The following is a 57,287-nucleotide window of genomic DNA, read 5'->3' as shown; positions in this document are numbered from 1 at the left end:
TCTATTTTGTTATTATAGAAATAATTAAATTAGGATACTTTTATCGGATGGGGGAATATATAATGAGTGTGTTATTAAAAGGGCATGAACAGATTGTCAACGAATTAAACATTTTATATCAAGTAATGGTAGCGGAGCAATTAATTGAAGCGAAACAATTAAAAGAAAAAATAGAGAAACAGATTAATAAAATTGAAGCTGATCAAAATCTATCGCTTTACTACTCCCTACTAAACTTTAAATATAAGGTCCTAACCGATTGGACAAACATTAAGTATGATACTTTTAGTCAAATTGTTCGTTTAGACAATCCAATAACTGAAGACTTTATTACTTATTATTATCACTTTTTTAAAGCTGAACATGCTACCATTATTGGAAATTATGATGAAGCAAAAAAAGAATACGAAAAAGCTGAATCCCTTTTAAAACATGTACCAGGCGAACTAGAAGAAGCTGAATATAAATATAAATTTGCTATATTTAATCACCATACAAACAAACCACTTACAGCAATCAATTATGCAAATCAAGCTAAAGAGATTTTCTCAAAATATCCACGTTATGAAATTAAAATAGCTCTATGCGAAAACATTTTAGGCTCATGTTCTGTTTATTTAAAACAATTCGAACAAGCCGAAGAGAACTATAATTCAGCAATCAATATTTTACAAAAGCTGAAAGACGATACACTAATCTTAAAAGTTCGAAATAACTTAGGTTGGCTCTACTCTTCTCAAAATCTATCAACCCTTGCTATTAGACATCTTACAATAGTTACAAACAAATTACCTAAACACCTAAAAGCCAATTTTCTACAAGCCAAAGAACATTTTATTTTAAATGAAAAAGAACTTGCAAACCATTGGGTTCAAAAAGGCTTAGAAATTTGTAATGAATTAAATAATCAAGAATATAAACACCATTTCACTATCTTAAAAACACAACACACTGGTATTCTAGACGACTTAGAAAACGCAATCATTGCAGGCACTACATATTTTAACAGTAAAGAATTATACGATTATGCACAAGAATATTACGAATTATTAGCAGTAGAATTTCATAAAGTGAATAAAATAGAGAAATCTCAAAAATATTTTTTCAAAACTTACGAAGCAAAACAAAAATTATTAACTAAGGAGGCACTAAGATAATGAAAAAGATTAGTTTAGCTATTTTAACCTTTACATGCATACTTGCTTTTGGATTTAATAATTTTACTGAAAGTCAACAAGCAAAACAACTTCCAAAATGGGATACAGATAAACAAGAAACACATGCAGACCTATAGAAACCTAAAAACCCCTAATAAAGGGGTTTTTAGATTTCTACAATATAATGATTTAGCATATGATGAAGAAATATGCTTATAAAAGATAGCCATACACAGATACTCTCTGTACATGGCTATTTTTTATTTTTTCGACACTAACAAAATCCCTAAACTAATAATACAAAAGCTCATTATTTGCTGTGCTGATAGACCAAACAGAACCGAATTTTGTTCACTAACAAGCGAAATAATGATTTGAGCAAACCCCTCAATAATTAGAAAAACACTTATATTCTTTCCATTTCCAAGCCTTTCATTTTTCATCCATAAAAAGCCCATTATACAAAGAGCAAGGATGATCTCATATACGAAAATAGGGTGATATAAAAGTTTAGATTCATATATTTTTATTCCCCATGGTAGTGTCGTTTGTGCGCCTACTTCATGATGTAATAGAAAATAAAAGATAATACTCACACACAGACTAAAAGGCAATACATCAAGTAAAATACGAAGCGAAAATTGCTCCTTTTTACTTTTCCAAACAATGTATACACTCGCAATTACGCATCCTACTACAATATGTTGCATACTCCCAACAGCTAATATTGCTTGCACTGGCGCCCCAAAAGCCCATACAGGATTTAAAATTAATGGCGCAAACTTCCATACAAATACGATGATAAGAAAAGCATTTGTTACGGCATCCATCATTTTTTCATATGATACATTTTGATGCCTCATCTTTCGTTTCATCAACATAAATCCAAATAGACTTCCAATTATAAGAGATATGGGTTGTAACCTCACGATCCACTCCATCGTCACGAAATCTCCTTTTAATTCTCAATCAATTTCTTAAATTTCTTTTCTAATTGATCTGGTGGTAATACACCTCGTACATGATCTACTATGATTCCATCTTTATTAACAAAAAATGTCGTCGGTAAAGAGAATACTTTATAATCTAGTCCAGCTACTCCGTCCATATCTAGTAGAACAGGAAACTCAAACCCATAGCGATTAGCAAATGCGCTTGCTTCTTGTACTGGGTCACTAACAGTTGCATTCACCGCAAAAATTTCAACATCCTTTTTATATTTATCATACATATGAACTAAGTCAGGTGCCTCCATTTCACACGGCCCACACCATGATGCCCAAAAATTAATAATATACGGTTTTCCCTTGGCATCATTTAACGACTGCAACTTTCCGTCTAATCCTTTTAATATGATGCCAGGTGCTTTAAAACCTACTTGTGGTAATACTTCTTTCTCTTGTAACTCTGCTTGCTTTGCTTTTCTTTCCTTTTCTTCTTTCTTTGAATTATAAAAGTTAACCCCCGCCCAAACGAGAGCACCTACTAGTATAATAGCAATTAGTTTCTTCACTTTTCTTCCTCCTCATTTTTAAAAGCCTGTAAATCCACCGAATAGACGAATAAAGAATGCTGTAATTTTCGTCATTTGATTTGTATACAATAAAATACCTGTTACAATCATCATTCCACCGCCAATTTTCATCATGACATTCGCATATGTAACAATCCATTTTACCTTCCCAATAAAGAATGCCATCACGAAAAATGGAACCGCAAACCCAAGAGTATACGCTGTAATATAAAGAAGTGCCCCTTCAGGATTCGTCGCGCCAAGCATGAGTACAGCTGAAAATATCGGTCCAACACATGGCGTCCAACCCGCTGCATATGTCATACCGACTAAAATCGAGCGAATATATCCAGTCGATTTACTTCTATACTGCACCTTTTTCTCTGCCATAAGCCACTTAGGCTGAAACAAGCCCGTCATAAATAGCCCCATTAAAACAATAAAAATCCCACCAATTTGTTGAATCAATTTTTGGTTAGATGAAAATGTTATTCCAATCCAGCTTACCGATAAACCTAACGCGTAAAATATAACCGAAAATCCGATCATAAAAAATATGGTATGTATAATCGCTGATTTTTGCATAATCCCACGATTTTCTTTTAAATCTTGGATAGACACACCTGTAATATAAGATAAATAAGATGGATATAACGGTAAAGAGCACGGTGATATAAATGACAATACTCCCGCCCCAGCCACAAGCCAAATTGTTAAATCTGCTGCATTCATTTTATTCCCCCTAAAACACTACAATAAGTAGTGTTTATTCTTAAAAAAAAGAGGCTATATGCACTCTCCGACAATAAGTACAACCGACATACAGAATAAACCTACTGTTACATATACCGAATTCGTATGTAACGGAATAGTAAGCTTAACAACCTTTTCATTTAACACTTGCTCGATTCGTAAATTTATTGCTGTTTTTGCAAATGAAGCGGTAACACATCGATTTTCCATTGTCTTTATTTTAATTAATTTTAATAACGCGCTACCTAACTCAAATGAAGATTCCATTTTTTGCATCGCATATTTATCAGCAGCTAGCTCCTGATACGTATGATATCGCTGTAACAACCCTTTTAATATCGGGATGTACATCATTCCTTCTGCTAATAACGTAAAACAAAATAATTTTAGCGGATCCCAATTCTTTTGATGATATTCTTCATGGAAAATAATTGCATCAATTTCTTCATCTGAAAACGTCTGAAGCAAACCTTCCGACATGACAACTTTCGGACGGAATAATCCAATTGTAAATGCCGCAACTTCCGTAGTCGGCAATATATATATTTGTTTTCCTTTTCGGATGAAAGGGATAAGTACTTTTTGTAATTTTTTACTATAGAAAAATTGTCGCCAAATTCTTTTGCACACGATTAATATAGTAAGTAATAATAATCCAGCGATTATAATACGAATCAGCGATAATTCTTTCATATGTTTTTCTAACTGGAACAAGCAAAAATTTGAAAGAAAGAACATCTTATTTTGAAACAGAAATGGATATGTAACGTAATACACTAACATACTGAAAAAGAGGGTACTAACAATTACTGCTAACAATACGATTTTACGCATTTGCCATTTCATTTCATTAATCCTCTTTTTTTAACTGACTCAATTTGTCTTCTAACTTTTTTATTAAAGTCGGATCAGCCTGCTCTAACTCATCTAACATATGATTTACAACTAAATCTCCAAATTCCCCCATCAATTCCTGTGTCATTTTCTTCGTTTGCTTGGATAAGAATTCTTCTTTTGTTTGTACAGCACGATATATGCCACTTCTTTTTACAATCTGTTTTTCTAAGTGTAACTTCTCTACTAACCTGTTCATAACTGTCATAACAGTGTTAAAATTCACAGGCGATTCTTCACTTAATTTCTGCTGCACTTCTTTAATCGTAATACCTTTGTTAGACCAAACAATCTCCATAATTTTCGCTTCAAGCGGTCCAAAGAAATGATTTAACCCGTGCTCATTTAATTTATAGTTTTGAGTAAACATAGTATGACTCCTTTCACACTACGAATTGTAGTACAAATTAAATAAAAGGTCAAACACGAATGAGATACACTAAAATTCACTACTTATAAATACGTACGCCATTCCATTAATTATAAGCCTAACTTATCTCCAAATGTATCAAAAAGATACTGCTCTAATATTTGTACACTAAACTTCTCATTACGCCCAAGTGCAAATAATTCCCGATCTTTCGCTACGATAGTATCTAACGGAATAGCTACATTATCCACTATTTTTGTAATTTCAATTATATTACTTTTTACATTTACTTCTGTTTTAAATTCAACATTTTCTAACACTATATGTGAACGTCTTCCTGATGCAAAAAAAGTAAAATTAGGATTTTTAACAACGCCAATTTCAGTCTCTAACGCATATAAATAGTGAAAAATTACATCTCTGTGCCCATCTTTTATTATTTTTTCATCCTTCTCATCGTCTAAGTATTCTTTCAGCTTCGTTGTAAATTCAAATCGAAAATCCACTTTTTTCACGCTCCTTCTTTGTATTTCATATTAAATAAATATATTGAAATAATTTTACCATATTGTAATACAACTTCCTATTAAAAGTAAAAACTGTTTTGGAAAATCGCTATTATTTCCGATTTCCTTTTAAAATATAAATATAAATTCAATATGAATTAATACTTCATTATATCTATTTAAACATATTTTTTCCATTTTTTGAAACATTAGTATGAAATATTATATATCAATGAATGGTTTCTAATTCACTGATATATATAATCAGTGTTTTCTTTACTATTCCGATATACTTAAGCTACATTTTCTAATTATTGATTACATTACAGAAGGAATGTAACTCTCTTCTATCGAATTTTTATATAACAAAAATGATTAGGTGGTGCTTTACTATGAAATTAGCTGTCATTGGTGGCGGTGATTTACAAGATTCAAATCACTTGCCTATTAATGAACGCCTTATAGAATTAACAAATAAACAGTATCCAAAAGTATTGTTTATTCCAACGGCAAGTCATGATGATGAAAGCTATATAAAATTATTTTTAGACGCGTTTGAAAAACAATTACATTGTGAAGTACAAATTTTACGTACTACAACAGATTCACCTTCTAAGTATGAAATAGACGAGATGATTCATTCAGCCGATTTAATTTATCTAGGTGGCGGGAATTATATTCACATGTTTACGCAATGGAAAGAACATAGACTCGATGAAAAATTATTATTGGCTCTGCAACAAGGAACACTTATTGCTGGTTATAGCGCTGGTGCTATGTGTTGGTTCACGTCTAGTATCCGATCAGATTATGAAGGTTCTGGTTATATAGAGAGTAACGGATGGGGGATTGTTAATAAAAGATTTTGTCCACATTATAATCAATTAAATAGAATGAACGCCTTCCATTCCTTTTTACAAAATCATCAAGGGAATATAGAAGGAATTGCACTGGAGGATAATTGCGCTTTATATATTACAGAGGAATCCTTTGAGATTATCGGTGAACCAGAAAAAGCGTGGGAGTTTTATATGAGTGATAAAACACTCATTAGACAACATTTTGATATAACTTTAAAAAGCTATTTGTAAACCTGCACCTACAAAAAAATGTCCCTAAGTCAAATAACTTAGAGACATTTTTTCTATTTAACTAACTAATCGTGTAATTCGTTTCTTTTGCCATGAAAGCTTATAATATGCATACTGTAGTATTAAGCTGACAATAAATGCTGCTGGATACCCGATCCAGATCCCTTCTATTCCAAGACTTGTATGGTAAGAAAGATAATATGCTACGGGTACTTCCACAAGCCAAATTGAAACAACTCCAATAACAGTTGGCCAAAGTACTGTACCACTCGCTCGCATTGTCGCACTAATAATTTGTGCATGACCGAAAATTAAATAACTCCATAACGTAATCATAACTAAGCTATGAGCAATTTCAATTGTAGTTTGACTCGTTAAAAATAGTGATAAAATGTCTCTTGAGAATAAGTAAATAAGAGCTATTAACACACCACCGATGACGTAGTTCATAATAATTCCGACCTTCACAACTTTCTGCAATCGATCAAATTGATTCGCCCCAATTGATTGTGCTGCAAAAATAGAAACTGTAATACCAAGGCTAACTGCTGGCATTTGTACATAACTTGCAACTTGATTCACAACTCCGTAAGCAGCTGTTGCATCCGAACCGTAACGATTTACAAACGCGATTACAGCAATTTCAGATAATGAAACTAATATCATATTAATACTCGCTGGAATACCGAGCCTTAGCAATAGCTTTAATAACTCCCCATCCATTCGAAGGTATTTTCTAACCGTGCTATCTAGTTGTAATGGGTGATTTTTCTTCTTTAAATACAAAAGCATGACAATAAACGTAATAACTGTAGATATAACAGAGGCATAGGCTGCTCCATACACATCTAATTTCGGAGCTCCTAACCATCCAAAAATAAGAATTGGTAATAAGATCATATTTAGCGCTGTACTTACAATTAAAAAGTAAAATGGCGTTTTAGAATCTCCTGTACCTCTCATAAATGTTGTGTATGCGAAATATAAAAATAATACTGGCATCGATATAAATAAAATTCGTGCATAATGTACACTTATTTCAATAATATTTTCTGGCGTTCCCATTAGACGCATAATATCCATCGCAAAAATACTGCCTATTATCGCCAACACAACTCCAATAATAAAGGTAAATGTCAGCGTCGTACCAACGATAGCTTTTAAACGATCTTCGTTTTTAGCACCAAACGCCTGACCAATTAAAATAGAGCTTCCTGAACCGATACCAATTACAAATGAAACGAGCAAGAAAAATAATGGGAAGAATGCTGATATAGCCGCTAAATCATTAACTCCAAGCCATCTTCCTACTACTACCATACCAAATAATTGTCCAACTGATTGTAGTACATTACTTAATAATAATGGTACTAAAAACATCGACATCGATTTCCAAATCGGTTTACTCTCACTTTCCAACTTATGTGACTCCGCACCTTCTTTATTGTTATCTGCAGGTGGTTTCAAATTTCATTTCTCCTTTTATTAAAAATCAATTTTCAATATCTATCTCTTTGTATAGTTGTTATAATACTGTGCTTCTATTCACTTTCTTTTCGTATGATTATAACTTCACCCAATATTGACTTCCATCGGCTGTTCGATCTAAAAATCCATACTCGATTAAATATCTTCTTAAAGTTACGAAATCAGGGTATACATTTTCTATCACTGTATTTACTTCTTTTTCAGTATACTTTTTATTACTATCAAACTTCTTTACTAAATGACGTAATATAATTAATTTACGCTTTTGTTTTTTCGGAAATTTAGAAAGAGGTCCATCTAATCCTTCTGTAAAATGAGCTTTTAATACTTCATCATTTTCTTCTTCCGTAATATTGTATCGATCATCCACCATCGTTGCTGTTCTATGAATTGGTACAAATTTCGTTTGTACTTTTGATTTTTCTTCTGATAATTCCATTAGAGCTAAAAATACTTTTGCTTGCTTCATTTTCTCTCGCAGTGTAAATCGATGATTACGAATTGTTGATGTACTTCCGCCATCCAACTCTTTTACAATTTCTTTATCATTCAGTCCCATATGGAAAAACTGAACCATTTTCTTTTGTAAATCCGTTAAACCAGTAAATTTCTTATCCATATTTAACAAATAATCAAACATAGACGTATGCTCATTTTGAATATGCAATCGGACGAACTTCTCTGCTTCATACAAAACTTGATTATCTTGATAAATAACACCTTTAATAAATGTTTCACCACAAGCTAAGCAAATGTACTCCTCTTTTTCTCCATCAAACACATACCCTTTCTTTAATTCCTCTATTGACGCATCCCAAAACTTCTCTGAAATACCACTCATACTAAACACTCCTTCAAAATGTTTATTCAAAAACCAAACAAATCACTATAACGTTTATTACCACTTCACCATCTTATCATAACACAAACAAACATTTCAACATTTCGTTTACCCATTTTATAAACTTTTATAAAAACATCTACCGAAAGGGTTTAATACAACGAAAAGCGAATGTGTTTATAGAAATTCATTTTATATGATGTGGATTAGAACATGGATATTCTTCAAGACTCTTGGTTTACCGTTAAGCAAATTGCACAGAATACATATGCGATTAGTGAATATGGAACCGGTATTCATCCATTACAAAACTTCAGTATTCAATTTCAACTACAAAAAAGATGTTTCCGTATAAGAAAACACCTTTTACTTTTTATCCCACATTTAAGGGCAGTAAGACTCCCACATCAAAATTCAGCGGAAGCAAAGAAGTTAAATGAGGGCGGGCTGCCCTTAAAAGCCCGATTGGTGAGGGCTAATAATCAGTTGATTAAAGTTTCAATTTATATATTCTATTTACAGTCTCTACTAAAACCTTACTTGCTTGTACAAATGTATGCTTTCGATTTCTATCTTCAACAAATTTATTAGCACAACTACTCATAATCATCATACAACTAATTATGACTAACACTATCTTTCTATTCTTGTAAGTCACTTCATGTCACTCCACTATTACAAAACTTCTTTTGAATTTATCCTATCAAGAAATTTTACATGAATAATAAAACGTGTGAATATGCAATTCTGCATATTCACACGTTTTATCACAATGTTATGATTTAATTTAGTTAAAGAACAAGTATACCGAGGTGACTAACTTGAAATTTAAAGCGAAAAAAAATCCATTCCACGTCATTTTCATTACTTTATTTCTAATTATTTTTTTCGTTTCGTTATTCTTCCAAAATGAAAATTCTATTTTTTTCACTCTCATGATGCTATTAAATATCGTGAATCTTTCTTCATTCTATTTCTCTCACTACAACGTAACGGAATCATCTCTTGTTGTAAAACACGGTTTCATACTTCGTACTGAAATCCCATTTAAAGACATTCGCCATATTAAGTACTCTGGCAAAAAACTTCGTTCAAAAAAATGGACTAGGCAACAATTAGAAATTAATTATAATTTATTTGACTCAGTGACCACTTTCGTACCACAAGAAGAAGAAAAATTCATTTCACTCTTAAAAGAGAACTGCCCACAGATGAAAGTAATGAATACGCCTGCTAACAAATAATATATTTTGAAGCTTGCAGTATTGCAAGTAGATGAAACATAAAAATGAACATCAAAAAAGCCAAGATTCTATACTAAGAACCTTGGCTTTTTCTATTACTCTTTTGGAGCAATCATTTTCTTTGGATCTACAATTTCATCAAATTGCCCTTCTGTTAGTAGCCCAGATTGCAATGCTGCTTCTTTTAAAGTTAATCCCTCTTTATGAGCATACTTCGCAATTTTCGCTGCATTTTCATATCCGATATGTGGGTTTAGCGCTGTTACAAGCATTAGTGAACGATTCACATTTTCATTAATTACTTCTTCATCTGCTTCAATACCAACTGCACAATTGTCATTAAACGAAACAATTGCATCCGCTAATAAGTGAGCTGATTGTAAGAAGTTATAAGCAATAACAGGTTTAAATACGTTTAACTCAAAGTTACCTTGGCTCGCAGCAAATCCGATTGTTGCATCATTCCCCATCACTTGCGCTACAACCATCGTTAATGCTTCACTTTGCGTTGGATTTACTTTACCTGGCATAATAGAGCTTCCTGGTTCATTGGCTGGAATAATAATTTCTCCAAGACCACTACGTGGACCACTTGCAAGCCAACGTACATCGTTAGCGATCTTCATTAGATCTGCAGCTAATGCTTTTAATGCACCGTGAGTATATACAACTTCATCATGGCTCGTTAATGCATGGAACTTATTTGGTGCAGAAACAAATTGTTTACCTGTAAATTGACTAATTTCCTCTGATACCATCTCACCAAATTTAGGATGAGCATTAATACCTGTTCCAACCGCAGTTCCACCAATTGCTAACTCTTTCATATATGTATTGCTCTCTGCAATCATACGCTCTGTTTTTTCAAGCATACGGTGCCATCCGCTAATTTCTTGCCCTAAAGTTAACGGTGTTGCATCTTGTAAATGTGTACGACCAATTTTTATAATATGTTCAAATGCAGTTACTTTTTCTGCTAAAGTTCCTTTTAATTTCCTGATTGCTGGTAATACGTGATTTTCTACTGCGATTACACAAGCTACATGGAGCGCCGTTGGAAATGTATCATTTGAACTTTGTGACATGTTCACATCATCATTTGGATGAATATGTACGTCAGATCCATTCTCTTTCAAAATTTGATTCCCACGATTTGCAATTACTTCATTCACATTCATGTTTGACTGTGTACCACTACCTGTTTGCCATACGACAAGCGGAAAATGTTCATTCCATTTCCCTGCAATCACTTCATCAGCAGCTTCTACAATTGCTTCTGCTTTTTCTTCTGATAACTTTCCTAATTTTTGATTGCTAAGCGCTGCACTCTTCTTTAAAATTGCAAATGCTTTTACAATTTCAAGCGGCATTTGCTCTGTTCCAATTGGAAAGTTTTCTTTACTACGTTGTGTTTGTGCTGCCCATAATTTATCAGCTGGAACTTTTATTTCTCCTAATGTATCTCTTTCAATTCTGTACTCCATGTTTTCATCCCCTTGAAAATATAATACCTACATCTCTTATAATAACAGACTTTTTCTTAAATGATAAGAATTCTCACTCTTATATATAGATATTTTATATTTATTTTAAAAAATTCCTCTTGACCTAAACTTAAGTTTAGGCTGTATCCTTTCCATTGTAACCTACTATAACACTACTGGAGGAATTCAATATGAAAAAATATGCTTTTATAACAGGTGCGAATAAAGGAATTGGATATGAACTTGTTCGTCAATTAGCAGAAAAAAATTATCACGTATTTTTAGGTGCTCGTAATGAACAACTTGGACAACAAGCCGTAGACTCTTTAAATGTTTCAAACGTTTCCTATATTCAAGTAGATATTTCAAATTCACAATCCATTCAAGAAGCAACAAAGAAAATTCACGAAACGACTGACCATTTACATTTATTAATTAATAACGCAGGCATTGCATTAGACTTCAATACGCTACCTAGTGAATTAAATATTGAAACTTTACGCCAAGGATTTGAAGTTAACTTTTTTGGAACTTTCCAAATGATACAAGCCTTTTTACCATTATTAAAGAATTCAAGCAACAGTAAAATACTAAATGTAACAACTGACATGGCCTCACTAACAATGTTTGCTAATGGTGAAACACATCCAATCAATACACTAGGATATAATTCTTCCAAAACTGCTATTAATGCTTTAACATTAGCTTTTAGTAAAGAATTTGCTACTAACGGTCCAGAAGTATTTGGGATAACTCCTGGTTTTACAACTACTGATCTTAATGGAAATTCCCCTGGTGGCCATACAACTATTGAAAGTGCTAAAATTATTATTAAATATGCATTAAGTGAAACAAACTATAATGGTAAAATACTAAATAAAAATGGCATTATACCTTGGTAACAAAAGGATGAATGATATGTATTATACAATTGGGCAAGTCGCCAAAATGCAACACTTAACTATTTCTCAAATACGTTATTATGATAAACAAGGACTGTTCCCTTTTCTGCAAAGAAATGAAAAAGGAGATCGAGCTTTTGATGAAGAAGCACTCAAATACTTAGAAATGATTTTGTGTTTAAAAAACACTGGTATGCCTATTCAAAAAATAAAACAATTTATCGACTGGTCTATGGAAGGAGAATCTACCATCTTTCAACGGTTGGAATTAATGAAACAACAAGAGACCAATGTCTTACAGCTCATCCAAGACACTGAAAAAAACTTAAAAAAGATACAACAAAAAATTGCTAAATATGAGAATGAAGTAACTTCAGCAGATGCTATTACAAAATAAAAAATCACCTTCTACATATTGTAGAAGGTGATTTTTATTTTATGATGCTTGCTTTCCTTTATCTGCATCATCTACATACCAGATGAATTTGCCTGTATATCCGTAAATAACTGCTAAAATTAACGATACGAAGCTTAACCACATAAACGGAACGTATGAGAACGTTGCTACACCTAAAATACCCGCCATAAAAATACCATTATCAGACCATGGAACCATACCTGAAGTTAACGTTCCACCTACTTCTGAGTTACGCGCTAATACACGACGGTCTATTTTTAATTTATCATAGCTATCTTCCATAATTTTTGGTGTTAAAATTAGTGATACATACATCGCACAACCAAATATATTAGCTAAGAATGCCACGATTAATGTAGACAATGTTACATTACCTGCAGAATTTAATTTCTTCTCAAATTTTGATACGATTACTTTTAAAACACCTAGTTTTTCAAGTAATCCACCAAATCCTAAACCGAAAATAATAACAGCTACTGAGCCAAGCATGCCGTTAATTCCACCACGGTTTAATAACTTGTCAACAAACTCAACACCAGATTGAATTGAGAATCCGTTATAAGCTGTTCCAATCGCCTCTCCAAAGTTCATCCCTTGGAAAAGAGTTGCCCAAATTGCACCAATTAAAGCTCCCATTGCAATTGTTGGCATAGACGGTTTCTTCATCGCTAATAGAACGATAACAATGACCGCTGGAATAAGCATCCATATTTTAATATCAAATTGCTTTAATAAAGCTTCTTTTAAAAATTCTACTCGATTCAAATCTACATTATCGCCGCCATACATCCAACCAGCTACAGTAAACATAATACTAGTAATAATATAAGCTGGAACATCTAATACGAGCATAGCTCGAACGTGAGCAATAACATCTACTTTCGCCATAGAAGCTGCAAGAACTGTGCTATCAGAAAGTGGTGATAATTTGTCGCCGAAATAAGCTCCTGAAAGAACTGCACCAGCAACAAGCGGAAGTGGTAAACCAAGTCCTTCACCAATCGCCATCATAGCAATACCTGCTGTTCCCACTGTTCCCCAAGACGTTCCTGTTGCGATAGAAGTTATAGAACAAATAATTAATGTTGCTAATAGGAATATGCTAGGGTGAATAAATTCTAATCCATAATAGATTAATGTTGGTACTACCCCACCAGCAATCCACGTTCCAATTAAAGCACCTACTGCAACTAAAATCAGTATTGCTTCTAATCCGTTAGAAATCCCTTTCGTAATTGCATCTTGCAATTCTTGATAACGAAATCCTAATCTTAATCCAAGCGCAATTACTAAAAACCATGAAATAAATAGCGCTAATTGAATTGGGAGATCAAAAATCGTTTGGAAGGAAAAGACAACAGCAAGAAATAGTAATAAAAGAACTATGATTTCTAGCATCGATGGTAATCTTACACTTTTCATTTTTTTCTCTCCTTACAAGTCGATAACATGACGTATGTCGTCTTACATGTATGTAATATACAATTAGCGAAGACAAAACAAAATTTTCATATTATTTCGATTTATTTTTCCAGTATAATATATTCACAACCCTTTCTATTGTAAAAGTAGATTACGTTTTTCGCAATGAAAAATATAAAAAATGTTGTATTTTTATTTATCCCGATATTTTCGGCCAATAAGACCTCCGCCTTAAAATTCAGTAAGCGCAAAGCACTTAGATAAGAAATTAACTACTGTAAAATTCCAAATTGATATGAACGTATTAAAGCTTCACTTTATTTACAAAGAACAATCCCATACTAACTTTTTTAATATTTGCTGCAACAAAACTTTTTACAACTATCTTCACTTTTTAATTAACACCATTATTTTCTACACAAAAAATAGGGCACACATCATTAAAATGATGCATGCCCTATCTTTATTTATACATATTTTGTATTCCTTCTTTATTTTTAAGTATTTCCTCAAACTTATCACTACAACCCTTCGGAAATAACACTCCCAGTCCATATGAATGTGCAAATTGAAAATGAGGGTACTTCGCTTTTACCTCATCCCAAAACTTATATACGCCGAAATCACCACTTCTAACTTCAATATCATGAAATAATACAATACCGTTTTTCGCGACTTTCGGTAGCCAAGTGTTATAATCGTGAGAAACAGCTTCATACGTATGATAGCCATCAATATGCAAAAGATTTATCGTTTCATCTTGAAACCGGTCTACAGCATCATCAAAAGTAGATCGAATTAAATTTCCTATATTAAGGTAGTTATCACTCACTACTTTTTCTACTATTTGAAAAACCCCTTCTCCATATGGACCTGTATGCCCATCTCCAGCCCAAGTATCTACTGCAAAGCATTTAGTCGATAACCCTCCATCTTTTACTCCCTGACAAAAACTGAAGAAAGAAGCACCTAGATGTGTACCTAACTCAACTAAAGTTTCTGGTTTTTCAAATCGTACTAAGTCATATGCAAAATCTAAATGTCCACTCCACGCAGATTGTGACCGAATAATAGGACTAAATGTTTCAAATTCAAATGATGGTTTATGAGTAACCCAGTTCATCGCATAACTCCTTCTGCACATATTTTTAACAAACCAAATTACTCTTATCTTTATTTTTTTATCGCCTTGATTATGATTCTATTTCATGAAAATATGAAGAATTTATTCTTTTCTATTGCGGTAAAGCATCATATACATATGGGTCAGTTGGCTTATTAATTTTCTCGATTTTGTTTACTTTTACAAGTGGAAAGACTGTTCCTTTATATGTCGTTTCATCTAATAATCCTGTTATTTTCACCCATGTTTCTTCTGATATTTTTTCAACATTTTTCCCGGTAACAATCATCCCCCAGACTGATGCATCCGCAATACAACAAGTTATGCCATATCGAGCCACTACTGCTTTATTACCCGTCACATCCTTATCATTATATATAAACCCTGAGAATATAATTTCTTTCCCTTTAAACCCTTTTACATCTTGACCAATTATACTCATTGTTTGAACATAATCCTTATCCTCTACTTGTAGTTTATGCTGTCCTAACATACTTTTTACTACTTGCTCTTCCGTTTCATAAGTCGTTGATAAATTTGATGTTTCATCTGGATCATCGAATACCTCTCGCCCATCAAAATCATCCTGTTTCCCCTCTTTTTCGTTCCCTTCCATACTTCTCGCCTGTACACTTTGATTCATACCCCTTTTTCCTGCTAAACTTCCATCAATTGTTACATTTCCAAATAGAAAAGCACTAATAATCGGAACAACAAATAAAACATATACAAAGAAACTTTTCATCCCTGATTTTAATGCTGTATGATGCTTACAACAATTACAATCATCCTCTTTTTCTCTCCCATCTCTCCAAACTTGTAAAGAACCAAGAAGTAAAATCACTACAAAAGCTATATACGTAAATTTAATCATTTTTGGAGCGATAAAATTATAAATATTCCCTGTTACAAGTAGTTTAAATAAGAGCATTGCTAAACCAATTAAAATAATACCACGAATATAGCGATGATATGCCTTCTGCTCCTCTTTCTCCATTCTTTCTCACCTCCTATAACATTATAATTTGCAGGATGGTATACACAGATACAATGACAATTCCCATTAAAAAGAATACAAATTTCTTTTGAAAATATGCAAATAGCATTAACGTATTTTTCATATCAAGCATCGGCCCAAACACAAGAAATGCGAGAAGTGCCTTTACTGAGAAAACATGTCCAAAAGATGCCGCTATAAAAGCATCGGCTGCAGAGCAAATTGATAAAACATAACCAAATCCCATCATAATAAAGGGGGCAATTACTTCGTTATGTGCTACTGCATCCAGTACATTCCGATCAAAAAACGTTTGAAATACACTTGCTAAAAAAGCACCAATCAATAAATACTTACCAGTATCAAAAAACTCATCTACAGTGTGATTCATAACATCTTTCCAACTCTTTTTTTTGCTTGTTTGAACTGAAACCTCTACGTCTTTTAAAACATTTCTTTCGCGATAGCAATAATACACAATTAGACCTATGAATAGAGCAACTAAAATTGTTATCCCAAAGCGTGCATATACAACATAATCATTTTTTTGAAACGCATATACAGTAGATAAAAAAACGACTGGATTCATAATGGGTGCACTCAGTAAAATAACAATGCCTACATGAAGTGGTAACCCCTTTTGAATGAGCCTTCTTACAATTGGTATAATGACACATTCACACATTGGAAAAAGAACTCCCACAAATACTGCTGGAATCATTGCAACAATCGGAGATTTCGGCATTACTTTTTGAATCATATCTTCCGTCACAAACACTTGAATAAATGAAGAAACAATTACCCCTAATAAAATAAAGGGTATTGCTTCAAAAATGATACTTAAAAATACTGTATTCACATTCAACCATTCCTGTGGTATATTTTTGTGCAAATTTGCTAGACTTGTAAAATCTACAAAAAATAATAAAAAGAGAAACATAGCGATAAGAGCTATGCCTACTAATTCTTTTGAAACTCTATTAAAGACCAAGCTTCTCGCCTCCATTTTATTTATATGTAAACATGTGCTTGTCCAAATGCTTCATACTACAGCACAAATTTTATAGTCTATTTCTATTCTCAAATCGTAATCATTATGATTTATTATTGATTTTTCTTTTTCCATCGTTTAATATAAAACGTAACCATTACGATTTAAGGGGAGATCATTTCATGAAAAAAGTACCTATCACTGTATTAAGTGGGTTTTTAGGATCTGGAAAAACTACCTTACTACATCACATTTTGACTAATAAGAACAACTTAAAAGTAGCTGTTATCGTTAATGATATGAGCGAAGTAAACATTGATGCATCTCTTATAAAAAAGGGTGGTTTTTCACGTACGGAAGAGAAATTAGTAGAAATTCAAAATGGTTGCATCTGCTGTACACTACGAGAAGATTTAATGATAGAAGTGGATCGTCTTGTTGAAAATGGTGATATTGACTATATTATTATTGAATCTTCTGGTATAAGTGAGCCTATTCCAGTTGCTCAAACGTTTACTTATACAGACGAAGTTCTTAACATTGATTTAACGAGAAATTGTCGCCTCGATACGATGGTTACAGTTGTAGATGCAAATAGGTTTTGGGATGATTTTGCAGATGGAGAAAGTTTATTAGACCGAAAACAAGCAATCGATGAGAATGATACCCGGGAAGTTATTGATTTATTAATAGATCAAATTGAGTTTGCAAACGTAATTATTCTTAATAAAATAGATTTGCTAGAAAAAGAAGATGTGATAGAGCTTCATCATTTACTAAAAAAATTAAATCCTAATGCAAAAGTTCTTAAATCTTCGTTTAGCAAAGTACCATTACAAGAAATTTTAAACACAAATCTATTTAATTATGAAGAAGCCAGTCAATCGGCCGGCTGGATACAAGAATTAAATAGTGAACATCATACACCGGAAACGGAAGAATACGGTATCAATTCCTTTGTTTACCGTCGCAAATATCCTTTCCATCCCGAGCGCCTTATGAATTGGCTAGAAAAATGGCCTTTAGATGTTGTAAGAGCGAAAGGATTCTTCTGGCTCGCATCTCGTAATAATATGATAGGGCTTCTATCTCAAGCAGGTTCCTCTATTACAATTCAAGGAGCCGGTGAATGGATAGCCGCATTACCTGAAACTGAAAGAAATCAAATGATTGCAGAAGAACCAGAAGTATTAAAAAACTGGGACGAGCGATATGGAGATCGAATAACTGAGCTCGTATTTATCGGTATTGATATGAATCGTTCTGTGATTGAACAATCATTAGATGATTGTCTATTAACAGAAAAGGAAATGGAACAAAAGTGGAATACATTTATTGATCCTATTCCGGCTTTTACTTATACTTCATAATAATTAATAAAAGGCTTCAGTAGAATGAAGCCTTTTTATTTTATAGCACTCTTATTTAATAGGTTTGCTTTAATTATAAATACAACTGTACCTAAAACAATTAATATAGTATATATGTTACCAACTACATCACCTATTTTTTCTAAGCCAAGCGGTAATATTATAGTAGCAACTCCGACTATATAAGAAAATGCTCCTGAAAGCTTCACTAATTTATTTTTATCTCCAACAAACGTTTCTTCTTGATATCCTGCTAACAAAAACAACCTCTAAAGAACAGCACCCTATTATTCAAGCGCTACAAAAACAAGATGAAAAACAAATGGAACAAATGATGTCTCAAAACTGGCTCCGTCCCATGAAAGAAATATAAAAAATGATTTCTATGAAATAATAAAGCTGGCTACACAAAAGTGTAACCAGCTCCTTATTTACTAATCTATGTGCTATGCCTGAATATTTGCGTAATCCTCAATATCTTCATACTCTTTTTCTAATTCCTCTAAAGACAGCTCGTATAATTGTCGGTCACGAATTTTAAACACACCTGCTCCAATTAACTCATCAATTAAATGCCTCTTACGATTTTCAACAGCAAAACGGAGTTGACTACTCATCTTTAAAAAAACTCCTTTCCACGATCATTGAAAATGATAATCTTTATCAATTACCACTTTTGATTATAAAAGATGACTCTTTATAAGTAAAGTAATTTCATGAAATATTTACCTGACAAAGTATTTGTGGCCACATTATATATATGTATGCCGTGCGAAAAATGTTATGACACATTTTCTTATCCTTTTTCTTTCATACTTTGCAGGTTGTCTCACTATGATTAAATTCACCATCTATTTCTACTTGAATGGTGACATGTTCTACATGAAACTTCTCCTTTAATACATCCGTAGCCTCTTTTAATACATTTTGCGTTTCATCACCTTTAATAATCAAATGGCAAGTTAATACTTGAAAATCAGATGTGACAGACCATATGTGCAAATCATGAACTTCTTTTACAACCGTAATATTTAATAATGTACTTTTTACCTCTTCAACATTTATGTGCTGGGGTGCACCTTCCATTAATATATGGACGGTATCACGTGTTACACGCCATCCACTAATAATGACTAAAATAGACACAAGAATACTAGCAATCGCATCAGCAACCGTCCATCCGAAAAATTTAATACATAGCGCTGCAATAATCGCTCCGACTGATCCTAATAGATCGCCTAATACGTGGAGGAAAGCACTTCTTAAATTCAAGTTCCCCTTCACATCTCCGCCTCTCATTAATATCCAAGCTGATAAAATATTAATAAGCAGACCAAGTACAGCAATAATGAGCATCCCATTACTAGCAATCTCAACTGGTTCTTTAAAACGGCGGATTGCTTCAATAAAAATGTATACCGAAATGACAATAAGAACGACACCGTTACATAATGCTGCTAACATTTCGACTCGCTTATATCCATATGTTTTCGCAGTTGTTGCTGTTTTTTCTCCGAGCTTAAACGCAAGTAAACTTAAGGCTAAAGATACCGCATCACTTAACATATGCCCCGCGTCAGATAATAGTGCTAAGCTATTTGTTACAAATCCACCAACAACTTCTGCAATCATAAAACTTGTTGTTAGTAGGAAGGCAATTAGTAACGCCTTTTTATTTTTTGAATGACCATGATCATGCGAATGTCCCATACGAATACTCCTTTAAGTACAATATCTGTATGTTAGTATGAAACAAACTCCCCATCTTTATCCCGAATTGACTGATTGTAAACGCCCGCTTCCTCTGTATACACACTTCGCTTCTTTTTAAACAATCCCTTTTTCTCAAATAAAACAAGACTACTTCTTTTTTATTTTCATATTGTTTACTAATGAAAGAATTTTTAAGGAGGTTACTAAAATGAAACGTTTATTTCTCTGTATGGAACGTGAACTTGTTGTAGTGAAAGAACAATATGATGACTATGAAACGACTTACCACTTACAAAATATGCAACCTACCTGTATCGCTGTTGATCCATTTCAAAAAAATCGTGTATATTGCGGAACATTTGGACGAGGTCTATGGTTAAGTGACGATAGCGGGGATTCATGGAGACCAATTGGAGATTCTTATCGTTACTTTGATTTTCCTAAAGAAGATGGTATTTTGCACTCCTCTATCACTTCCATAACAATAAGCTCAAATGAACAAGTTAACGGATATGGTGTCGTTTATGTTGGCACAGAACCGAGCGCTTTATTCCGCTCTGAAAATGGTGGTGAAACGTGGACTGAACTTAAAAATATGAAATCATTATTATCTTCTTATACGTGGGCATTTCCGCCTAGACCTTTTACCCATCACGTACGCTGGATTACAGTTGATCCAAACAACCCTAATACAATACACGTTTCAATCGAAGCTGGTGCTGTTATTCAAAGTAATGATAAAGGGCATACATGGATCGATAAAAAATTCGGTGCCCCTATCGATGCTCATCAATTACTTATGCACCCTGAAGCACCAAATCGCCTTTATGCATCATGTGGTGACGGATTTATGGGCGGACCTGATCGTGCATATCTTGAAAGTTATAACAATGGAAACAGCTGGATCTCATGCAGTGAAGGACTTGAACATCATTATTTATACAGCATGGCTATCGATCCCGCTGATTGCAATACGATTCTCGTTTCAGCTGCACCGAGTGCTGATCTCGCTCATCACCATATTCCTTATGAATCTTATATTTATCGAAAAACGAAAGATACTCCTTTCCAGCAAGTACAACAAGGACTACCATCCGCAATCGGTACAGTCATTTCGATGTTTGCGACAAACAAGGCAGAACCACATACGTTTTACACGTTAAATAACAACGGCGTGTTTCAATCCAATGATAGCGGCGAATCGTGGGAACAACTAAACATTCCGTGGAAAGATGAGTATAAAACGCAGCATCCACATGCGTTACTCGTAACTAGTTTTTAGCGAAAAGAGAGACTGCCTAATGTTTTTAGGCAGTCTCTCTTCTATTTCTTTAAATCAATTACGATATCATCTAGAACAATATCTTTACTCTTCGCTTCTTTTTTCGGCACTTCAATTTTCTTCTCTTTTCCATTCACATACTCCACTCCACCATGATTTTCAGGTGTATGCACTCGCAAATTCACATGAGGCGTAACGATAAGCTTTGTAGCATTTTTATTCAATTTTTGGAATGTAGTACTCCAACTACTTTTATGTGGTTCTGCTACTGTACCCGTTCCGCCATTTCCTTCACCAGCGTATTGATTTCCTAAATCATCTTTTATTTCTAGCTCAACATCTGCACTATCCCATATGCGCCTTAATGCCTTAGATTCTTCCTGATTATAAAAAACGATAAATGACATAGGTGTTACTTCCATTTTGTCTATATTTACTTTTATACCTTCTTTTTCGGAAATCCCATTAACTTTTATATCCTTACTATCCATCGCCTTTAAAGTAAGAGCAAAATTCCAATTCCCTTTTATTGATTTTTTTTCTTCGTACATATTAATTGATTCCATATTCCATCTAACATTTGCAACGTCCATTCTTTTACTACCAAGATCACTTGTTGTAGTCATACCTACATATTTTTTATCTCCTACTTTCGTAGTTTTAGAACTTCCAGCCGCACCATTAGACATGCTTACTTGCGGGGAACCAAATATGCTCGGATGCTCTCCTAAATCTTTTTCACTTTCGATAGAATACGTTATCGTTACAGTTCTCCCATCAAACACAGCATCATTAATTGTAACCTTAACCCCATTACTCTCTCTCGTCATATTCAATTCAGTCGAAAACTCTTTATAATTTTCATGTAGCCCTGTTCTACCATTATCTAAAAATCGGAATATATCTCCTACTATAGGAAGACCTCCAGCATAGGTTGGAAAACCAATACCAAGTGTTGCAACTGATAGTCCTACTAAAATAGATGCAGCAGCGACACCTTTTTTCCAACTTTTCATCTTTTTCTTCGTACGTATCGATTGTTTTACATTACGCTTCACTTTTTCTTTTTCAATTTCAGAAGCCTCAATTTCCTCTAGTTCTTTTTCATCTATATCAATATCATTTAATAGTTCATAAATGTCTTTCATATTGCACTACCTCCAAAACTAATTTTCGTAGCATTTTGTTGTAGTTTCTTTTTCCCCCGGTACACTCGATTATCAATTGCTGCCCGAGTTAATCCTAACTTGTCACCTATTTCCTCTGTCTTCATACCAAGTAAATATTTCATAATGAATACCTTTTGATCTAACGGTTCTAATTGATTAATGAGCTTCAATAATTCTTCCCTATCTTCCATAACGATTAATTCGTCTTCTGCTGATTTTTCTGTACTGATATGAAACTCATCTGAAATAATTTCTACTTTTTTAGTCGCTTTTCGGTAATAATCAATTGCTTTAAACTTTGCAATCGCTGCAATCCACTTTTTAAAATCACTCGGCTCTCCATGGAATTTATTTGCGTTATTCCAAATGGAAAGAAATATATCGTTTATACATTCCTCTATGAGTCCATCATTTTGAATTGGAAGTAGAACTTTATGCGTGATCCCCTTTATGAGTGGTAAGTATGTATCGACAACAAATTCTAACGCGCCTTCTTTTTGCCGCTGTAATCTTTTTATAAAATTTTTCTCATTTGATTTCATGTAGCGATTCCCCTTATTGTTTTGTAAAAGCTTTTACACCCTATATAACGTCTGAAGAAATTTTTTCTCTCATCTTTTTTATTTTTTGTATGTAATGGAATACTTCCCCTTAGCCATTGTCTCACATGACTATGCGTTCAAAGAAAATTTTCTCAAGTCCACAATTTAATTCATGTAGTACACTATTTATATAGTCATTCTTTAATTTGGTGTACATTTTATTTCATTAATATATTTTTAAAATTAGGAGATGAGATGTGTATGTGTGGAATTACAGGTTGGGTAAATTGGAATAAGGATCTCTCCAATGAACATGTTATTTTAGAAAAGATGGCAAATAGTATCCAGCATCGTGGTCCTGATGCTGAAGGATTTTGGTTTTCACCTCGCGCGGCCTTTGCACACCGACGTTTAATTGTTATTGATCCAGAAGGCGGGACGCAGCCGAAGACATTTCGTGCTGGTGATTATACGTATGCTCTTACTTATAATGGAGAAATTTATAATTTCCGTGAACTGAGAGAGCAACTTCAAAAATGTGGTCATACATTTGAAACCCATTCAGATACAGAAGTATTACTACATGCTTATTTAGAATGGAAAGAAGACTGCGTACGACATTTAAACGGAATTTTCGCTTTTGCATTATGGGATGAACAGAAGCAACAATTGTTTTTAGCACGAGATCATTTAGGTGTAAAACCGCTCTTTTTTACAGAAAGAAATGGCAGTATTATTTTCGGCTCTGAAATTAAAGCATTATTAGCGCATCCATCTGTCCCTGCTGAAATTGATGCGGATGGAATAAATGAAATATTTGGATTAGGCTTATTTCGCACTCCAGGATGTGGTGTGTTTAAGCATATTCAAGAAGTACGTGCTGGACATTCTATAACATTTACACGTCATAAAAAAGTAGTTACGAAGTATTGGAATTTAGAAAGTAAGATCCATACAGACTCTATAGAAGATACATCTTCGCATATTTTATCTATTTTACAAGATACAGTAAAAAGACAATTAATTGCCGATGTTCCTCTCGTTTGTATGTTATCAGGCGGATTAGACTCTAGCGGTATTACTGCACTTGCAGGTAAAGAATTTGCAGAGGAGCACGAAACACTTCACACGTATTCAATCGACTTTTTAAATAGCGCCAAAGATTTCGAGCTGACATTTGCTCGCACTGGCTTAGACGCTCCTTGGGTAAAACGTGTTTCCGAACATGTCGGGACATCGCATCATGACATTATTGTGAATGCTGAAGAATTAGCAAATCACTTATTCGTTCCCCTCCATGCGAAAGATTTGCCAAGTGCAGGCGAAATGGAAACTTCACTATATTTACTATTTTGCGAAATGAAAAAAGATGCAACCGTAGCTTTATCTGGTGAATCGGCTGATGAAGTATTCGGGGGATATCCTTGGTTTCATCAAGAAGAACTACTGTATGTAGATAAGTTTCCATGGTTAACAAACTGGAAAAACACATCTTCTCTATTATTAAACGAAGTAACAAAGCAATGTAATCCTGAACACTATATCAATAAAAGATTCCATGAAGCTGTTCATGAAGTACCTACTCTTGAAGGGGAAAGTAAAAAATCCGCGAAACAACGCCAAATGTTTTATTTATTTTTAACGAGATTCCTTCCTTTCTTACTTGACCGTAAAGATCGTATGAGTATGGCTGTTGGTTTTGAAGTTCGTGTACCGTTTTGCGATTATAGATTAGTTGAATATTTATGGAATGTTCCTTTCAACATAAAAAGTATTGATAATATTGAAAAAGGCATTTTACGTAGAGCACTACAACCAGCTTTACCTGACGATGTACGCAATAGAAGAAAAAGTGCTTATCCAACTTCACAAGATCCACACTACTTACAAACAATCCGTAATTTAACACTTGATATGTGTAGCAATAAAAACAATCCTATTTTCTCACTTATTAACCATTCCATCTTACTTTCAATTGCTAATCAAAGTAATAAAGAGATTAACAATTTTGAGGCAAGAAGTGCCATGGAGTATATGCTACAAGTAAATGAATGGTTGAAAACATATCATATTCATATTGCTTAACAAAAAAGAGTTCAAGGATAAAAACCTTGAACTCCTTTTATATTAATTAGCACATTGTTTATTATCAGTATCAATAGACCATCCAATAATCGTGGCACAATCTCTACCTTTCCACTGCAATACATTTGTTAATACGGGCTCAATCTGCAAGCAACTTCCGTCGTGTAATATTTCTACTAAAGATTGATCATCATCAAACCTTCGTTTGTCACACTCTAAAATACCATCTGTTGCCATTACAATGTGATTCATTCCTTTTTCTAATCCTCTTACACCTGACGTAAAGCAAGGTGTATTTGCTGCAAAAATATTTTTCCTACCAATATATTCGTAATTTTTCCGTTTATTTAATCGTCCTTTTCCATTTTTCGTTTTCTCAGAATGGAATAAATACGCGAAACAATCACCAACTGATAACCAATATAAAAATTCGCCTTTTCGTAAACAAATTAAGCAAGCGAGTTCCTCATCATCTTGATCACATTTTTTAATAAATAACTCATCTGTAAATAACGCTAATAAGTACATATGTGTATGATGAAAAGCTAAATGTATTGGATATGAGAATAACTCTTTTAGTTTTTCTTTTCTTGCCGAAATCGCTTCTATTATATAATCTATATTTTTTGTTTTGTGATGTGTATCAAAAATCATAACAAATTCAAATTGTAATTCAGGATCCCACCAAGCAAGCACCGCATCTCCTCGTTCATATGCATCACTCTCTTGATTCCCCCCATATACGCCGACTGAAAGAGGACCACATTTTTCAACATGTATTTCATCTACATACATCTGTTCATGACTAATCCATTTGAATGTATTCACAGCTATCATCCTCTCTCTTGCTAAATGTATACCTTTACACATAGATTACCTTATATTTCAATAAAAATAAACTTTTTCAATATTTTTTATCCAAATAAAAGGATTTTATTTCTAAAATAACGAATATATCTTACTATACGATATAAAAAGGGGATTTATTATTATGAACAACATTAATCTACATTGGGAGAGCATTTATTATCACTTACGATACGAATACGAGGACAACCTTTCCCACCAAGCAATTCGTATTTTACAAATCGTTTCTCGTGAGAAAGATATAACAATTGGAAAAGTCGCTACTGAGCTTAGTCTTTCTCATAACACAGCGTCTGAACACATAAAGCGCCTTATTCAAAAGGGCTTCATCGTTAAAGAGAGAAATAAACAAGATGAAAGAGTGGTAAACCTTACATTAACAATTGAAGGGATTGAAGTATTAGAAAAACATACTTTACTGGATAAAGAAAAGATAAAAATATTAGAATCACAGTTATCAAAAGAAGAACAACAATTAATTGAAAAAGCATTTTCGTTATTAGCGAAGGAGGCAAAATATGCATTTCCTCGTTAAAGTAATCGTTTCGGCACTTATTATCGGCGTTATCACTGAAGTTGCTAAACATTTCAGTACGATAGGTGGCTTTATTGCTGCCCTTCCACTCGTTAGTTTACTTAGTCTATTTTGGATTTCATTCGAAGGCGGGAATAAACAAGAATTAAGTCAATTTGCTTTAGGGGTATTATATGGATTCCCCGCATCAGCACTACTATTATTTATCGTCTATATTGGTTTAAAAAATTCATTTACACTTAGTACATCTGTCCTACTCGGTATAGGTGTTTGGTGTATCGTTTTTGCTTGTCAAAAATTATTTCAAGCTTAGGAGGAATTAACATTCATAAATTTGTAGAAATAATGGGGCAAAATATAGAAGTACATATAAAAGGAAGTGGTAAACAAACTGTAGTCATTCAAACCGGAATGAGTTGCTCATTTTATGATTGGTTTCCTATTATAGAAAAGCTTTCAGAGTACTTTACAGTCGTTTCATACCATCGCCCAGGTTACGGAAAAAGTGATGTAGGCCATCAGCCGCGTACAATAAGGCAAGTTACAAAAGAGCTACATATGTTACTAAACAAACTAGCTATTCAAGAGCCATTTATTCTAATCGGTCATTCCTACGGAGGATTATGTGCACAACATTTTGCGATGTTACATGAAGATAAGCTGCAAGCACTTATTTTAGTTGATTCTACTTCGATGAACTTACACCGTTTAGATGAACTTCATTTACCAATTTCTGATCAAACTGATTCTGATGATGTTTGGTTTCAAAAATATAATATGTATTCCAAAATGGATGTAGACACACTTTATAATGAACTAAAATCTATGCTCGCCAATCAATCAAAACAGCAAATTGAATTCTCTACCTCCGCCTCATTATATAAAGCGACAGCTTCTGAACTATCTGAGTGGAAAAACTGTGCTCTCTCACTAAAAGAGCTATGTAAAACATTAGAAATACCATTAATCGTTATCGGTAGAGATCCTCAATATTCTATTACTCAATTGACTAATGGTGGCATGCCAAAAGAGGAAGCAACACAACTTGAAGCAATGTGGCAAGAACTAATTCATGAACAATTACACCTCTCAACTAACAGCCACTATATTCTTGCCCAACATGCTAGTCACGGTATAGAAAATGATCGACCAGATATTATTATTGAAGCAATTCATTTCTTACAAATCAAAAAAGGAAGCAACTAAAGCTGCTTCCTTACTTATCTTCTATTCATAATCTTCTTCATCATCGATTTCTTCGTAATATGAACTACCATTACTTACATATATAGGGCCATTCGCAACATCAATACGTAGTACCCACGCCCATGGCACAGCTAAACGTTTATGTATCGCTCGCCAAAAGCTCATTGATTTTCTTTCGTACTCCTGGAACTCCTGAAGTAACTCTTTGTAGGAGGAACCGTCTAACTGAATATTTGCTTCTAACAAACGAGAATGAGCATAGTACTGTAACTCTAGTTCAGCAGCAATTTCCATTTCTTCTTCCGTTGCCATACCAATAATTGTTCCATCTTCTGGTGCAATTTCATATACGTTTTGAACTTCAATAAGCCCTTCTTTCTCTTTCTCAAACATGTAAACAGCCTCCTTTAACATATATTTTTTATGTTACAAAGTCATACTTCTACAATAACTTCTCTGTTTCCTCTTTTTTTGATAAACTTTTACAAAATATTTAACCGATGACCTGTTTTCTCTATTCTTTCAGCAGAAATGAAGCGATTTTTATCAAAATTTAATTTATACACATCAGGCATATGAAGTGTTTTCCAAAACTCAAAATCATATTTCGAATTAAAATAATTCATTAGTAATACCATAATATTCCCATGCGTACCTATTACAATGTTCTTACCTTCATATTGTTTTAATATATTTTGCATACATATTACAGCGCGCCTTTGTGCGACATCACTCGATTCTCCGCCTTCGTATGCAAAACTCCAATCTTTCCACACATTCTGCATAGCAACATTAAAATCTGCTACTGGCTCTGTACTCAATAATCTTTCACGCAAATCTTCTTCTGTTTGTATTAATAATTTATATGTATTCGCAATTCCTTGTACAGTTTGGATCGCTCTTTTGTACGGACTAGAAATAACAACATCAATATGTTTATCTTTTAATAAATGCGTTACATTCTCTGCATCACAGTGCCCTTTTTCAGATAAAGGTCGTTCCCTTTCTTCTTTTGTATATGTAGAGTGGGCATGGCGAACGAAATAGATTGTCGTCATTTATTCATCTCCCTTTTCCGTTTTTATCCAAATTCAATACATTACCATCAAATCCCTTTACCTTTATTATAAGTACTGTCAAATTTAAATGTTGATTTTCATATTAATAAAAGGGAAACACCTCATATGGTATTTCCCTCAATTAAAATAGACTACATCCAATTAAATACTTTATCAATTTTATTTCTATCGTATTCTAATATCCAATCATTATATGTATTATAAATATCCCTAATTGTATCAGGAGAGATAGCTAATACATCACAACCTCTATCATCATAAACGTGAAATATAGTATTCTTGTTAACATTTATAAAATACACCCTATGAAAAATACTCGGTTTTATTCCCATATCTTGATTACAAATTGCTTTTAACATAGGAATGTATGTAAAGTCAGAGATTTCACATTTCAAAGTATATCTATGTGTTTTATATGCTCCATCTTCATCTTCATCTGGAAAAACATAAGGGATTGTATTTTTCTGTAACTTAAACAAATCGGACTTCTCTTTGACATACTTAGAAAAGATATTCAATTTCTGTTTGAAAGTTTCACCGTTTGCATGGTCATTTACATCCACTACAATATAAATATCATCTTTTGTTGAATGTAAAGACTGAAATAAAGTAATCGTCCTTTTATAAACGCCTTCTAAATATAGACAATTTTCATAAATGTTATTACAATCATAGTCCACACCTAATCTAAAACGAATACCAATATCCCAATTATAAAATAGAGGTGGTCTAAGTTCTAAATTCGGAAACGTTTCAAGCATATACTCATTCAACCTCATCTCAATACCTACCTTTAATACCATGTTGTTTATATAATAAAATTATTTCATTATAATTTATTTCTAAACTCTTCATCTGTTATAGCATCTTGAATAAAATAATTTATATTATTTCTCAGCTTTTGATATACAACTTGATTTTCTATATCGTTAAACATAATGACAGCTTCTATCTTATTACCTTTCTTATCTGTACTATACAAACTTTTGGTCAATACGAATGCGGTAGATCCACCTTTTTGCCCCGCAAATTCTAACTTACTATTATTAACTGTTCCTTTGAAAATATTCTCGATTTCTTCCTGCATTGATTTTGGAAAATACTTTCTACTATTTATTTTTCCCATTATACTCATATAATCTTTAGCGTTTGCACCCACTAATCGATCTGACCAAATTCGCTGAAATTCCCTATCTACTTTTAATGGAATATCCCGCTTTTTCCATTCTTCCTCATCTTTCATCCATTCCTGTATTTGTAACACATGTTTATTATATTCATCTTTTGACATGTTACGTAACGTTTTTAATGACTGATTTTCTGGCACATGAAGTTCTTTTTCTACGTATCCTCTCATATATAGTGCAGCCGTATAAGAAGTGAACTTATCATGACTAGTAAGCTCTAACTCTTTTATACTTTCATTTACTCTTTCTATTCCAAGCTTTTCTAACAAATATGTTGTATTTGCATTAGAACTATAATGAATCATTCCTTTAGCGACTTCTTCTAAAGCGATTTGTCCATTTTTCACTAATTCTCTCGCTTTGGCATCTTCTAACCAGTTAGGATGTGCTCCACCATCAGTATCTTTAACGTAATATTTTTCTAGCTCGTGCAATGAAATTTGTTCATCACGACTTATTTTTCCTTCTGAAACTTGCTTAGCAAATTCAACTGCTATTAAGATTTTTGCCATACTTGCTAATGGCAATTTTTTATTTTCATTTATAGAAGTTAATACTTCTCCATTTCTTTTAATAAGTAATGAACATGTTTCATCTTCTTTATGTTCTTTTATGTACTTTAATACGTAATCAGGATCTTCTTTTGACAAATAGTAATTCATAATAACAAAGAAAGCTATAACAGCTACTATAATGACTCCTGCAATTATTCCTATAATCTTTAATATGTTCACAATATACCCCCTCTAACAAATTTCCTTCTATATCATAATTATACCGAAACAAATTACAAAATTATACAAAAACGAATAAATATTCCTACAAGCAAAGAATCATTTTTTTATTTCACACTGTATTGTATGGAAAATCTCATGAATATGTCTAACTTTCACACAACAAAAAAACATGCCTTCATTAGGAAAGCATGTTTTGTGATATCCTTCACATTGTTTAGTTAAAAAATAAATGTTTACTTACCATGATGTAACATTAAATCACTAAGTTCTTCTTCAATGTGATTTAATTTCGCAACGCTTTCTTTCCATTTATGAATATAACGTGAAACCCCAACAAAAAACAAAACAATAATTGTGGAAAGAATAATACCATATACGATTGCTACAGTACTCATAGTTACACTTCCTTATAATTAGTAATGTGGTTATTAGTTATATTTTTATTATAAACCTTTTTCTTTTAAAATACTTCAATTTCAACTTTTTGTAACAAAATTGATTTTTCTAATATTTCATTCGTAAAAATGGCATATTTTTCACAAATTATACAAAACTTCACCATATGTACTATTACCATATGAGTTATATTATTAAATAGAATAAAGGGGATGATTACTATGACGACTTGGTTTATTGTAATGTTAGTTGTATTTGGGGCATTTAAAATTATCGTTTCTAGCCTTCCTAACACTGTTATTGAATCCATTATTAGCAAGTACGAAACACATCCAAAACTTGAAGAAGAGAATGTGACTATTACAATTCACGGAAATAACGTAGAAGGCGAACAGAAATCAAAAATTATTCATGATTTTAACGAAGGTTTATTTTTAGATCGCTATTATGCACCACCCCATAATGAAGGCACTCCTTTAATTATCAATGCAAAACGTGGTAAAAAAGATTTCACATTTTATATTTACAGTCATGAAGAGCATGTTGATGTTGTAAAACAATATAAAAAGAAGGTAGTTGCTTATAGTTTACGCTCTAAAAATCTTCAAAATAGTGATATGTTCGTGTCCGCTGATTTAGCTTAATACTCATATATAAAAAGGAATCCATGGCATATGGATTCCTTTTTACTATTTACTGAAAAATAAGCTCTGTCTTCAAACTATCTTTCGGTAACAACCAGCCTTTTTTCTCTAAACTCGCCATTAATAATTCCCTTTGTTTTGTCGCAATACTTTCTTCATTTGTTTTAAATGACACTTCTATTACGAAGTCATCTTCTAATTTTCCGGTATTACTTAATGGCCAAATTTCAATATTTGCTTTTATGTTTTCAAACTCTCCTGTATATCGCTTCATTAATACAGGACCGTAAATACGGGAATTCTTTAACATCTCTTCTCCCCAATTTGTATACAACCATTTGTTCATTTTCCCTGGTAATTTTTCTATTAACATGTTTTGAGCAGCTTGTTCATTTGGTAAATCAAGTATCCCATATCCTTTAGCACTGTAACTTTTCTTATTTGAAATGCTTAATGTTTTCTTCTCAAATCCCCAATCTATTTCCGCCTCATAACTATCCGTATTACTATCGAATCCTTCTTTTTTAGCTACTTCTAGTGCATCTTGAATTACACCATTTTGAATAGGATATCTTTTTTTATATGTTAGTTCAAAATCTTTACTAAATTCTTTCTTTCGAATTCTAGCAAACCAACCTTCATCACTTAAACTTTTATTTGCAGTATCTAAAAATTGTACTTGTATTCTTTCATATTTTGTACCAGCCTGGAAATGTTCTAGCACCTCTTGCTTCATCTCTTTGTTATAACCTAATACTTGTTCTGGCTTCAATAATAACTTTACTTCAAAACTAGGTTTCATTGGACTAGCAGCAAACCCTTCCTTAACGTTATAAAGAAAACAACAAAAGAAAATACTTACGAATACAAATACTTTTTTCATATACCTATCCCCTTTACATTTTAAATGACTTCTATACGTTCCATTGCAAGTGAATATACATTTTCATATCCTGCTGTACTTAGCTTTTGTTGTAATCGATCCGTATCCTCTTTCAAAGCATGCACTAGCACCGTATGTTCTGGTAATAATGTATTTAACATCTCTTTAACGTCTTTTATACTTTGGTGAACTTTATAGGGAACTCGCTTCACCCTACATGTACTCCTTACATGTTCTTTCATAACTCTTTCTGCAAAACTCCCTTTCGCAATATGCCCAGTAAAAATAACGGAATTACGTTTTTCATTCCGAAGCTGTTCATAGCATAACTGTGCTCGTTTCGTTTGCATATTCGCATCACTCATTACAACTATTCCATAACTATTTTGCATACTAATGTCATTATCCATCACTATTATGTTTCTTTTTAAACTCTCCATAATCCATTTAAGTTCTTCATTATTTTTTATCCAATCTTTATATATGAACATCTCTTCAAATCCAGCCAAAATTTCTTTATCTACTATAAGCGGAAATTCTTTATATCGTTCATATAAATACAATACTATATCTTGCGCCCTACCAAGTTGTGGCAGCGGTAGCAATGCTATTCCTTTATTCTGCATAACTCGCTCAATTTCTGCACATAGATCATCTAATCTTTCATTTTGCGAAACATCATCTGTGTGGTAAGCGGCATCTACAATTGCAACTTTTATATTGTGGCCCAATTTCTCAGGTAAATTAGCTCGTAGTATATTAGACTCTGCTGAATAATCGCCGGAATAGAACACGTATGTATTACACAAATCAACTAAAAACCAAACAGCTCCTAATACATGCCCACTATATCCCCACTGAAACCGCAATGTAGGAGTAATTTGTATCCATTCATTTGGATTACTAATCTCATCAATACATACATAATTTAAATCTTTTATGTGTTGGTCGCTATAAGGTAAATTCCACCCTTGCATCACATTATAGTTTCTCCATTTTTCATAATATAACGGCAGTTGCTCCTTCGTATAACGAGTCGTCCAAATTTTTTTCTTATATCCATACTTCGCTAATAAAGGTAAACCCATCGTATGATCTTCATGAATATGTGATAAAAATACCGCATCTAAAAATGGAACAGCTTCTCTCTCTATTTTTGGATAACTATCCTCATAAGATCGATTAATACCACAATCAAATACTATTTTCGTCTCTTTATTTTTTACAAAATAGCAGGAGCGACCGTATTCTCCTGCCCCACCCCATACTTCTATCCTCATCATGCTACCCCTTTTCGCTTTTGCTCCATATGTTGTAGCAGTAATAAGCACATTGTTGTAAGTCCAACAGAAACAACGGCCATCGCCATGCCTATAGATACTTCACCCTGTTCAAATTGAGCAAAAATAAACGTTGCTGACGTTTCTACTGATGGAGGTAATACGAGAAGCGATGCTACTAACTCTCTTATCGAAATTGTAAATGTCATCGCCCATCCAGCAAGAATGCCTGGGATAATAAGAGGCAATATTATTTTTCTAAAAATATAAATATAATTTCCCGAAAAAACACTTCCTGCCTGCATGAGAGAATCATCAATTTGTCCGAGTGATGATTTTACATATTGCACCGTGTAAGGTAAAAACAGCACAACATACGTTACGATAACCATGACTGGTGTATTGTAAATTGACAGGGGCATATATGGTGAATTCCAAAATAGAATAAGACCTACAACCATAACGATTCCTGGTACCATATTGGGTAACATACCGCACATATCGAGCCATTTTTCAGAGTTTTTTTTCCCCTTTCGAATCATAAGTGCCAAAAAGACTCCAATCATTACCGCAATAATCGCTGTTACGAGTGAAAAAAGAAAACTATTCCATAAAGCCTCTAATCCCGGAGATCCCATTGTAAACAATGCCTCATAATGGCTTGTTGTAAAGTTATTTACATGTAAACCGCCGCCTCTTAATTTTGACAAAGAAGCAATCAGTATAGAAAAGTATGGAATTCCAATTGATACGATTAATAAACCAATTACATACATCCATGCTACAACGCGCGTAAATATAGACAAAGTATATCTTTTAGATTTCACACCTTTTCCACTAACCATTGCATATGAATACTTTCGATTCAATACATTTTGCATATACCAAATGAGCATACAAGCACTAAGTAATAAAGAAGATAATGCTGTTGCACTACTAAAATCAATTGGCCAACTCGAAATAAATTTATGGATTTCTGATGTTAACACGTGGAATCCTATTCTACGTCCGAATGTAGCCGGTGTTCCAAATTCAGCAATCGTCTTTACGAAAATGAGTAAAGCACCCATTACATAACTTGATACTAATAACGGCAATATTATTTTTCTTAAACGATAGAGAAAACTTCCGCCATGAACTGCTGCAGCTTCTTCTTTACTACTCCCAATCTGAAGTAACGTGTTTTTCAGCATGAAATAAAGGAATGGGAATAAATGCAGACTCATAATTAAGACCATACCTCCTAAACTAAAAAACGATGATGAAACTGTCTTTAGCATCGGAAAAAATTGTTCAAAATAGCCGTTAGGTTGCATGAACAAAATCCAGCCCATTGATCCAATATACGGCGGTGTCATAAATGGAATCATAAAAACAATATCTAACTTACTATACTTTCCTACATCTGTTTTGCTCATAATAAACGCCAATGGAAATGCAAATATTGTAGCTCCTATTACAACGAGTACACCTAGAAGCATCGAGTTTAGAAAAATCCCAGCTAATCCACCACTCTGCATCACTTCAAAAGGCTTTAAAAAGTTCCAGCTGCTATTTTCATATATACTAGAAAATAAAATGAGAAAAAGCGGAATGACGATTAACATCGCCACAAGTAATAACGCTACCGTCATTCCAACTTGTCTTACTGATATGAATCGATTTACCATGGAATCACCATCTTATTGAAATACTTTCTTAAATTGTTTTCCTATTTCATCTTGCTCTTTCTCAACTGTTTTCCAATCAATATTTAATACTGGAATCTCTTCTACATTCGGTCTATTTTCAGCTTTTATATCTGTTCTACCTGGCAATAAATACGCTTTAGCAACTTGTTTTTGCACATCATCTGATAATAAATAATCAATAAACTCTTTTGCACCCTCTACATTTTTACTATCCTTCATAATCCCCGCTGCACGTGGGCTAATAACTGTTCCGCTTTTTGGATATACGATATCAACCGGTTCACCCTTTACTTTTGCGCTGTACGTCATATAATCAACACCTGCAATTACCATATCTTTCGCACCTGTTACTACTGGATCTAAAGCTTCTTGATTTGCTCCTGCTACTGTAACTTCATTTTTCTTAAGCTGTTCAAATAAATTCCATCCATCTTTTCCATTCTTTTTCACATATCCTGTTACAAAGTCTAAAGCTGAACCTGAAAGTGCTGGATCTGGAAGATTCACTTTTCCTTTCCATTCCCCTTTCGTTATATCGCTCCAATCTTCAGGCGCTGTCTTCACATTTTTTGTATTGTACACAATCCCTAATGCTGAAGCACTATACCCGAAATAATGTCCTTTATCATCTGACCATTCAGAACGCAGCTTATCAGCTTGTTTCGCTTCTTTATAAGCTAACGTTTGACCCTCTTTCTTTAATCCTTCCATCGCTGGTAATGATGCAAGTACGACTACATCAACGACTGGATTTTTCTTTTCAGCTTCCATTCTCGCTAAAATCTTACCTGTTGTTCCTTGAAACATTTCTACTTTTATACCTGTTTTCTTTTCAAAGTCTTTTTGAATTTTTTCTGCTAACCCTTTTGGCCCTGCACTATATACAACAATTTTCTTTTCATTCGTATTTTTACTTTTTGCATCTGCATTGCCTGTCTTTGAACTACACCCTGTTACTACAGCCGAAAATAATAAAGTACATACAAATAAAGACTTAAGCGAACTGAATTTCTTCATACGATTCTCCCCCTATATGATGAATACATTTTTTTGGCACATATAACGATACTGGTTTACCGATGCTTAATTTACTATTGTGATAAGCTGTCCATATTCCGAGTGCCCCCATGTTTACTTTTATTTCATACCGTTCTCCTACATATGTAACGTGCTTAATTTCACCTGTATACATTTCGCACACTTCATTTTTCGTCCAGCTCACATGCTCTGGACGAACCATTTTTTTACCCTCTACAAGCCAATTCGCCTTACCAACAAATTTGGCAACAAATTCATGAGACGGTTTCACATAAATATCTTCCGGTGTTCCTTTTTGTAATACTTCTCCTTGTTTCATGACAATAATTTGGTCTGACATTGACATTGCTTCTGTTTGATCGTGAGTGACATACAGTGCAGTTAAACCAATGGAATGAACGATATCCATAAGCTCTATTCTCATTTCTTCTCGCAAAATTGCATCGAGTGCACTTAGCGGTTCATCAAATAAAATAAAATGAGGTTTTGTTACAATTGCTCTAGCGAATGCGACACGTTGTTGCTGTCCACCAGAAAGTTCGTGTGGATACCTTTTCTCCATACCTTGCAGGCGAACTCGCTTTATCGCATCTTCTACTTTTTCTCGTAAATGATTTGTTTGCTTTGTAGCCCTTAAACCAAATGCAACATTGTCAAAAACAGTCATGTGCGGCCATAAAGCAAAATCTTGAAATACCATACCGATATTCCGTTCATGAGGAGATGTCTTTATCTTTTTTGCAGCAGAATACATGCACTGGTCTCCAAAATATATTTCTCCCTTATCCGGTTCTTCAAGCCCTGCTATCATTCTAAGTAAAGTCGTTTTCCCACACCCCGAAGGTCCTAAAAGTGTAGTGAATTCCCCTTGTTTCATTACAATCTGCAACGGCTTTAACGCCTGTGTTTTTCCAAATGTCTTTTCTAATCCACTAATTGTAATATCCATTGCTTCACCTCTCTCCCCTCATTCTTAACCTGCTTTCATTCTATATGGAAGATTTATACTGAATGTTAATGTACTGTAAAGATTAAATTAAAAAACTTCTAATAAACTATTTATTTCTATAGATTTTTTCTATAGTTAAAATAAAAAAGGCGGCAATTCATAATGAATCTCTTAAAATTAGAAATTGTAGTACTTATTAAGAAATACAAAAAGCTTACAATTGTTGCAGAAAAACTTGGCGTTAAACAACCAACTATTACATTTCATATAAAAAGCTTAGAAGAAGAACTCGGTGTGTCTTTATTCGAATTACGTTCTGGAAGGTATTTCTTAACAGAGGCTGGTGAGGCTTTGCACCATTATGCTTCTAAAATAGATGCACTTATGAAAGAAGCTAGACGTGTCACGCAAGAGTTTAAAGATTTTAATAAAGGTGCTATAACAATCGGCGCTAGTTATGTACCAGCGACTTATCTTTTGCCAGAAGTCGTTCATGAATTTCAATGTGAATTTCCCAATATAAAAATAACGCTACTAGTTAAAACAGCCCCTGAAATTCGAATGATGCTACAAAATCACGAAATCGATCTTGGGATAATTTCCGCTGCTCCATTTGATGAACCACTTTTAAAACAAACGAATATAATACCTGATACACTTGTTCTTGCCTTTTCCAAAGAACATCATTTTTCAAAGAAAGAAAATGTATCGTTACAAAATATCGAAAAGGAACGCATACTATTGCATCGTAATCCATCTACAACGAGAGATTTACTTACAAAATGGATGTCAGTTCATAACATTACATTCCAATCAGAAATTGAATTAGACTCATTAGAAACGATGAAACAAATTTTAAAATATGGTAATGGAATTGCCTTTATTTCTAAACTTGCTATTGAGCAAGAAATACAACGAAATGAGCTATGCTATATACCAATCCCAGAATTTGAATTTCAGCGTAATATTTATACGATTCATCATGAGGACAGATGGAATTCTAAAATCATTTCTTTTTTACTACAGAGCATCCATTCATTTGCAACAAAAAATTAAAAGGCTGTCGTTATGCACGACAGCCTTTTACACTATAAATCTATTTATTTTTCTTTGCCTCAATTTTTGCTTGCGCCTCTTCAGCCTTATCTAATGCTTCTGATACTTTCTTCTCTTTTTCTTTCACTTCATCTATACTATCGACAGCTTTAATAATTTTATCGATTCCTTCTTCTTCTACCTTTCTACGCTTTGCTACTCTTTCATTCACTTTCTCTTCTACATCTTTTGCTTTTTGAAGCATATTCTCTGCATTTGATGTTACAGCTTTTTCAAGTGCATCATCTTTTTTCTTTTGTAACACTTCATTTGCAATGTCTTTCGCTTCTAAATACTTACCGTCTTTTAATACTGTTGCCCCGTGATCCATTTTCTCAGCAACTTCTTTATATGATTTCGCTTCATTTCCTGATTTCTCTTTTTCTGCTTTTTCGAACCACATTGTTGCATCACTATACTTTTCATCTTTCAATGATTGCATACCTGTTTCAATATATGTGTCATAATTGCTACATCCAGCCATTACGATTAATAGAAAAAGCATAACAAAATTTAATTTTTTCATGCTGTTGTCTCCTTTTCTTTGCAAGCTCACTTTACTTTAACATACATGAAAAAGAGTTTCAAAAACTAAAATACTAATTCGGTCATTTTTATTTCGTTAAGTCAAATTTCCTTTTAGGCAGACACATCCACTTGCTTTTTCATTACATGCTTCTTTACTCCTACTAATACAACTAACAATAAGCCTCCGCCTAATGTCATCATAACAATGCTAGTTGGCAACATATCTAATAATAATCCATACACAATCATACCGAGTGGTGCGATTGCAGTAGAAATTGTTTCAAGTAAGCCGAAAACGCGTCCTAAATAATTGGGATTTGTCGTCTTTTGCAAATGTACTTGCATCGGAATATTTACAACCATCATTGATATACCAGTTAACATCATAAAAGCGATATAGTAAATAAAACTTGCTACTTTCGGAATGGTGACTACTAATGGAAACACTGTACATAAACTCAAGCTCGCAAATAAAAACAACCCAATATAAACAGAGCGAAACGGATTATTCACTTCTTTACGTACTGATAACGCAATTGCACCAATTAACATCCCAACTGCTAACATTCCCTCTACAACACCGAGTTGCTTCGAAGATAGATGCAAATTTTGAACAATAATATATGGAAGTGAAACGAAAAGTGCACTCGCAAAAAAGTTTACCCCTACTGCAATTTTCATTAAACCATATATTTCATGCTGTCTTTTTACATATGAAAACCCTTCTTTTATACTTGTCAAGAAATGCTCTTTACTTTCAGCCATGTCTTTTTTATATAAATCGAATACGATAAATAATTGTACAATTACCGCTAAAAAGAATGTAATGCTATTTAGCAGGAAAAACGATTTAATTGAAAAGAAACCAAATACAACTCCACCAATAATCGGTGCTAAAATATTTGATAAAGATGCTGCCGTCTGGTTCAAAGCACTCGCTTTTTGAATACGTCCCTCATCTACTAAACTTGGAATAGATGAAGTTAATGCAACAGAATAAAAACTCGCACAAATTGATAATAATGCTGCTGAAACATAAATAAACAGAAGTGATGGCCCAAAAGTAGTTGCAAGGATAAACATAATAAGCATTGTTAAACTACTTAACAAATCAGTACCGATGACAAGCCATTTTCGATTAACACGGTCAGCTACAGCACCAGCAATCGGTCCACAGATCAGCCTTGGAATCGATCCGCAAATAAGCGTAGTTGCAAACCCCATTCCTGAACCCGTTGTCTTTAATACGTATAATCCCATTGCAAACGTATAAATACCCGCTCCTAACAAGGACGTCATTTTTCCAATCATCATTAAAATAATATTTCTCGTTGCAATCTTCATTTTCCAATCATTTTGACCTATATTTATATCCCCCATTATGACACTCTCCCCTTAAAAGTTAAATTGTGTTAAACTTATTATATAATCAACTTTCCAATTTTTACAATAAAAAGTTTAATTGTATTTAACTTTTAAATTATAAAGGAGCATATAATGGCTACTCTCGGTGCAAAAATTAAAACGTTACGAAAAGAAAAAAAGCTTACTCAAACTGATTTAGCAGGTTCAGAGCTGACAAAAAGTATGCTAAGCCAAATTGAAAACGGAAAAGCTACACCTTCCATGAAAACATTACAATATATTGCTGAAAAACTTGGATGCGAAACGAGTTTTTTACTAGAAGATGATGATGTGGAAAAGATAGAACTCATTCAACAAATGGAACAACTAATAAAAGCAAATAAGTACGATGAAGTATATGAGATCTTACTACCTATCGTTCAAAAAGAGCTACCTCCTACTTTGAATACCGCTCGTTTATATAAACAATTTGTAACAGCTGCGGCTAAAATGAAAGATTACAATATTGAACATTACGTGGAAAAGGCTACTTCTATTTTTGAAAAATATACGTTATACCGGGAAAGTACGGAAACAAAATTAAAATTATCCTTTACGATATTCACACGTAAAAAGTATGCTGAATGTTTACAACTCATTGCTAGCATCCGAAATGACTATGAAGAGAAACATTTAGAAATGGATCTCATTATACATATCGAGTTATATTTATATGAGGCGATTATTTTTCTTGCATATGGTAATTACGAACAATGTGAAAGTGTCATTTTAGATGCGCTTGCATTTTCAAAAAAACATCAAGTGTATTATAAAACAGATGAATTTTACCGTATTTTATCTTACCAAAAAGTCCTAACGGCTGATAAAGAACAATATTTACATTACATAAAAAAATCAGAGCAATTTGCCATTTTTACAGAAGATACTTTATCTGCAGCGGTTATTAATCTTTTAAAAGCTTACTACTACAACACAATTACTCATGAATATACTATTGCATTAGAACATGTAGAACAATTTCGAGAACAACTAAAAGATGAGCGAATTTTTCAAGATGATGGATCGTATTATCTTGAAAAAGGAAAAGCTTTGTATGGTTTAAAACAATACGAAGAAGCTTTAAAAACATTACAACGTGCTATCATACCAGATTATATAAACCATCCACTTGATCACGCACGGCTTACAACAGCTGGGGCATATCGTGCTCTTTGTTATGTCAAACTTAATGATAAAAAAAGAGCTCTTGAAGAAGTAACAGAAGCATATGAAATCGTACAGTCCTATCCTGATTCCATCTTTTCTTCATTTATTAAAGAAACATTACAAATAATACAAAAACTTTAAGAATGTCTCAAAATGGTATATTATTCCTCTTTTTTAGCAAAGATAATAATGATGGGAGGAATATAAATGAATATACAACGTGCAATAGAGCTTTCTGTGTCAGCGGAACAAGCCAATGTCAGTTTTCAAGGCATGCCTGTTATGATTCAACACGTCGATGAAAGCAATGAAACCGCCCGCATATATGAAGTAAAAAACCCAGGACGCGAATTAACTGTTCCAGTTAATAGCTTAGAGGAAATATAAGAAATGCCACTTCTCTTTTGAAGTGGCATTTTTCTTATGAATCAAAAATACAACTATTATTTCTTCTAATTTTTTAAGCTTATAATAAGAAAATGTAAATTTTATACTCTAACCCTATATTTTGTGATATTTTATACTCTGGAAATAATTAAATCTTTATAGATGAATAATATAAATTTTTTTCTATTTCCCACTCTATACATAAAGGAGGAATTGTATGAGCCTCTCTATATACGAAGGTTTAGGTATTATTTTTTTCGTAATCATTATTACTTACGCCCTTGCACACAAATATTTATGGTCAAAAAAATTACTTATTATTCTATTTCTCATTTGTAATGCTATTTATCTTATTTGGCGAACTTTTTATTCGTTACCAACTATTAATCTCATAAGTATTATCGCTGGTATTATATTGTTAATTACAGAATGGGCTGGTTACTTACAATCTATCGTTTTTAGCATTGTTTCATGGAAACCATATAAACGGAAAGAAGTACCATTATCCACTTTTGAAAAACTACCTACTGTCGACATATTTATTGCCACTTACAATGAACCGATCGATTTGTTAAAACGTACTGTAGCTGGTTGTACGTTGATTACTTATCCGAAAGAGTTACTAAACATTTATATTTGTGACGACGGGCGCCGTGAAAGTGTAAAGCAACTTGCGGCAGATTTTTCTGTTCATCACATAACTCGCACCGAAAACAAGCATGCAAAAGCTGGAAATTTAAATCATGCGATGCTTCATTCAAAAGGTGATATTATCGTAACAATGGATGCCGATATGATACCACGAGCTAACTTTTTAGAGCGAACGATTGGATATTTTTCTAAAAATAATGTTGTATTCATTCAAGCACCACAAGTTTTTTATAATGCTGATCCTTTCCAATATAATTTGTTTTTTGAAGATAACATCGCCAATGAACAAGATTTCTTTATGCGCCAGTTAGAAGAAGGGAAAGATCGCTTTAATGCTACGATGTATGTTGGTAGTAACGCCCTATTTCGCCGCACCGCGCTTGAAGAAATTGGAGGATTTGCGACTGGAGTTATTACTGAAGATATGGCAACTGGTATGCTACTACAAGCTAACAAATGGGAGACTATATTTGTCAATGAAACACTAGCTGTTGGATTATCCCCAGAAACATTTAGTGATTTATTAAAACAACGGGACCGCTGGTGTAGAGGGAACATTCAAGTCGTAAAAAAATGGAATCCTTTCACTATAAAAGGATTATCTTTTATGCAGCGTCTTTTATATGCAGATGGAATTCATTATTGGTTTTTCGGTGTTTATAAAATGATATTTTTATTAGCACCGCTATTATTTTTAGTATTTGATATTTATAGTTTAGAAATTAATTTCATGCACTTATTTATGTTCTGGGCACCTGCCTTTTTAACATCACAGCTTATTTTCAAAGCTGTTTCTAATAAAAAACGAACAACTACGTGGAGTCATGTGTACGAAGTTGCTATGGCTCCTTATATGGGATTTGCTATTTTATCAGAAATTTTCTTACGTAAAAAGTTTCAATTTCATGTGACAAGAAAGGGAGTTCAAAATAATACAAGGCATTTTTTATGGATTGCAAGCATCCCTCATCTCATATTACTCATTTTAACAATTATTGCACTTATTCGAGCAACACTTATGCTCTTATACCCTGAGCAATATTATATTGAAAGAGAGAGCTTATATATTAACATTTTCTGGTTACTATACAACGGGATAGCTATTGTCACTTCACTATTTGTAGCATTTGAAAGACCGCGTTTTCGAAATTCAGAACGTTTCGTAGTAAATTTACCAGGTACTTTATATGCCGAAGATAGGATCATTTCTTGCAATATCCTTGATATTAGTGAAACGGGGGCACGTTTTGAATTAGATTCCTCCATTCCATTTGAAACTTTATCAAGTCTATCTTCCTATATGCTATCTTTTGGCGAGGTAGAAAAGATTTATAGTACAAAAAAATGGATTCGGAGACAAGAAAGTTCTGTACAAGTTGGTGTATCATTTGATGATGTATCCCATGAGCAATATTGTAAACTCATTCTTCATCTATTTAGTAAACCGGTTAATGACCGGGTGGAAAAGGTGTACGATAAAGCATTTCTTACACTAGCAATTGCATCTTTCATAAAAAACACAAAAAAAGCACCAAGACAATTTCGCAGGCAACATATACGTGAGCAACTGATGTCTCCTGGAACATTGCATATGAATGGGATGCCGATTGAAGCGACCATTATCGACTATAGTACAGGTGGGTGCCAAGTACAAACGAACATCCCTCTTGTGATTGACCAAATTATACAAGTAACAATGGAAGAACGTAATATTCAAAAGAAAAATGCACAAGTGTGTTGGATTCAAAAAAAGGGTCGTAAAATATATGCTGGATTAAAATTCACAGCGTAAAAAAGAAAAGAAGCGTCGTGCTTCTTTTCTTTTTTACATGCTAAAATACTTATTAAAGGGGGGAATGTATATGAAAAATACTTCACAAAAAATGAGTCATTATTATGCCGTGATATTCACTTCTAATTTATCAAATGATACAACAGACTATAATACCGTTGCCGAAACAATGGAGGAACTTGCAAAGCAACAACCTGGATTTTTAGGTGTAGAAAGTGCACGAGGTAATTCTGGGCTCGGAATAACAATTTCTTATTGGGAATCACTTGATGCAATTGAAAATTGGAAGAAGAACGCCTTACATAAAGAAGCGAAAAAAAGAGGTCGTGAGCAATGGTATGAAAACTTCCATCTGCGTATTTGCCTTGTTGAGAAAGAATTTAAGTTTCAAAGAGGCACAATATAACTATGAAGGAAAAATTAGCTCTCGTTATTGTTCATGAAATATATGGTGTGAACGACCATATGCATCACGTTACCGAGCAATTTACTTCATCTCATATTGACGTATTCTGTCCTAATCTTCTGCACTTACAACACGCATTTCATTATCGTGATGAAGAAAAAGCATATGAACATTTTGTAAATCATATTGGATTTAATGATGGAAAAGACCAAATTGAAGCATTCATCAATACCCTTTCAAGCAATTATACACATATTGGACTTATCGGCTTTAGTGTTGGAGCTACCATCTCATGGCTATGTAGTAACAATCCGAAAATAGATTTTATCATCGGATGTTACGGTTCTCGTATACGCGACTATGTTCACATAAAGCCTACATGCGCTACACTACTTATATTTCCTGAAAAAGAAGCTAGTTTTTCAGTATCCTCTTTAATTCAAACATTGCAGCAACAAAAAAATCCTTTACTAGAAATACAACAACTACACGGTGAACATGGATTTCTAAATCCGTACACTGAAAAATATAACGGGCACTCTACAAAACAAGCATACAATGTAATAGATTCATTTCTTGTAAAGTGAAACTTTATTAGTTCTTTATTTGGGTTATTGTTGTTAGTTATTTCGGGGATGTAATAGAAGAAGGAAGAAAAGCCAACATTCAACTTTTCTTCCTTCTATCTTTACCTTTAGCTTTCACTGTCACTGATTCACAAGGTGTATAATATATTTGAGGTGTCGCCTTATCAACAAACATCATAAATGTAATAAAACCGAGAATAAAGAAAATAAACAACGTTAACAAAATTGCTCCTATCGTTAAAAGTATCATAACACCACCCCTATATTTTTCATGTTATTACACTTTTCGCTATTATATGAGCGTAATCCTTTTTAGAAAAAGAAACGTAACAAAATAATCACAACCACTCCCGTTAATACTGTACCTAATAAACTACGAGTATATATCGCTACAAGAAATGTGGGAATTGCTGCGATAAGGTAATCCCACTGCATCGTCTCATGCATAAATAAAACTTGTGCTAAAAGCGCTGCTAATATCGCAATTGGTATGTAATTTAACCATTTTAAACCCCAGTCAGGAATTTGTAGTTTGCTAAATACGAGTAGAGGTAAAATACGTGGCACGAGTGTAACAGCTCCTGCTGCTAGTAAAAGTAATAATACATCTAATCTCATTTCCATTTTTCAATCACCACTCCAATCGTCGCAGCTAGTAAGGTTGCGATAATAACCGCTATACTATCTGGCATAAATAGGTGTGAAACGTATGCGATGATAATCGCTACAATTGCAACACTTAAATGAATTGCTAGTTTTGGTTTACTACTTATGAGCTGAAGAACAAATAATCCAATAAACATCGCTGGTAATGCATAATCCATCCCGTATGTATGTGGATCTGGTATCCACTCACCAAACAGTCCACCAATAATAGTAGCAAGAATCCAATTTAAATACGCTGTTACGTTAAGCCCGATCATCCATCTTTCACCTAAATATCCTTTTTGCGCCGCGTGTTGCACTGCAACGCCGAAAGTTTCATCTGTAATTTGCGAACCGATGATTAAGTTTTTAAATAGAGGAATTTTCGTAAAGTACGGCGCGAGTGCAGCACTCATAAGAAGGTGGCGCAAGTTAACAAAAAATACAGTAAAAATAATTGCGGAAGCAGGAGCACCGGCTGCATACATACCAGCTAATATAAATTGGGCAGAACCTGCATAAATTAAAGTGGACATAAATGCAATTTCAATGATAGAAAAACCTGCTGTTTTTGCAATTACACCAGCTGCTATACCGATGCTCAAGTAACCAAATACAGTTGGTAAACAATCTTTTACTCCTTGCTGAAATGTATCATCGCTCTGCAAAGCTACATGTGCCTGAGCTTTACTCATCTCTATCATCCTCCATTCCTTCTAAAGTTCGTTTTCCTGTTACGACATGAACTAAATCTATATTTTCACGCCATAACGTATCTAACTTATCAGCTCCAAATTCCTTCGTGATTTCTTCAACCATAATATCGTGCCGCACATACTCTGTAGCAACGAGAACTAGCGCTGGGTCATACGTTGTAACGGCCCATGAAGTGCTATCATTTGAGAAGTTCGCAATTAATACTTCCTCTCCATCACGCGCAATAACAGTTAAATGACCACCCATTCTCTTTTCAACAACGTGAGGCGTCATATAATTATGGTGAAACGTCGCTCCTATTTTTGTTTCTGGAGCTCCAAATAAGATTGAAAATATATGTACGCCTTCCTCTTCCTTTTGATAAACGTATGGCTCAATTTCATGCACTTGATCTTCCCATACAGAAATCCATAATTCTTCCTTTGCCCTATTAATTATATTGCATATTTCTTTTAAAACACGATCATTTGAGCGAATATGCGAAATTACATCTATTTGTCGCTCTTGTTCTAAACAATTTAATTTCTCATCTAAAAATTCAAAGGACTTTTCAAAGTCTTTTCGCATTCGATTCATTAATTCGGTAGCTGGTACTGGTACATATTTAACTGGTTCAGAAGGTACAATATGCACTGCTCCTTTATCCATTAACTTACCGAGTACCTCGTAAATCATAGAACGAGGTACTCCTGTTTGTTTACTCACTTCATAGCCAGTTACTGGGGAATGTTTTAACAATCCAATATACGCTTTACATTCATATTGGGAAAATCCTAACTTTTGTAATTCCTTTATAATTTCATCCATCGGTAACCCCTCACAATCTAAATCGCTCTTACTTCAAAACGGCGATTTTGCTTCCCTTTACTTTTTACTTTATCAATAACAAGTGTTCCTATTTCACTCGTATTTTTCACATGTGTGCCTCCACAAGCTTGTTCGTCTAAGTTTTCAATTGTAACAATGCGGATTTCTTGGATAGTAGTTGGCAGGAGATTGATTGCTGTTTTAATCATTCCTACAGCATTTTCTGCTTCTTCGCGGCTCATATAACGAGTGGAAATTTCTTTATTTTGCTTAATAAGTTTATTCACTTCCTCAACAATTTCTTCTACTTCCACGCTCGATAACTCTTGTAACTCATTAAAATCGATACGTGCTTTATCAGGATAAATTTGATTTCCGGTGCATAGAGCTCCATACTTTTCATAAACTACAGCTCCGATAAGATGCAGTAAAGAGTGATGACGCATTAAATTATGACGTCTTTCCCAATTCATCTCTAATTTAACTGGACCTAATTTTACTTGAGCTTCATCTTTTATATAGTGAACTATTTCTCCCTGCTCCTTCTTTACTTTTTCAACTTCAAATACAGACCCATCTTGTACAATGACACCCGTATCACATTCCTGTCCTCCACCAGTTGGATAAAAAACTGTTTCTTTTACAAATACTTTATTCCCTTCCACTCTTATCACTTCTGTCTCGCAACTCGTTTTGTATGCATCTTCTAAATATAATGCCGTTTTCATACTCTCACCTCTTTAGTAGTTATAGTTATACCTACTAATATAAAAAATAATATTCATACAGTCAACTTATATTTCAGAATTTTTAATTTTAAATAAAAAAAGCCTTTTATAATAAGGCTTTTTTCTACATGCTATTATTTATTTTAACTGTAAAGTATTTAACATGTTTCCCGCCAAATGCTCCCGTAAAGTAGAACCTGTATACTCTTCTCTAAATACTCCCGCCTTCACAAATAAAGGAATGACTTCACTAAAGAATAGATTTAGTGACTTGGGAGGTCCTCCTGGAATAGCAATAAATCCATCTAACGCTCCGGCCTCAAACCTATCCATAATTTGCTTCGCAACGTCTTTTGGTGTACCAACCGCAACCCAATGAGCCGATCCAACAACTTCTGGTCGCTCTAGTATTTGTTCAACTGTTGGTTCATTTTTAATAATGAAATGCCGTAATAATTCTGCATGTGTTTTACTACGTACAGTTTGATCCCGACTTGGCAGCATCTCTTCGGTAATTTTACTTTCTAGCGGAATCCCTCTCGCATCTAATCCGAGAACCATTTCAAGTAACGCATATCTCTTCTCTTTTGTGAGATGTTGATGAGCTTGTCTATGCATTTCTAGCGCCTCTTCATATGTATCACCTATAAAGAAATATAATCCAGGTAATACGCGTATAGCATCTTGCTTCCGGCCATGCTGTTCTGCTCTTCTTCTTAAATCTTGACGAAGTTCAATACCTGACTCTACATCTGGCGTTGCAGCAAAAATTGCATCTGCAACAGAAGCAGCAAAATTCCGACCAGACTCTGAAGCACCGGCTTGAAATAATGGCATTTCTCCTGATATATGCTGTGGGATATTCAGCGGACCTTTTACCTCAAAATATTCACCACTATGTTCAATTGGCTTGGCCATCTCTCTAATAACTTCAGTGTTATCTATTTTCAACACTTCATAAGGATGACTCCTCCAAAGTTTTCTTACTAACTCTGTACATTCTGCTGCTTTCGCATATCTCTCCTCAGATGATGGCATCCCTTCCTCACCAAAGTTTTCAGCACCGTCAATTGATGTAACAATATTCCACCCTACTCGGCCGTTACTAATCCAGTGTAACGATTGTAATTGCCTTGCTAATATATATGGTGGATAAAATGAAGTTGAAGCGGTTGTAACGACTCCAATTTTTTCAGTTGCGTACGCAATAGCAGTAAACAATAATGTTGGGTCTAAAATTACATTCCCTTTATTTCTAGCAATTAAATCTGGGTGGGCCACTAAATAATCGGCTTTAAAAACAAAATCTAACTTAGCCTTTTCTGCCTGTAGTGCCAACTCTACTTGCTCATCAATTCCGGAATTAAACTCATTCTCTTGTTCTTTCTTTCTAGAAATTAAACATAATCCAATGCAAAGTTGATTCTTTTTAGACATCTTCACACCATCCCCTTATTTTTAATTCACTTAGTTAAACAAATGTTGCTGTCATTATGAAATTCTATTCTTATGAAAATAGATAAAATGATATTGATAATCATTATCATTTTATGATGTAACTGTAATAAAAGCAATAACAAAAAAGACTCCCACTTTTGGAAGTCTTTTATCTCAATATTTCATTCGCTTCTTTTTCATAAATTTTATCAAATGACGTCATAACACGCTGTGATGCTTGAATCATTTTTTGATCCGTCATAAGATCTGCCATCTCTTTCGTCATATCAACATTTGAATTTTCTAGCATATGATTTTTTACTATTCCTGTTCCGTTCGGTAAATTAGCAATGTTTCCTTCTGCTAGTGTAAAGCTTTTGTTCTCACGTTGCACGAGACGAGCATTCGTTTCGGCATCTACTGTTTTTGTTTGTAAACGAGCAATATTATTTTGTGTTACTTCATCATATAATGTACCGTCTGCTTGTACAGCAACCTTTGCTCCTTCTGGAATACGAATACGCTCATTATTCTCTCCCATTACGAAAGCACCTGAAGATGTTTGTAAATAACGATCACTATTTAATGTGAAACTACCATCTCTCGTTAAAAACGTTTCATCATTTTTAGAAGTAACGAAAAATGATGTTGTGCCGGCCGCGCCGTCATCTAAAAAGAAATCTGTAGCGCTATTTGTCATTTGTATATTTCCTTGTACTAAATTCACATGTGTTGCAGCTGGTACTACAGCGTAATCGACCGAACCGATATTTGTTACCGCCCCATCTCCTCGGCGATATGTGTCTTGTACATCAAATACTTTAGACGTCATATTTTCTGCTTTAAATCCTGTCGTTTGAGCATTTGCAACGTTATTCGAATGAACATTAATACGCTGCATGTAATTCATCATACCCATAGAACCTATATAAAGACCGTTCATATTCGTTTGAATAAGGCAAGCGCCTTATTCTTCACCTCTTTTCTACGATGTTTGTAACATTTGTTTCGCTAAATGTTCAGCTGTAGCGATATGTATATTTTTCCTTATGTCTTGGCCATCTGTCATTAATACAATAGGAGCTGATGATACTGCTGGAATTTTCAACAATTCGCCACTACTTGCTGTTTCATCAAATTTTGTAAACACAATACCATCTATATGAATATCTTTAAAGTTTGTAATGATTTCAATCATATCTTTACTTTTCATCGAAGCTGATAACGTTAAACAAATATAATCTGGTTCTACTTGTCCCATCGTTTCAATCATTTCTTCCACTGTTTCTGACGTACGATAATTTTTTCCGGCTGTATCAATTAAAATATAATCGACGCGTGCTTCTTCTTTAAAATACGTAAGCGCTCTTGTCATTGCAGCTTCATCACGCACAGCAATTACTTCCGATCCAATTGTCTTTACGTTATCTTGCAATTGCTGCACTGTCCCTATGCGAGAATGATCTGTCGTTATAAAACCAACTGTTTTGTTCTTACCGTGAAATTGCCATGCCATTTTGGCGAGTGTCGTCGTTTTACCAACGCCAGTTGGACCGATTAATGCGATTGTTTGTACTTCTTTTTCAAAGACGTTTTCCGTATTAAAATGAGATTTCATATCTTCCAATATGTACCTGATAACTTCTTCTTCTGTAATCATCGTTGCATTTTCAAACTTTATTTTTAACTTTTCAGCATATGCATAAATGAAATATTGTTCTACATCGTTTTGTTCTAGCATCCGAATTACTTTTTGAATAATAAACGGTACAGATTCTTGATTTTCTTTCTTTGGAGCTACTTCTTCTTTCTTTACCTGAACGACTTGTTTCACAACTTTTTTCTTTTTCGTTACTTCCGCTTCTTTCGTCGGTTTCACAACGACAATTCCTTTTTCGAACAGCTTTAATAGTTTCTCTTTTTTTCTTGCCCATTCTTCACTATTTCCTGTTTGCATCGCCGCGTATGACATAGAAGTCGTTACGTTTTCTAAATTGTGCAGTACTGATTGAATTCCATTCGCCTTCACAATTTGTTCTGAAGGATCATTCACAACATCCATTAACTGTTCATGAAATTGAGCTGTACCTTCATTCACTTCTTCCTGTTTTTCTTCTGGAAAAGCAACTAACATTTCATAATCCTTTTTCCAGAAAAACGGTATATTTCGTTTTACACTTTCATCGACAACGTAATAATAATCTGTACCATATTGGTCAAATAACTTTCGATACAATTCATTTTTCGAAGCTGCTTTTATTCGCATTAACGCTTCTTTCTTTTCTGTACTTTCCATTACTTCACCCCCTACTATTCAATATAGGCAATTTGATCCACAACAATTTCTGGTGCTAATTCGCTAATACAAAGTACTTGTGCTTCCACTTGATAACGTTCTAGCAGTCTTACGATCGCAAATCTAAAATCTTTTCTACGTGTTAATAACACTGGTTCTCTTCCCATTAAACGTGCTTGCTTAAAGACGCGCTGCACTTGCTCAACGACACGTGTTTCTAAATCTAAATCCCAGTTTAATAAGTAACCTTGATATGAATTATTCACAACATCCGCATCTAACTCAATTGAATCAGAGAAGAGCGCTGCATATATTTTTCCGTCCGGATTTTTCGCATTTTCACAAATAACTTTTGAAATACATTCACGAACAAATGATGTCACACCGTCAACGTGGTTTTGATAAATTTCTTTGCCGTCAATAATACCTTCAATAATTGTTGGTAAATCACGAATAGAAATACCTTCTTTTAGAAGTTGTTTAATAACATTTTGAACGAGTGATAAATCAATTTCTTTCTTCTTAATCTCTTCTAATAGAACGCCATTATCATTTTCAAGCGAGTTAATTAAGTCTTTTACATGTTGACGCTGAATTAATTCATGAAGATTACGTCTAACAACAACATCTAAATGTGTAATTAATATGCTAAGTGGCTCTAACACTTGATAGCCTTTCATTTGTGCATCTTGCACCATATGCTCTAAAATCCAATATCCATCTTCACCGAAAATTGGATCTTTAGCTGGCTCTGCATCTAAATCAGCCATTACGTTCGGTGTTTTCAGTGCTAATAAATAACCTGATTTTAAAACACCTTCAGCCGCCTTAGCACCTTTAATTCGAATAATGTAACGTCCGCGTGGTCTAAAGCTCGTATTATCTTTAAAGTTAATTCCAGGAACGTTAATACCAAGGTCAGTAATAATCGACTTCCGCATAAGAACAACTTTATCACGAGCTGTTTCCCCGTTAATTTTCTGCTTTACAAGTGCTGCTAAATCTAAACCGAGTTCTACAATAATCGGATATTTATCCGTAAATACTCCGAATGAATCTTCCACTTGTTGCAGTTGCTCATCTTCGCCTTGAATCATTTCTAATTCTTTTTGAAGCTCGTCTTCTTTTTCTTTCTTTATTCGATTTTTATTACGAATGCCCAAGAAGATAATCGTTCCACCAACGAGTGCGAATGGTAGAAACGGTAGCGGAGTAAAAATACCCATTGCGATAAATAAACCACCTAGTGCATATACAACGACTTCATGCGCTAATAACTCTTTAAAGATACCTTCTGTTACTGTATCCGGTGAGCCGTCAAATACACGCGTTACGATAATACCTGTTGAAATTGCAAGCATTAATGAACCGATTTGGTTTACGATTCCGTCACCGACAGTTAACTGTGTATAATGAAGAGCTGCATCTGCAAAGCTCATTCCTTGCTGCATCATGCCGACAATTAAACCGAAAATAATGTTTACGAATAAAATGACAATCCCGAAAATAACGTCCCCTTTAATGAACTTTCCGGCACCATCCATCGCCCCGTAAAACTCTGTTTCCATATTTAATTTTTTTCGTTTTGCCTGTGCATCTTTTTCTGAAATAATACGCTGGTTTAAATCAGCATCGATAGACATTTGTTTCCCCGGTAAAGAATCAAGTGTAAAACGAGCTGCTACTTCAGCTGTACGAGATGCACCGTTTGCAACGATAAACTGGAATATGATTAATACTGTAAAAATAACGATACCAATTAATAAGTTCCCGCCAATTACGAACTGGCCGAACTCTTCAATAACATGACCTGCATTTCCATCTGTCAAAATCGCTCGCGTCGTCGAAACGTTAATCGATACGCGGAAAATCCCGATTAATAACAACATCGTTGGAAATGACTTTAATTCATCCCACTCGTTAATACTTGTCGCTCGCATATAAATAAGCACTGACATACTTAGTAGAAAAACGATAATGATATCAAGTATAAATGGTGGAAGTGGAATTAAGAGCGCCACTACGAATGACGCTGCTAAAAAGATAGAAAAATAGGTTCTTGCAGACTCTATCTTAAACAAAGAGATCTCCTCCAAACGCGCTATTACACTTCAAGTTCGTTCGTCTGAATTAAATAGCGCATAACTTCAATTACAGCTACGTATAAATCTTCTGGAATCGTCTCATCTTCCTCGACCTGATAATATAAAGAACGAGCAAGCGGACGGTTTTCCACCATTGGTATTTCTTGTTCACGGGCAAGCGTTCGTATATATAATGCGAGCTCATCTTCCCCTTTTGCAACGACAATTGGTGCTGCATCAACGTGTTTATTGTAACGAAGTACAACCGAAATATGCGTCGGGTTGTTCACAATAAACGTTGCACCATCCATCTTCTTCGCGATTGTCCCTTGCAAGATGGCATGCATAAAGTTTTTTCGTTTCCCCTTTACTTGCGGGTCCCCTTCATTATCTTTATGCTCCCTTTTTACTTCTTCTTTTTTCATCTTAATATCTTGTTCGTACTCCCATCTTTGATAAATGAAATCGATAATAGAAAGAATGATTAAAATAATTAAAATGGCTAAAAAGATAAATTTAATTTGGCTAATAATTTCAGTGAGTGACGCTGTCCAGTTAAATCCAATCATACTAACAATCTTCTCTAAATTCTTTTTAAAGAGAACGTACGAAACGTAACCGATTAATCCCATATAAAACAGTGATTTCAAAATATCTACTAAACTTTTACGACTAAACAATCTCGTAAAATAGTTTTTCGGATTAATACGTGACGCTTTCGGTTTAATGACTTTAGAAGAAAATAGGAAGCCGACTTGAATCATATAATTGAATAAATGAAAAGCATATACGAGTATTAATATCGGAGCCGATACTTTCAGTAATAAAATCCCCATTAAATAAAAATACTCGGTTGAATCTGTATTTTTTCCAATTTGATCAAACAGCACCGCTACGGAATTCGCAATCTCAAACCCTAGCCAATCTCCGAAGAAATAAACGACAACTGCTAATACAAGTATGGAAAATAAATTATTTAAATCTTTACTCCGGGCAATATTCCCTTCTTCACGCGATTTTTTACGCTTCTGCGGGGTGGCCTTTTCTGTTTTATTATCCTTTGCCATGCGCGTCCCCCTACTTCGTTAAGAAAAAGTTAAATAGTTTCGTATACTCTTCAAGTAATACATCCGTCATATTTTTAAACACATAACCGAGCATCGGTACACTCATCGCAATAAACAAAATCCCACATGTAATTTTAATTACGTATGCATTCATAAAAACGTTTAATTGCGGAGCATTTTTTGCAATTAAAATAAGAACAAAGTTAATGATGAATAAACTTCCCATAAGCGGCAGAGCAATTTCAACCGCTGATGTGATCGCAAATAATAACGTTGCGAGTAGACTATCTAAAAAACTAGTCGTCAACAATTTTGAAATCGCCTCTGTATATTGAAACGACTTTAAAATAGTGGCAACGAAATAGTTAATGCCGCCCAGTGAAATAAAAATAATAAGAAAAAATATATCAAAAATTGTTGATAGCAAAGTGGACTGTGACCCTGCATTTACATCAAACAAACTTGCTTGTGATAAACCAATATCAAAGTCTAAAATATGCCCTGCCATTTTCGGAATGTTCCACAGCATTTCTACAATTTTTGAAAGTGATAATCCAATTACAATTTGCGTTCCTGCATAAGCTGCAACGTCCCAAACTGTCTTGATGTGAGAGACATCCACTTGATCCGCCACTGTAATTGAAAGAGCGAGTCCAACTGTAACCTTCGCCATTGCTGGAATGGATCGGCCTGAGAAAAACGGTAAAAAATATAAAAATGAAGTAATGCGACAAAACGCAAAAAACGTTGCCGCCCATAATTCCATATTCATTTCAGTTCACCTATCTTAGTACGAACGCAATAGCGATGGGATTTTATCAAATAAATCTAAAATAAGCATCGTTAACTCTTGGAACATCCACGGACCTAAAATGATAATTACGAGCACAATACTCGCCATTTTCGGTAAAAACGTCAGCGTTTGCTCTTGAATTTGCATCATTGCCATAATAACCGCGATAATAATAACGACAATCAGACTTACAACGGCAATCGGCATTAAAATCATAACCCCTTTATAAAAAAAGGTTTGGAAAATATCTATAATTGGTGACGTATTCATTTATATGACTCCTATCACATAGCATCAAACGCTTCAGGCGACCGTCTTAAACATAATATCGACGATTTTTGTATATCCACCTAAATATACGAAAACGAGTATTTTAAACGGTAAACTTAAAATCATCGGCGGTACCATCATCATCCCGAGGTACATTAAAAGTGTACTAATAATCAAATCTATAAATACAAACGCTAAATAAATAAACATCCCTGTAAGTAACCCTTTTTGAATTTGCGTTAACGTAAAGGATGGTACGAGTGTAAATAAGGATAGATCCTTTAAATCTTTCGGCAACTCTTCTCCGCGTACTTTCAGCATCATTTTCAAATCATGCTTATACGTATGCTTTGACATATATTCTTTCATAATAGGAGCTGTCGTTTCCGCAGCTTGGCTTACTGTTATTTTCTCTTTCGTCATCGGATCCCACACATCGCTCTTCAGTTGCCCGAGTACAGGCTGCATCGTAAAGAGTGATAAAAATAATGCAAGTCCAACAAGCACTTGGTTTGGTGGTAAATTCATTACCCCAAGTCCTTGACGTGTAATCCCAAGAACGATCATAAAATAAGTAAA

65 protein-coding genes and 1 pseudogene (1 of these 66 cut by a window edge) are annotated in these 57,287 nt (G+C 33.9%); 21 read left to right on the top strand and 45 right to left on the bottom strand.

Going from position 1 to position 57,287, the window contains the following annotated elements; all coding sequences use genetic code 11:
* Positions 1–62 precede the first annotated feature (62 nt).
* Both DOS87_RS08870 and DOS87_RS08865 read left to right on the top strand, forming a co-directional pair.
* Positions 63–1,157, top strand: a complete 1,095-nt coding sequence (locus tag DOS87_RS08870; protein ID WP_000114844.1) for a response regulator aspartate phosphatase — start codon at positions 63–65, stop codon at positions 1,155–1,157.
* Positions 1,157–1,294, top strand: a complete 138-nt coding sequence (locus DOS87_RS08865) for a hypothetical protein (RefSeq protein ID WP_000724012.1) — start codon at positions 1,157–1,159, stop codon at positions 1,292–1,294. Before DOS87_RS08870 ends, DOS87_RS08865 begins: the two co-directional genes overlap by 1 nt.
* A 123-nt stretch (positions 1,295–1,417) precedes the next feature.
* Here DOS87_RS08865 and DOS87_RS08860 read toward each other — a convergent pair whose 3' ends face one another.
* The 6 genes from DOS87_RS08860 to DOS87_RS08835 all read right to left on the bottom strand — a co-directional run bounded on the left by DOS87_RS08860 (position 1,418) and on the right by DOS87_RS08835 (position 5,193).
* Entirely contained in the window at positions 1,418–2,098 is a 681-nt protein-coding gene (locus DOS87_RS08860) for a prolipoprotein diacylglyceryl transferase family protein (protein WP_086389909.1), read from the bottom strand.
* 17 nt (positions 2,099–2,115) lie between these two features.
* Complete coding sequence (locus DOS87_RS08855; protein ID WP_086402953.1) at positions 2,116–2,670, bottom strand: TlpA family protein disulfide reductase; 555 nt, start codon at positions 2,668–2,670, stop codon at positions 2,116–2,118.
* 18 nt (positions 2,671–2,688) lie between these two features.
* Positions 2,689–3,402 carry a cytochrome c-type biogenesis protein CcdA gene (gene ccdA / locus DOS87_RS08850; protein WP_000990435.1) on the bottom strand — a complete coding sequence of 238 codons (714 nt, stop codon included), beginning with the start codon at positions 3,400–3,402 and terminating at the stop codon, positions 2,689–2,691.
* 54 nt (positions 3,403–3,456) lie between these two features.
* On the bottom strand, positions 3,457–4,269 hold the full coding sequence (locus tag DOS87_RS08845; protein ID WP_000871954.1) for a M56 family metallopeptidase: 813 nt from the start codon (positions 4,267–4,269) through the stop codon (positions 3,457–3,459).
* Positions 4,270–4,273: 4 nt separating this feature from the next.
* Positions 4,274–4,687 carry a BlaI/MecI/CopY family transcriptional regulator gene (locus DOS87_RS08840; protein WP_000495050.1) on the bottom strand — a complete coding sequence of 138 codons (414 nt, stop codon included), beginning with the start codon at positions 4,685–4,687 and terminating at the stop codon, positions 4,274–4,276.
* 110 nt (positions 4,688–4,797) lie between these two features.
* Positions 4,798–5,193: a DUF3942 family protein gene (locus tag DOS87_RS08835; RefSeq protein WP_000347524.1), complete on the bottom strand. Its 396-nt coding sequence runs from the start codon at positions 5,191–5,193 to the stop codon at positions 4,798–4,800.
* A gap of 392 nt (positions 5,194–5,585) precedes the next feature.
* On the opposite strand from DOS87_RS08835, the gene DOS87_RS08830 reads away from it, so the two are divergent.
* On the top strand, positions 5,586–6,284 hold the full coding sequence (locus DOS87_RS08830) for a peptidase E (protein ID WP_208730239.1): 699 nt from the start codon (positions 5,586–5,588) through the stop codon (positions 6,282–6,284).
* 57 nt (positions 6,285–6,341) lie between these two features.
* Here the strand turns inward: DOS87_RS08830 and DOS87_RS08825 are convergent, their stop codons facing one another.
* Positions 6,342–7,751, bottom strand: coding sequence for an MATE family efflux transporter (locus DOS87_RS08825; protein WP_000804121.1), 1,410 nt, complete (start codon positions 7,749–7,751; stop codon positions 6,342–6,344).
* Between the two features lie 97 nt (positions 7,752–7,848).
* The gene (locus DOS87_RS08820; RefSeq protein ID WP_000014491.1) at positions 7,849–8,613 is read right to left on the bottom strand and encodes a DUF2087 domain-containing protein; all 765 of its coding nucleotides are present in this window, start codon (positions 8,611–8,613) and stop codon (positions 7,849–7,851) included.
* A gap of 213 nt (positions 8,614–8,826) precedes the next feature.
* On the opposite strand from DOS87_RS08820, the gene DOS87_RS08815 reads away from it, so the two are divergent.
* Positions 8,827–9,204 (top strand): hypothetical protein, encoded by a 378-nt coding sequence (locus DOS87_RS08815; protein WP_002162860.1) that lies wholly within the window; start codon positions 8,827–8,829, stop codon positions 9,202–9,204.
* A gap of 230 nt (positions 9,205–9,434) precedes the next feature.
* Positions 9,435–9,857 carry a PH domain-containing protein gene (locus DOS87_RS08810; protein ID WP_000669083.1) on the top strand — a complete coding sequence of 141 codons (423 nt, stop codon included), beginning with the start codon at positions 9,435–9,437 and terminating at the stop codon, positions 9,855–9,857.
* A gap of 95 nt (positions 9,858–9,952) precedes the next feature.
* Here the strand turns inward: DOS87_RS08810 and fumC are convergent, their stop codons facing one another.
* On the bottom strand, positions 9,953–11,341 hold the full coding sequence (fumC, locus tag DOS87_RS08805; protein WP_000456612.1) for a class II fumarate hydratase: 1,389 nt from the start codon (positions 11,339–11,341) through the stop codon (positions 9,953–9,955).
* Between the two features lie 191 nt (positions 11,342–11,532).
* Between fumC and DOS87_RS08800 the strand changes: the two genes are divergently transcribed.
* Both DOS87_RS08800 and DOS87_RS08795 read left to right on the top strand, forming a co-directional pair.
* On the top strand, positions 11,533–12,243 hold the full coding sequence (locus tag DOS87_RS08800) for an SDR family NAD(P)-dependent oxidoreductase (RefSeq protein ID WP_000759560.1): 711 nt from the start codon (positions 11,533–11,535) through the stop codon (positions 12,241–12,243).
* A 16-nt stretch (positions 12,244–12,259) separates the two neighbouring features.
* Entirely contained in the window at positions 12,260–12,640 is a 381-nt protein-coding gene (locus DOS87_RS08795; RefSeq protein ID WP_000291857.1) for a MerR family transcriptional regulator, read from the top strand.
* 39 nt (positions 12,641–12,679) lie between these two features.
* Here DOS87_RS08795 and nhaC read toward each other — a convergent pair whose 3' ends face one another.
* The 4 genes from nhaC to DOS87_RS08775 all read right to left on the bottom strand — a co-directional run bounded on the left by nhaC (position 12,680) and on the right by DOS87_RS08775 (position 17,209).
* Positions 12,680–14,083: a Na+/H+ antiporter NhaC gene (gene nhaC, locus DOS87_RS08790; RefSeq protein ID WP_000843986.1), complete on the bottom strand. Its 1,404-nt coding sequence runs from the start codon at positions 14,081–14,083 to the stop codon at positions 12,680–12,682.
* A 463-nt stretch (positions 14,084–14,546) separates the two neighbouring features.
* On the bottom strand, positions 14,547–15,206 hold the full coding sequence (locus tag DOS87_RS08785) for a class I SAM-dependent methyltransferase (protein ID WP_001104671.1): 660 nt from the start codon (positions 15,204–15,206) through the stop codon (positions 14,547–14,549).
* Between the two features lie 112 nt (positions 15,207–15,318).
* A complete protein-coding gene (locus DOS87_RS08780) occupies positions 15,319–16,203 on the bottom strand; it encodes a TIGR03943 family putative permease subunit (RefSeq protein WP_000409944.1) in 885 nt (294 codons plus the stop codon).
* Between the two features lie 13 nt (positions 16,204–16,216).
* Positions 16,217–17,209: a permease gene (locus DOS87_RS08775; protein WP_003309320.1), complete on the bottom strand. Its 993-nt coding sequence runs from the start codon at positions 17,207–17,209 to the stop codon at positions 16,217–16,219.
* Positions 17,210–17,376: 167 nt separating this feature from the next.
* On the opposite strand from DOS87_RS08775, the gene DOS87_RS08770 reads away from it, so the two are divergent.
* Positions 17,377–18,564 carry a GTP-binding protein gene (locus DOS87_RS08770; protein ID WP_000757662.1) on the top strand — a complete coding sequence of 396 codons (1,188 nt, stop codon included), beginning with the start codon at positions 17,377–17,379 and terminating at the stop codon, positions 18,562–18,564.
* 35 nt (positions 18,565–18,599) lie between these two features.
* Here the strand turns inward: DOS87_RS08770 and DOS87_RS08765 are convergent, their stop codons facing one another.
* Entirely contained in the window at positions 18,600–18,830 is a 231-nt protein-coding gene (locus DOS87_RS08765) for a DUF3784 domain-containing protein (protein WP_102981840.1), read from the bottom strand.
* 8 nt (positions 18,831–18,838) lie between these two features.
* On the opposite strand from DOS87_RS08765, the pseudogene DOS87_RS08760 reads away from it, so the two are divergent.
* Positions 18,839–18,937 (top strand): annotated as a pseudogene (locus tag DOS87_RS08760) (GntR family transcriptional regulator); the annotation flags it as partial.
* Positions 18,938–19,010: 73 nt separating this feature from the next.
* Here the strand turns inward: DOS87_RS08760 and fbpA are convergent.
* Positions 19,011–19,181 (bottom strand): Fur-regulated basic protein FbpA, encoded by a 171-nt coding sequence (gene fbpA / locus DOS87_RS08755; RefSeq protein WP_000098300.1) that lies wholly within the window; start codon positions 19,179–19,181, stop codon positions 19,011–19,013.
* A 193-nt stretch (positions 19,182–19,374) separates the two neighbouring features.
* A complete protein-coding gene (locus DOS87_RS08750; protein WP_000510030.1) occupies positions 19,375–20,274 on the bottom strand; it encodes a cation diffusion facilitator family transporter in 900 nt (299 codons plus the stop codon).
* A 211-nt stretch (positions 20,275–20,485) separates the two neighbouring features.
* Here DOS87_RS08750 and DOS87_RS08745 point away from each other — a divergent pair, with 211 nt between their 5' ends.
* A complete protein-coding gene (locus DOS87_RS08745; RefSeq protein WP_000825316.1) occupies positions 20,486–21,559 on the top strand; it encodes a WD40/YVTN/BNR-like repeat-containing protein in 1,074 nt (357 codons plus the stop codon).
* Between the two features lie 41 nt (positions 21,560–21,600).
* On the opposite strand, the gene DOS87_RS08740 is transcribed toward DOS87_RS08745, so the two are convergent.
* Both DOS87_RS08740 and DOS87_RS08735 read right to left on the bottom strand, forming a co-directional pair.
* Positions 21,601–22,707 (bottom strand): DUF4179 domain-containing protein, encoded by a 1,107-nt coding sequence (locus tag DOS87_RS08740; protein ID WP_000653118.1) that lies wholly within the window; start codon positions 22,705–22,707, stop codon positions 21,601–21,603.
* Positions 22,704–23,270, bottom strand: a complete 567-nt coding sequence (locus tag DOS87_RS08735) for a sigma-70 family RNA polymerase sigma factor (protein WP_000840029.1) — start codon at positions 23,268–23,270, stop codon at positions 22,704–22,706. Before DOS87_RS08735 ends, DOS87_RS08740 begins: the two co-directional genes overlap by 4 nt.
* A gap of 261 nt (positions 23,271–23,531) precedes the next feature.
* On the opposite strand from DOS87_RS08735, the gene asnB reads away from it, so the two are divergent.
* Positions 23,532–25,355 carry an asparagine synthase (glutamine-hydrolyzing) gene (gene asnB, locus DOS87_RS08730; RefSeq protein WP_000334020.1) on the top strand — a complete coding sequence of 608 codons (1,824 nt, stop codon included), beginning with the start codon at positions 23,532–23,534 and terminating at the stop codon, positions 25,353–25,355.
* Between the two features lie 42 nt (positions 25,356–25,397).
* On the opposite strand, the gene DOS87_RS08725 is transcribed toward asnB, so the two are convergent.
* Complete coding sequence (locus tag DOS87_RS08725) at positions 25,398–26,225, bottom strand: PP2C family serine/threonine-protein phosphatase (RefSeq protein WP_002083203.1); 828 nt, start codon at positions 26,223–26,225, stop codon at positions 25,398–25,400.
* A gap of 121 nt (positions 26,226–26,346) precedes the next feature.
* On the opposite strand from DOS87_RS08725, the gene DOS87_RS08720 reads away from it, so the two are divergent.
* Genes DOS87_RS08720 through DOS87_RS08710 form a run of 3 tightly spaced genes read left to right on the top strand, consistent with a single transcriptional unit; the run spans position 26,347 to position 27,963 of the window.
* The gene (locus DOS87_RS08720) at positions 26,347–26,757 is read left to right on the top strand and encodes a MarR family winged helix-turn-helix transcriptional regulator (RefSeq protein ID WP_098578216.1); all 411 of its coding nucleotides are present in this window, start codon (positions 26,347–26,349) and stop codon (positions 26,755–26,757) included.
* The gene (locus tag DOS87_RS08715; RefSeq protein ID WP_000545623.1) at positions 26,741–27,070 is read left to right on the top strand and encodes a DUF3147 family protein; all 330 of its coding nucleotides are present in this window, start codon (positions 26,741–26,743) and stop codon (positions 27,068–27,070) included. Before DOS87_RS08720 ends, DOS87_RS08715 begins: the two co-directional genes overlap by 17 nt.
* Entirely contained in the window at positions 27,031–27,963 is a 933-nt protein-coding gene (locus DOS87_RS08710; protein ID WP_002083200.1) for an alpha/beta fold hydrolase, read from the top strand. The genes DOS87_RS08715 and DOS87_RS08710 overlap by 40 nt, the downstream gene beginning before the upstream one ends.
* Positions 27,964–27,984: 21 nt before the next feature.
* On the opposite strand, the gene DOS87_RS08705 is transcribed toward DOS87_RS08710, so the two are convergent.
* The 6 genes from DOS87_RS08705 to DOS87_RS08680 form a co-directional block, all read right to left on the bottom strand.
* Positions 27,985–28,356 (bottom strand): hypothetical protein, encoded by a 372-nt coding sequence (locus DOS87_RS08705; RefSeq protein ID WP_000461779.1) that lies wholly within the window; start codon positions 28,354–28,356, stop codon positions 27,985–27,987.
* Positions 28,357–28,445: 89 nt separating this feature from the next.
* Positions 28,446–29,021, bottom strand: coding sequence for a histidine phosphatase family protein (locus tag DOS87_RS08700; RefSeq protein ID WP_000208260.1), 576 nt, complete (start codon positions 29,019–29,021; stop codon positions 28,446–28,448).
* A gap of 152 nt (positions 29,022–29,173) precedes the next feature.
* The gene (locus tag DOS87_RS08695) at positions 29,174–29,803 is read right to left on the bottom strand and encodes a DUF3885 domain-containing protein (RefSeq protein ID WP_000894372.1); all 630 of its coding nucleotides are present in this window, start codon (positions 29,801–29,803) and stop codon (positions 29,174–29,176) included.
* A gap of 68 nt (positions 29,804–29,871) precedes the next feature.
* Entirely contained in the window at positions 29,872–30,963 is a 1,092-nt protein-coding gene (locus DOS87_RS08690; protein WP_098578217.1) for a serine hydrolase, read from the bottom strand.
* A 236-nt stretch (positions 30,964–31,199) separates the two neighbouring features.
* Positions 31,200–31,361 carry a hypothetical protein gene (locus tag DOS87_RS08685; RefSeq protein ID WP_000108702.1) on the bottom strand — a complete coding sequence of 54 codons (162 nt, stop codon included), beginning with the start codon at positions 31,359–31,361 and terminating at the stop codon, positions 31,200–31,202.
* A 65-nt stretch (positions 31,362–31,426) separates the two neighbouring features.
* Positions 31,427–31,543, bottom strand: a complete 117-nt coding sequence (locus tag DOS87_RS08680) for a hypothetical protein (RefSeq protein WP_002011946.1) — start codon at positions 31,541–31,543, stop codon at positions 31,427–31,429.
* A 40-nt stretch (positions 31,544–31,583) separates the two neighbouring features.
* On the opposite strand from DOS87_RS08680, the gene DOS87_RS08675 reads away from it, so the two are divergent.
* Positions 31,584–32,006 (top strand): YfmQ family protein, encoded by a 423-nt coding sequence (locus DOS87_RS08675; RefSeq protein WP_000214589.1) that lies wholly within the window; start codon positions 31,584–31,586, stop codon positions 32,004–32,006.
* 49 nt (positions 32,007–32,055) lie between these two features.
* On the opposite strand, the gene DOS87_RS08670 is transcribed toward DOS87_RS08675, so the two are convergent.
* Genes DOS87_RS08670 through DOS87_RS08650 form a run of 5 tightly spaced genes read right to left on the bottom strand, consistent with a single transcriptional unit; the run spans position 32,056 to position 37,847 of the window.
* On the bottom strand, positions 32,056–32,889 hold the full coding sequence (locus DOS87_RS08670; protein WP_016077893.1) for a hypothetical protein: 834 nt from the start codon (positions 32,887–32,889) through the stop codon (positions 32,056–32,058).
* A 20-nt stretch (positions 32,890–32,909) separates the two neighbouring features.
* The gene (locus tag DOS87_RS08665; RefSeq protein WP_033669464.1) at positions 32,910–34,172 is read right to left on the bottom strand and encodes an MBL fold metallo-hydrolase; all 1,263 of its coding nucleotides are present in this window, start codon (positions 34,170–34,172) and stop codon (positions 32,910–32,912) included.
* The gene (locus tag DOS87_RS08660) at positions 34,169–35,839 is read right to left on the bottom strand and encodes an ABC transporter permease (protein ID WP_000248135.1); all 1,671 of its coding nucleotides are present in this window, start codon (positions 35,837–35,839) and stop codon (positions 34,169–34,171) included. Before DOS87_RS08660 ends, DOS87_RS08665 begins: the two co-directional genes overlap by 4 nt.
* Before the next feature lie 12 nt (positions 35,840–35,851).
* Positions 35,852–36,877 carry an ABC transporter substrate-binding protein gene (locus DOS87_RS08655; RefSeq protein ID WP_000714683.1) on the bottom strand — a complete coding sequence of 342 codons (1,026 nt, stop codon included), beginning with the start codon at positions 36,875–36,877 and terminating at the stop codon, positions 35,852–35,854.
* Entirely contained in the window at positions 36,855–37,847 is a 993-nt protein-coding gene (locus DOS87_RS08650; protein WP_000355543.1) for an ABC transporter ATP-binding protein, read from the bottom strand. Before DOS87_RS08650 ends, DOS87_RS08655 begins: the two co-directional genes overlap by 23 nt.
* A gap of 162 nt (positions 37,848–38,009) precedes the next feature.
* On the opposite strand from DOS87_RS08650, the gene DOS87_RS08645 reads away from it, so the two are divergent.
* On the top strand, positions 38,010–38,903 hold the full coding sequence (locus DOS87_RS08645) for a LysR family transcriptional regulator (protein ID WP_001050622.1): 894 nt from the start codon (positions 38,010–38,012) through the stop codon (positions 38,901–38,903).
* 40 nt (positions 38,904–38,943) lie between these two features.
* Here the strand turns inward: DOS87_RS08645 and DOS87_RS08640 are convergent, their stop codons facing one another.
* Together DOS87_RS08640 and DOS87_RS08635 are read right to left on the bottom strand one after the other, a co-directional pair.
* Positions 38,944–39,468 (bottom strand): DUF4398 domain-containing protein, encoded by a 525-nt coding sequence (locus DOS87_RS08640; protein WP_000735855.1) that lies wholly within the window; start codon positions 39,466–39,468, stop codon positions 38,944–38,946.
* 113 nt (positions 39,469–39,581) lie between these two features.
* Complete coding sequence (locus DOS87_RS08635) at positions 39,582–40,850, bottom strand: MFS transporter (RefSeq protein WP_000502461.1); 1,269 nt, start codon at positions 40,848–40,850, stop codon at positions 39,582–39,584.
* A gap of 117 nt (positions 40,851–40,967) precedes the next feature.
* On the opposite strand from DOS87_RS08635, the gene DOS87_RS08630 reads away from it, so the two are divergent.
* The 5 genes from DOS87_RS08630 (at position 40,968) to DOS87_RS08610 (ending at position 45,864) form a co-directional block, all read left to right on the top strand.
* Positions 40,968–42,182, top strand: coding sequence for a helix-turn-helix domain-containing protein (locus DOS87_RS08630; RefSeq protein WP_044783905.1), 1,215 nt, complete (start codon positions 40,968–40,970; stop codon positions 42,180–42,182).
* 66 nt (positions 42,183–42,248) lie between these two features.
* Entirely contained in the window at positions 42,249–42,428 is a 180-nt protein-coding gene (locus DOS87_RS08625) for an H-type small acid-soluble spore protein (RefSeq protein WP_001025734.1), read from the top strand.
* A 217-nt stretch (positions 42,429–42,645) separates the two neighbouring features.
* The gene (locus tag DOS87_RS08620) at positions 42,646–44,871 is read left to right on the top strand and encodes a glycosyltransferase (protein ID WP_098578218.1); all 2,226 of its coding nucleotides are present in this window, start codon (positions 42,646–42,648) and stop codon (positions 44,869–44,871) included.
* Between the two features lie 70 nt (positions 44,872–44,941).
* Positions 44,942–45,277, top strand: coding sequence for an antibiotic biosynthesis monooxygenase family protein (locus DOS87_RS08615; protein WP_000799455.1), 336 nt, complete (start codon positions 44,942–44,944; stop codon positions 45,275–45,277).
* 2 nt (positions 45,278–45,279) lie between these two features.
* On the top strand, positions 45,280–45,864 hold the full coding sequence (locus DOS87_RS08610) for a dienelactone hydrolase family protein (RefSeq protein ID WP_000660112.1): 585 nt from the start codon (positions 45,280–45,282) through the stop codon (positions 45,862–45,864).
* Positions 45,865–45,943: 79 nt separating this feature from the next.
* Here the strand turns inward: DOS87_RS08610 and DOS87_RS08605 are convergent, their stop codons facing one another.
* The 13 genes from DOS87_RS08605 to DOS87_RS08545 all read right to left on the bottom strand — a co-directional run.
* Positions 45,944–46,114, bottom strand: coding sequence for a DUF3951 domain-containing protein (locus DOS87_RS08605; RefSeq protein WP_098578219.1), 171 nt, complete (start codon positions 46,112–46,114; stop codon positions 45,944–45,946).
* Positions 46,115–46,176: 62 nt separating this feature from the next.
* A complete protein-coding gene (locus DOS87_RS08600; protein ID WP_000425944.1) occupies positions 46,177–46,488 on the bottom strand; it encodes an AzlD domain-containing protein in 312 nt (103 codons plus the stop codon).
* Entirely contained in the window at positions 46,479–47,204 is a 726-nt protein-coding gene (locus DOS87_RS08595) for an AzlC family ABC transporter permease (protein WP_000030479.1), read from the bottom strand. The genes DOS87_RS08600 and DOS87_RS08595 overlap by 10 nt, the downstream gene beginning before the upstream one ends.
* Positions 47,197–48,033, bottom strand: a complete 837-nt coding sequence (locus DOS87_RS08590) for a TrmB family transcriptional regulator (RefSeq protein WP_016077897.1) — start codon at positions 48,031–48,033, stop codon at positions 47,197–47,199. The genes DOS87_RS08595 and DOS87_RS08590 overlap by 8 nt, the downstream gene beginning before the upstream one ends.
* Positions 48,034–48,050: 17 nt before the next feature.
* Positions 48,051–48,761, bottom strand: a complete 711-nt coding sequence (locus tag DOS87_RS08585; RefSeq protein WP_098578220.1) for an alanyl-tRNA editing protein — start codon at positions 48,759–48,761, stop codon at positions 48,051–48,053.
* Positions 48,762–48,899: 138 nt separating this feature from the next.
* The gene (locus DOS87_RS08580) at positions 48,900–50,198 is read right to left on the bottom strand and encodes an NtaA/DmoA family FMN-dependent monooxygenase (protein WP_000038859.1); all 1,299 of its coding nucleotides are present in this window, start codon (positions 50,196–50,198) and stop codon (positions 48,900–48,902) included.
* Between the two features lie 169 nt (positions 50,199–50,367).
* Positions 50,368–51,141, bottom strand: coding sequence for a flagellar basal-body rod protein FlgG (locus DOS87_RS08575; protein WP_001013934.1), 774 nt, complete (start codon positions 51,139–51,141; stop codon positions 50,368–50,370).
* A 42-nt stretch (positions 51,142–51,183) separates the two neighbouring features.
* Positions 51,184–52,494: a flagellar biosynthesis GTPase FlhF gene (gene flhF / locus DOS87_RS08570; RefSeq protein ID WP_000446179.1), complete on the bottom strand. Its 1,311-nt coding sequence runs from the start codon at positions 52,492–52,494 to the stop codon at positions 51,184–51,186.
* Positions 52,495–52,508: 14 nt separating this feature from the next.
* On the bottom strand, positions 52,509–54,575 hold the full coding sequence (flhA, locus tag DOS87_RS08565; protein ID WP_000472586.1) for a flagellar biosynthesis protein FlhA: 2,067 nt from the start codon (positions 54,573–54,575) through the stop codon (positions 52,509–52,511).
* A gap of 23 nt (positions 54,576–54,598) precedes the next feature.
* Complete coding sequence (gene flhB / locus DOS87_RS08560; protein ID WP_098578221.1) at positions 54,599–55,645, bottom strand: flagellar type III secretion system protein FlhB; 1,047 nt, start codon at positions 55,643–55,645, stop codon at positions 54,599–54,601.
* 10 nt (positions 55,646–55,655) lie between these two features.
* Positions 55,656–56,417, bottom strand: coding sequence for a flagellar biosynthetic protein FliR (locus tag DOS87_RS08555; protein WP_001055718.1), 762 nt, complete (start codon positions 56,415–56,417; stop codon positions 55,656–55,658).
* Positions 56,418–56,432: 15 nt separating this feature from the next.
* A complete protein-coding gene (locus DOS87_RS08550) occupies positions 56,433–56,708 on the bottom strand; it encodes a flagellar biosynthetic protein FliQ (protein ID WP_001098080.1) in 276 nt (91 codons plus the stop codon).
* A gap of 33 nt (positions 56,709–56,741) precedes the next feature.
* Positions 56,742–57,287: the 3' portion of a flagellar type III secretion system pore protein FliP gene (locus tag DOS87_RS08545; RefSeq protein WP_001220582.1), read on the bottom strand. Its footprint extends 213 nt past the window's final position; 546 of the gene's 759 nt are visible here — the last part of the coding sequence; the start codon falls outside the window, past its right edge; the stop codon is at positions 56,742–56,744.

It is taken from the genome of Bacillus sp. CR71, assembly GCF_003429245.1.
GTDB lineage: Bacteria > Bacillota > Bacilli > Bacillales > Bacillaceae_G > Bacillus_A > Bacillus_A thuringiensis_S.
Note: the sequence above shows the minus strand (reverse complement) of the source record. Positions and strands in the feature narration are given on the sequence as shown.

What these genes read in the sequence shown, in the direction of transcription:
- DOS87_RS08860 (WP_086389909.1), bottom strand. Translation starts at nt 2,098, where the DNA reads ATGGAGTGGATCGTGAGGTTACAACCCATATCTCTTATAATTGGAAGT.
- DOS87_RS08620 (WP_098578218.1), top strand. Translation starts at nt 42,646, where the DNA reads ATGAGCCTCTCTATATACGAAGGTTTAGGTATTATTTTTTTCGTAATC.
- DOS87_RS08740 (WP_000653118.1), bottom strand. Translation starts at nt 22,707, where the DNA reads ATGAAAGACATTTATGAACTATTAAATGATATTGATATAGATGAAAAA.
- nhaC (WP_000843986.1), bottom strand. Translation starts at nt 14,083, where the DNA reads ATGAAAAGTGTAAGATTACCATCGATGCTAGAAATCATAGTTCTTTTA.
- DOS87_RS08785 (WP_001104671.1), bottom strand. Translation starts at nt 15,206, where the DNA reads ATGAACTGGGTTACTCATAAACCATCATTTGAATTTGAAACATTTAGT.
- DOS87_RS08615 (WP_000799455.1), top strand. Translation starts at nt 44,942, where the DNA reads ATGAAAAATACTTCACAAAAAATGAGTCATTATTATGCCGTGATATTC.
- DOS87_RS08610 (WP_000660112.1), top strand. Translation starts at nt 45,280, where the DNA reads ATGAAGGAAAAATTAGCTCTCGTTATTGTTCATGAAATATATGGTGTG.
- DOS87_RS08605 (WP_098578219.1), bottom strand. Translation starts at nt 46,114, where the DNA reads ATGATACTTTTAACGATAGGAGCAATTTTGTTAACGTTGTTTATTTTC.
- DOS87_RS08870 (WP_000114844.1), top strand. Translation starts at nt 63, where the DNA reads ATGAGTGTGTTATTAAAAGGGCATGAACAGATTGTCAACGAATTAAAC.
- DOS87_RS08665 (WP_033669464.1), bottom strand. Translation starts at nt 34,172, where the DNA reads ATGATGAGGATAGAAGTATGGGGTGGGGCAGGAGAATACGGTCGCTCC.
- DOS87_RS08580 (WP_000038859.1), bottom strand. Translation starts at nt 50,198, where the DNA reads ATGTCTAAAAAGAATCAACTTTGCATTGGATTATGTTTAATTTCTAGA.
- DOS87_RS08555 (WP_001055718.1), bottom strand. Translation starts at nt 56,417, where the DNA reads ATGAATATGGAATTATGGGCGGCAACGTTTTTTGCGTTTTGTCGCATT.
- asnB (WP_000334020.1), top strand. Translation starts at nt 23,532, where the DNA reads ATGTGTGGAATTACAGGTTGGGTAAATTGGAATAAGGATCTCTCCAAT.
- DOS87_RS08550 (WP_001098080.1), bottom strand. Translation starts at nt 56,708, where the DNA reads ATGAATACGTCACCAATTATAGATATTTTCCAAACCTTTTTTTATAAA.
- DOS87_RS08585 (WP_098578220.1), bottom strand. Translation starts at nt 48,761, where the DNA reads ATGAAAACGGCATTATATTTAGAAGATGCATACAAAACGAGTTGCGAG.
- DOS87_RS08745 (WP_000825316.1), top strand. Translation starts at nt 20,486, where the DNA reads ATGAAACGTTTATTTCTCTGTATGGAACGTGAACTTGTTGTAGTGAAA.
- DOS87_RS08775 (WP_003309320.1), bottom strand. Translation starts at nt 17,209, where the DNA reads ATGGAGGCGAGAAGCTTGGTCTTTAATAGAGTTTCAAAAGAATTAGTA.
- DOS87_RS08695 (WP_000894372.1), bottom strand. Translation starts at nt 29,803, where the DNA reads ATGCTTGAAACGTTTCCGAATTTAGAACTTAGACCACCTCTATTTTAT.
- DOS87_RS08640 (WP_000735855.1), bottom strand. Translation starts at nt 39,468, where the DNA reads ATGAAAAAATTAAATTTTGTTATGCTTTTTCTATTAATCGTAATGGCT.
- DOS87_RS08650 (WP_000355543.1), bottom strand. Translation starts at nt 37,847, where the DNA reads ATGGATATTACAATTAGTGGATTAGAAAAGACATTTGGAAAAACACAG.
- DOS87_RS08830 (WP_208730239.1), top strand. Translation starts at nt 5,586, where the DNA reads ATGAAATTAGCTGTCATTGGTGGCGGTGATTTACAAGATTCAAATCAC.
- DOS87_RS08845 (WP_000871954.1), bottom strand. Translation starts at nt 4,269, where the DNA reads ATGAAATGGCAAATGCGTAAAATCGTATTGTTAGCAGTAATTGTTAGT.
- DOS87_RS08770 (WP_000757662.1), top strand. Translation starts at nt 17,377, where the DNA reads ATGAAAAAAGTACCTATCACTGTATTAAGTGGGTTTTTAGGATCTGGA.
- DOS87_RS08675 (WP_000214589.1), top strand. Translation starts at nt 31,584, where the DNA reads ATGACGACTTGGTTTATTGTAATGTTAGTTGTATTTGGGGCATTTAAA.
- DOS87_RS08660 (WP_000248135.1), bottom strand. Translation starts at nt 35,839, where the DNA reads ATGGTAAATCGATTCATATCAGTAAGACAAGTTGGAATGACGGTAGCG.
- DOS87_RS08595 (WP_000030479.1), bottom strand. Translation starts at nt 47,204, where the DNA reads ATGAGTAAAGCTCAGGCACATGTAGCTTTGCAGAGCGATGATACATTT.
- DOS87_RS08630 (WP_044783905.1), top strand. Translation starts at nt 40,968, where the DNA reads ATGGCTACTCTCGGTGCAAAAATTAAAACGTTACGAAAAGAAAAAAAG.
- DOS87_RS08820 (WP_000014491.1), bottom strand. Translation starts at nt 8,613, where the DNA reads ATGAGTGGTATTTCAGAGAAGTTTTGGGATGCGTCAATAGAGGAATTA.
- ccdA (WP_000990435.1), bottom strand. Translation starts at nt 3,402, where the DNA reads ATGAATGCAGCAGATTTAACAATTTGGCTTGTGGCTGGGGCGGGAGTA.
- DOS87_RS08625 (WP_001025734.1), top strand. Translation starts at nt 42,249, where the DNA reads ATGAATATACAACGTGCAATAGAGCTTTCTGTGTCAGCGGAACAAGCC.
- DOS87_RS08815 (WP_002162860.1), top strand. Translation starts at nt 8,827, where the DNA reads ATGGATATTCTTCAAGACTCTTGGTTTACCGTTAAGCAAATTGCACAG.
- DOS87_RS08670 (WP_016077893.1), bottom strand. Translation starts at nt 32,889, where the DNA reads ATGAAAAAAGTATTTGTATTCGTAAGTATTTTCTTTTGTTGTTTTCTT.
- DOS87_RS08795 (WP_000291857.1), top strand. Translation starts at nt 12,260, where the DNA reads ATGTATTATACAATTGGGCAAGTCGCCAAAATGCAACACTTAACTATT.
- DOS87_RS08865 (WP_000724012.1), top strand. Translation starts at nt 1,157, where the DNA reads ATGAAAAAGATTAGTTTAGCTATTTTAACCTTTACATGCATACTTGCT.
- DOS87_RS08680 (WP_002011946.1), bottom strand. Translation starts at nt 31,543, where the DNA reads ATGGTAATAGTACATATGGTGAAGTTTTGTATAATTTGTGAAAAATAT.
- DOS87_RS08735 (WP_000840029.1), bottom strand. Translation starts at nt 23,270, where the DNA reads ATGAAATCAAATGAGAAAAATTTTATAAAAAGATTACAGCGGCAAAAA.
- DOS87_RS08600 (WP_000425944.1), bottom strand. Translation starts at nt 46,488, where the DNA reads ATGGAAATGAGATTAGATGTATTATTACTTTTACTAGCAGCAGGAGCT.
- DOS87_RS08700 (WP_000208260.1), bottom strand. Translation starts at nt 29,021, where the DNA reads ATGACGACAATCTATTTCGTTCGCCATGCCCACTCTACATATACAAAA.
- DOS87_RS08635 (WP_000502461.1), bottom strand. Translation starts at nt 40,850, where the DNA reads ATGGGGGATATAAATATAGGTCAAAATGATTGGAAAATGAAGATTGCA.
- DOS87_RS08575 (WP_001013934.1), bottom strand. Translation starts at nt 51,141, where the DNA reads ATGAACGGTCTTTATATAGGTTCTATGGGTATGATGAATTACATGCAG.
- DOS87_RS08655 (WP_000714683.1), bottom strand. Translation starts at nt 36,877, where the DNA reads ATGAAGAAATTCAGTTCGCTTAAGTCTTTATTTGTATGTACTTTATTA.
- DOS87_RS08725 (WP_002083203.1), bottom strand. Translation starts at nt 26,225, where the DNA reads ATGTGTAAAGGTATACATTTAGCAAGAGAGAGGATGATAGCTGTGAAT.
- fumC (WP_000456612.1), bottom strand. Translation starts at nt 11,341, where the DNA reads ATGGAGTACAGAATTGAAAGAGATACATTAGGAGAAATAAAAGTTCCA.
- DOS87_RS08685 (WP_000108702.1), bottom strand. Translation starts at nt 31,361, where the DNA reads ATGAGTACTGTAGCAATCGTATATGGTATTATTCTTTCCACAATTATT.
- DOS87_RS08780 (WP_000409944.1), bottom strand. Translation starts at nt 16,203, where the DNA reads ATGGAGAAAGAGGAGCAGAAGGCATATCATCGCTATATTCGTGGTATT.
- DOS87_RS08590 (WP_016077897.1), bottom strand. Translation starts at nt 48,033, where the DNA reads ATGGATGAAATTATAAAGGAATTACAAAAGTTAGGATTTTCCCAATAT.
- DOS87_RS08705 (WP_000461779.1), bottom strand. Translation starts at nt 28,356, where the DNA reads ATGTTTGAGAAAGAGAAAGAAGGGCTTATTGAAGTTCAAAACGTATAT.
- flhF (WP_000446179.1), bottom strand. Translation starts at nt 52,494, where the DNA reads ATGGAAAGTACAGAAAAGAAAGAAGCGTTAATGCGAATAAAAGCAGCT.
- DOS87_RS08715 (WP_000545623.1), top strand. Translation starts at nt 26,741, where the DNA reads ATGCATTTCCTCGTTAAAGTAATCGTTTCGGCACTTATTATCGGCGTT.
- flhB (WP_098578221.1), bottom strand. Translation starts at nt 55,645, where the DNA reads ATGGCAAAGGATAATAAAACAGAAAAGGCCACCCCGCAGAAGCGTAAA.
- DOS87_RS08645 (WP_001050622.1), top strand. Translation starts at nt 38,010, where the DNA reads ATGAATCTCTTAAAATTAGAAATTGTAGTACTTATTAAGAAATACAAA.
- DOS87_RS08840 (WP_000495050.1), bottom strand. Translation starts at nt 4,687, where the DNA reads ATGTTTACTCAAAACTATAAATTAAATGAGCACGGGTTAAATCATTTC.
- DOS87_RS08720 (WP_098578216.1), top strand. Translation starts at nt 26,347, where the DNA reads ATGAACAACATTAATCTACATTGGGAGAGCATTTATTATCACTTACGA.
- DOS87_RS08800 (WP_000759560.1), top strand. Translation starts at nt 11,533, where the DNA reads ATGAAAAAATATGCTTTTATAACAGGTGCGAATAAAGGAATTGGATAT.
- DOS87_RS08750 (WP_000510030.1), bottom strand. Translation starts at nt 20,274, where the DNA reads ATGGGACATTCGCATGATCATGGTCATTCAAAAAATAAAAAGGCGTTA.
- fbpA (WP_000098300.1), bottom strand. Translation starts at nt 19,181, where the DNA reads ATGAGTAGTCAACTCCGTTTTGCTGTTGAAAATCGTAAGAGGCATTTA.